Annotated in this window: 70 protein-coding genes and 1 other annotated feature (1 of these 71 running past the window's edge); of the genes, 1 reads left to right on the top strand and 69 read right to left on the bottom strand. The window is 45.1% G+C overall.

Annotated elements, in window-relative coordinates; translation table 11 throughout:
* The 60 genes from ACIFSR_RS15595 to ACIFSR_RS15300 form a co-directional block, all read right to left on the bottom strand.
* On the bottom strand, positions 1-121 hold the beginning of the coding sequence (locus ACIFSR_RS15595) for a DNA-directed RNA polymerase subunit alpha (RefSeq protein WP_053373922.1). It extends 824 nt beyond the left edge of the window; 121 of the gene's 945 nt are visible here — the first part of the coding sequence; its start codon is at positions 119-121; the stop codon falls past the left edge of the window.
* A 126-nt stretch (positions 122-247) separates the two neighbouring features.
* Complete coding sequence (gene rpsK, locus ACIFSR_RS15590; protein WP_054025307.1) at positions 248-643, bottom strand: 30S ribosomal protein S11; 396 nt, start codon at positions 641-643, stop codon at positions 248-250.
* Between the two features lie 19 nt (positions 644-662).
* Positions 663-1,031, bottom strand: a complete 369-nt coding sequence (rpsM, locus tag ACIFSR_RS15585; protein WP_054025308.1) for a 30S ribosomal protein S13 — start codon at positions 1,029-1,031, stop codon at positions 663-665.
* 19 nt (positions 1,032-1,050) lie between these two features.
* Entirely contained in the window at positions 1,051-1,164 is a 114-nt protein-coding gene (gene rpmJ, locus ACIFSR_RS15580; protein ID WP_003333770.1) for a 50S ribosomal protein L36, read from the bottom strand.
* A gap of 44 nt (positions 1,165-1,208) precedes the next feature.
* Entirely contained in the window at positions 1,209-1,424 is a 216-nt protein-coding gene (gene infA, locus ACIFSR_RS15575; protein WP_053373919.1) for a translation initiation factor IF-1, read from the bottom strand.
* Between the two features lie 3 nt (positions 1,425-1,427).
* Positions 1,428-1,709 (bottom strand): hypothetical protein, encoded by a 282-nt coding sequence (locus tag ACIFSR_RS15570; protein WP_430058128.1) that lies wholly within the window; start codon positions 1,707-1,709, stop codon positions 1,428-1,430.
* A gap of 7 nt (positions 1,710-1,716) precedes the next feature.
* Complete coding sequence (gene map / locus ACIFSR_RS15565) at positions 1,717-2,475, bottom strand: type I methionyl aminopeptidase (protein WP_339205286.1); 759 nt, start codon at positions 2,473-2,475, stop codon at positions 1,717-1,719.
* On the bottom strand, positions 2,475-3,125 hold the full coding sequence (locus tag ACIFSR_RS15560; protein ID WP_076271420.1) for an adenylate kinase: 651 nt from the start codon (positions 3,123-3,125) through the stop codon (positions 2,475-2,477). The genes map and ACIFSR_RS15560 overlap by 1 nt, the downstream gene beginning before the upstream one ends.
* Positions 3,126-3,216: 91 nt before the next feature.
* Positions 3,217-4,518: a preprotein translocase subunit SecY gene (gene secY, locus ACIFSR_RS15555; protein WP_076271421.1), complete on the bottom strand. Its 1,302-nt coding sequence runs from the start codon at positions 4,516-4,518 to the stop codon at positions 3,217-3,219.
* Positions 4,519-4,959 (bottom strand): 50S ribosomal protein L15, encoded by a 441-nt coding sequence (rplO, locus tag ACIFSR_RS15550; protein ID WP_053373914.1) that lies wholly within the window; start codon positions 4,957-4,959, stop codon positions 4,519-4,521.
* Positions 4,960-4,998: 39 nt separating this feature from the next.
* Positions 4,999-5,184, bottom strand: a complete 186-nt coding sequence (gene rpmD, locus ACIFSR_RS15545; RefSeq protein WP_076271422.1) for a 50S ribosomal protein L30 — start codon at positions 5,182-5,184, stop codon at positions 4,999-5,001.
* Between the two features lie 13 nt (positions 5,185-5,197).
* Entirely contained in the window at positions 5,198-5,695 is a 498-nt protein-coding gene (gene rpsE / locus ACIFSR_RS15540; protein WP_054025314.1) for a 30S ribosomal protein S5, read from the bottom strand.
* A 30-nt stretch (positions 5,696-5,725) separates the two neighbouring features.
* Entirely contained in the window at positions 5,726-6,094 is a 369-nt protein-coding gene (gene rplR, locus ACIFSR_RS15535) for a 50S ribosomal protein L18 (RefSeq protein WP_054025315.1), read from the bottom strand.
* A 60-nt stretch (positions 6,095-6,154) separates the two neighbouring features.
* Positions 6,155-6,697: a 50S ribosomal protein L6 gene (rplF, locus tag ACIFSR_RS15530; protein WP_076271423.1), complete on the bottom strand. Its 543-nt coding sequence runs from the start codon at positions 6,695-6,697 to the stop codon at positions 6,155-6,157.
* 31 nt (positions 6,698-6,728) lie between these two features.
* Entirely contained in the window at positions 6,729-7,127 is a 399-nt protein-coding gene (gene rpsH, locus ACIFSR_RS15525) for a 30S ribosomal protein S8 (RefSeq protein WP_053373909.1), read from the bottom strand.
* Positions 7,128-7,157: 30 nt separating this feature from the next.
* Positions 7,158-7,343 carry a type Z 30S ribosomal protein S14 gene (locus tag ACIFSR_RS15520; RefSeq protein ID WP_054025317.1) on the bottom strand — a complete coding sequence of 62 codons (186 nt, stop codon included), beginning with the start codon at positions 7,341-7,343 and terminating at the stop codon, positions 7,158-7,160.
* Positions 7,344-7,369: 26 nt separating this feature from the next.
* Entirely contained in the window at positions 7,370-7,912 is a 543-nt protein-coding gene (gene rplE, locus ACIFSR_RS15515; RefSeq protein WP_053373908.1) for a 50S ribosomal protein L5, read from the bottom strand.
* 31 nt (positions 7,913-7,943) lie between these two features.
* Positions 7,944-8,297: a 50S ribosomal protein L24 gene (gene rplX, locus ACIFSR_RS15510; RefSeq protein WP_076271424.1), complete on the bottom strand. Its 354-nt coding sequence runs from the start codon at positions 8,295-8,297 to the stop codon at positions 7,944-7,946.
* 46 nt (positions 8,298-8,343) lie between these two features.
* Positions 8,344-8,712 carry a 50S ribosomal protein L14 gene (gene rplN / locus ACIFSR_RS15505; RefSeq protein WP_076271425.1) on the bottom strand — a complete coding sequence of 123 codons (369 nt, stop codon included), beginning with the start codon at positions 8,710-8,712 and terminating at the stop codon, positions 8,344-8,346.
* A gap of 47 nt (positions 8,713-8,759) precedes the next feature.
* The gene (gene rpsQ / locus ACIFSR_RS15500) at positions 8,760-9,023 is read right to left on the bottom strand and encodes a 30S ribosomal protein S17 (RefSeq protein ID WP_076271426.1); all 264 of its coding nucleotides are present in this window, start codon (positions 9,021-9,023) and stop codon (positions 8,760-8,762) included.
* 50 nt (positions 9,024-9,073) lie between these two features.
* On the bottom strand, positions 9,074-9,274 hold the full coding sequence (gene rpmC, locus ACIFSR_RS15495) for a 50S ribosomal protein L29 (RefSeq protein ID WP_053373905.1): 201 nt from the start codon (positions 9,272-9,274) through the stop codon (positions 9,074-9,076).
* Positions 9,264-9,698: a 50S ribosomal protein L16 gene (gene rplP / locus ACIFSR_RS15490; RefSeq protein WP_028609647.1), complete on the bottom strand. Its 435-nt coding sequence runs from the start codon at positions 9,696-9,698 to the stop codon at positions 9,264-9,266. The genes rpmC and rplP overlap by 11 nt, the downstream gene beginning before the upstream one ends.
* A 2-nt stretch (positions 9,699-9,700) precedes the next feature.
* Positions 9,701-10,363, bottom strand: coding sequence for a 30S ribosomal protein S3 (gene rpsC / locus ACIFSR_RS15485; protein ID WP_054025321.1), 663 nt, complete (start codon positions 10,361-10,363; stop codon positions 9,701-9,703).
* A 13-nt stretch (positions 10,364-10,376) separates the two neighbouring features.
* Positions 10,377-10,712 (bottom strand): 50S ribosomal protein L22, encoded by a 336-nt coding sequence (rplV, locus tag ACIFSR_RS15480; RefSeq protein WP_076271427.1) that lies wholly within the window; start codon positions 10,710-10,712, stop codon positions 10,377-10,379.
* A gap of 43 nt (positions 10,713-10,755) precedes the next feature.
* Positions 10,756-11,037 (bottom strand): 30S ribosomal protein S19, encoded by a 282-nt coding sequence (gene rpsS / locus ACIFSR_RS15475; RefSeq protein WP_053373902.1) that lies wholly within the window; start codon positions 11,035-11,037, stop codon positions 10,756-10,758.
* 67 nt (positions 11,038-11,104) lie between these two features.
* On the bottom strand, positions 11,105-11,935 hold the full coding sequence (gene rplB, locus ACIFSR_RS15470; protein ID WP_076271428.1) for a 50S ribosomal protein L2: 831 nt from the start codon (positions 11,933-11,935) through the stop codon (positions 11,105-11,107).
* Positions 11,936-11,952: 17 nt separating this feature from the next.
* Positions 11,953-12,246 carry a 50S ribosomal protein L23 gene (gene rplW, locus ACIFSR_RS15465; RefSeq protein WP_054025324.1) on the bottom strand — a complete coding sequence of 98 codons (294 nt, stop codon included), beginning with the start codon at positions 12,244-12,246 and terminating at the stop codon, positions 11,953-11,955.
* Entirely contained in the window at positions 12,246-12,869 is a 624-nt protein-coding gene (gene rplD, locus ACIFSR_RS15460) for a 50S ribosomal protein L4 (protein ID WP_053373899.1), read from the bottom strand. Before rplD ends, rplW begins: the two co-directional genes overlap by 1 nt.
* 28 nt (positions 12,870-12,897) lie before the next feature.
* Positions 12,898-13,521 (bottom strand): 50S ribosomal protein L3, encoded by a 624-nt coding sequence (gene rplC / locus ACIFSR_RS15455; RefSeq protein WP_076271429.1) that lies wholly within the window; start codon positions 13,519-13,521, stop codon positions 12,898-12,900.
* 41 nt (positions 13,522-13,562) lie between these two features.
* The gene (gene rpsJ, locus ACIFSR_RS15450) at positions 13,563-13,871 is read right to left on the bottom strand and encodes a 30S ribosomal protein S10 (protein WP_017692074.1); all 309 of its coding nucleotides are present in this window, start codon (positions 13,869-13,871) and stop codon (positions 13,563-13,565) included.
* Between the two features lie 551 nt (positions 13,872-14,422).
* Entirely contained in the window at positions 14,423-15,217 is a 795-nt protein-coding gene (locus tag ACIFSR_RS15445) for an ABC transporter ATP-binding protein (RefSeq protein ID WP_339205289.1), read from the bottom strand.
* Positions 15,217-16,131 (bottom strand): ABC transporter permease, encoded by a 915-nt coding sequence (locus ACIFSR_RS15440; RefSeq protein ID WP_339205290.1) that lies wholly within the window; start codon positions 16,129-16,131, stop codon positions 15,217-15,219. Before ACIFSR_RS15440 ends, ACIFSR_RS15445 begins: the two co-directional genes overlap by 1 nt.
* Before the next feature lie 98 nt (positions 16,132-16,229).
* Positions 16,230-17,273 (bottom strand): ABC transporter substrate-binding protein, encoded by a 1,044-nt coding sequence (locus ACIFSR_RS15435; RefSeq protein ID WP_430058096.1) that lies wholly within the window; start codon positions 17,271-17,273, stop codon positions 16,230-16,232.
* Between the two features lie 306 nt (positions 17,274-17,579).
* Entirely contained in the window at positions 17,580-18,770 is a 1,191-nt protein-coding gene (gene tuf / locus ACIFSR_RS15430; protein ID WP_076271433.1) for an elongation factor Tu, read from the bottom strand.
* Positions 18,771-18,885: 115 nt separating this feature from the next.
* A complete protein-coding gene (fusA, locus tag ACIFSR_RS15425) occupies positions 18,886-20,961 on the bottom strand; it encodes an elongation factor G (RefSeq protein ID WP_339205292.1) in 2,076 nt (691 codons plus the stop codon).
* Between the two features lie 29 nt (positions 20,962-20,990).
* Positions 20,991-21,461 (bottom strand): 30S ribosomal protein S7, encoded by a 471-nt coding sequence (gene rpsG, locus ACIFSR_RS15420; RefSeq protein WP_028609662.1) that lies wholly within the window; start codon positions 21,459-21,461, stop codon positions 20,991-20,993.
* Positions 21,462-21,527: 66 nt separating this feature from the next.
* Positions 21,528-21,950 carry a 30S ribosomal protein S12 gene (gene rpsL, locus ACIFSR_RS15415; RefSeq protein ID WP_054025332.1) on the bottom strand — a complete coding sequence of 141 codons (423 nt, stop codon included), beginning with the start codon at positions 21,948-21,950 and terminating at the stop codon, positions 21,528-21,530.
* Between the two features lie 256 nt (positions 21,951-22,206).
* Entirely contained in the window at positions 22,207-22,437 is a 231-nt protein-coding gene (locus tag ACIFSR_RS15410; protein ID WP_339205293.1) for a ribosomal L7Ae/L30e/S12e/Gadd45 family protein, read from the bottom strand.
* 246 nt (positions 22,438-22,683) lie between these two features.
* Positions 22,684-26,310, bottom strand: coding sequence for a DNA-directed RNA polymerase subunit beta' (gene rpoC / locus ACIFSR_RS15405; RefSeq protein ID WP_076271436.1), 3,627 nt, complete (start codon positions 26,308-26,310; stop codon positions 22,684-22,686).
* A gap of 95 nt (positions 26,311-26,405) precedes the next feature.
* Entirely contained in the window at positions 26,406-29,954 is a 3,549-nt protein-coding gene (gene rpoB, locus ACIFSR_RS15400) for a DNA-directed RNA polymerase subunit beta (RefSeq protein WP_076271437.1), read from the bottom strand.
* A 384-nt stretch (positions 29,955-30,338) separates the two neighbouring features.
* Positions 30,339-30,938: a class I SAM-dependent methyltransferase gene (locus tag ACIFSR_RS15395; protein WP_339205294.1), complete on the bottom strand. Its 600-nt coding sequence runs from the start codon at positions 30,936-30,938 to the stop codon at positions 30,339-30,341.
* 6 nt (positions 30,939-30,944) lie between these two features.
* Positions 30,945-31,073 (bottom strand): hypothetical protein, encoded by a 129-nt coding sequence (locus tag ACIFSR_RS15390; protein ID WP_339205295.1) that lies wholly within the window; start codon positions 31,071-31,073, stop codon positions 30,945-30,947.
* 92 nt (positions 31,074-31,165) lie between these two features.
* Positions 31,166-31,525 (bottom strand): 50S ribosomal protein L7/L12, encoded by a 360-nt coding sequence (gene rplL, locus ACIFSR_RS15385; protein WP_076271439.1) that lies wholly within the window; start codon positions 31,523-31,525, stop codon positions 31,166-31,168.
* 92 nt (positions 31,526-31,617) lie between these two features.
* A complete protein-coding gene (gene rplJ / locus ACIFSR_RS15380) occupies positions 31,618-32,121 on the bottom strand; it encodes a 50S ribosomal protein L10 (RefSeq protein WP_054025338.1) in 504 nt (167 codons plus the stop codon).
* A 57-nt stretch (positions 32,122-32,178) separates the two neighbouring features.
* Positions 32,179-32,344: a sequence feature (ribosomal protein L10 leader region), on the bottom strand.
* A gap of 12 nt (positions 32,345-32,356) precedes the next feature.
* The gene (gene rplA / locus ACIFSR_RS15375) at positions 32,357-33,049 is read right to left on the bottom strand and encodes a 50S ribosomal protein L1 (protein ID WP_076271440.1); all 693 of its coding nucleotides are present in this window, start codon (positions 33,047-33,049) and stop codon (positions 32,357-32,359) included.
* 101 nt (positions 33,050-33,150) lie between these two features.
* Positions 33,151-33,576 carry a 50S ribosomal protein L11 gene (gene rplK / locus ACIFSR_RS15370; RefSeq protein ID WP_054025340.1) on the bottom strand — a complete coding sequence of 142 codons (426 nt, stop codon included), beginning with the start codon at positions 33,574-33,576 and terminating at the stop codon, positions 33,151-33,153.
* A gap of 121 nt (positions 33,577-33,697) precedes the next feature.
* Positions 33,698-34,231, bottom strand: coding sequence for a transcription termination/antitermination protein NusG (nusG, locus tag ACIFSR_RS15365; protein ID WP_054025341.1), 534 nt, complete (start codon positions 34,229-34,231; stop codon positions 33,698-33,700).
* A 24-nt stretch (positions 34,232-34,255) separates the two neighbouring features.
* On the bottom strand, positions 34,256-34,465 hold the full coding sequence (gene secE / locus ACIFSR_RS15360; RefSeq protein ID WP_053373883.1) for a preprotein translocase subunit SecE: 210 nt from the start codon (positions 34,463-34,465) through the stop codon (positions 34,256-34,258).
* An 18-nt stretch (positions 34,466-34,483) separates the two neighbouring features.
* Positions 34,484-34,633: a 50S ribosomal protein L33 gene (rpmG, locus tag ACIFSR_RS15355; protein ID WP_015847242.1), complete on the bottom strand. Its 150-nt coding sequence runs from the start codon at positions 34,631-34,633 to the stop codon at positions 34,484-34,486.
* A 314-nt stretch (positions 34,634-34,947) separates the two neighbouring features.
* Entirely contained in the window at positions 34,948-35,598 is a 651-nt protein-coding gene (sigH, locus tag ACIFSR_RS15350; RefSeq protein WP_053373882.1) for an RNA polymerase sporulation sigma factor SigH, read from the bottom strand.
* A gap of 299 nt (positions 35,599-35,897) precedes the next feature.
* Entirely contained in the window at positions 35,898-36,422 is a 525-nt protein-coding gene (locus ACIFSR_RS15345) for an NYN domain-containing protein (protein ID WP_339205296.1), read from the bottom strand.
* Positions 36,423-36,425: 3 nt separating this feature from the next.
* Positions 36,426-37,187, bottom strand: a complete 762-nt coding sequence (rlmB, locus tag ACIFSR_RS15340; RefSeq protein WP_076271442.1) for a 23S rRNA (guanosine(2251)-2'-O)-methyltransferase RlmB — start codon at positions 37,185-37,187, stop codon at positions 36,426-36,428.
* Positions 37,188-37,236: 49 nt separating this feature from the next.
* Positions 37,237-37,662, bottom strand: coding sequence for a Mini-ribonuclease 3 (locus ACIFSR_RS15335; RefSeq protein WP_339205297.1), 426 nt, complete (start codon positions 37,660-37,662; stop codon positions 37,237-37,239).
* On the bottom strand, positions 37,659-39,101 hold the full coding sequence (gene cysS, locus ACIFSR_RS15330) for a cysteine--tRNA ligase (protein WP_430058086.1): 1,443 nt from the start codon (positions 39,099-39,101) through the stop codon (positions 37,659-37,661). Before cysS ends, ACIFSR_RS15335 begins: the two co-directional genes overlap by 4 nt.
* Positions 39,098-39,760: a serine O-acetyltransferase gene (gene cysE / locus ACIFSR_RS15325; RefSeq protein WP_076271445.1), complete on the bottom strand. Its 663-nt coding sequence runs from the start codon at positions 39,758-39,760 to the stop codon at positions 39,098-39,100. Before cysE ends, cysS begins: the two co-directional genes overlap by 4 nt.
* A 213-nt stretch (positions 39,761-39,973) precedes the next feature.
* Positions 39,974-40,159: a hypothetical protein gene (locus ACIFSR_RS15320; protein WP_430058084.1), complete on the bottom strand. Its 186-nt coding sequence runs from the start codon at positions 40,157-40,159 to the stop codon at positions 39,974-39,976.
* 108 nt (positions 40,160-40,267) lie between these two features.
* Positions 40,268-41,740 (bottom strand): glutamate--tRNA ligase, encoded by a 1,473-nt coding sequence (gene gltX, locus ACIFSR_RS15315; protein ID WP_430058082.1) that lies wholly within the window; start codon positions 41,738-41,740, stop codon positions 40,268-40,270.
* Positions 41,741-41,947: 207 nt separating this feature from the next.
* Positions 41,948-42,430 carry a 2-C-methyl-D-erythritol 2,4-cyclodiphosphate synthase gene (ispF, locus tag ACIFSR_RS15310; protein WP_339205300.1) on the bottom strand — a complete coding sequence of 161 codons (483 nt, stop codon included), beginning with the start codon at positions 42,428-42,430 and terminating at the stop codon, positions 41,948-41,950.
* Positions 42,427-43,146 (bottom strand): 2-C-methyl-D-erythritol 4-phosphate cytidylyltransferase, encoded by a 720-nt coding sequence (gene ispD, locus ACIFSR_RS15305; protein WP_430058080.1) that lies wholly within the window; start codon positions 43,144-43,146, stop codon positions 42,427-42,429. The genes ispF and ispD overlap by 4 nt, the downstream gene beginning before the upstream one ends.
* 150 nt (positions 43,147-43,296) lie before the next feature.
* The gene (locus ACIFSR_RS15300; protein ID WP_076271450.1) at positions 43,297-44,391 is read right to left on the bottom strand and encodes a PIN/TRAM domain-containing protein; all 1,095 of its coding nucleotides are present in this window, start codon (positions 44,389-44,391) and stop codon (positions 43,297-43,299) included.
* A 176-nt stretch (positions 44,392-44,567) separates the two neighbouring features.
* On the opposite strand from ACIFSR_RS15300, the gene ACIFSR_RS15295 reads away from it, so the two are divergent.
* Entirely contained in the window at positions 44,568-44,963 is a 396-nt protein-coding gene (locus tag ACIFSR_RS15295) for a hypothetical protein (RefSeq protein ID WP_054025352.1), read from the top strand.
* A 115-nt stretch (positions 44,964-45,078) separates the two neighbouring features.
* On the opposite strand, the gene ACIFSR_RS15290 is transcribed toward ACIFSR_RS15295, so the two are convergent.
* The 9 genes from ACIFSR_RS15290 to ACIFSR_RS15250 all read right to left on the bottom strand — a co-directional run bounded on the left by ACIFSR_RS15290 (position 45,079) and on the right by ACIFSR_RS15250 (position 56,093).
* A complete protein-coding gene (locus tag ACIFSR_RS15290) occupies positions 45,079-47,166 on the bottom strand; it encodes a serine hydrolase (RefSeq protein ID WP_430058077.1) in 2,088 nt (695 codons plus the stop codon).
* 184 nt (positions 47,167-47,350) lie between these two features.
* Positions 47,351-48,097: a CDP-diacylglycerol--serine O-phosphatidyltransferase gene (gene pssA / locus ACIFSR_RS15285; RefSeq protein ID WP_076271452.1), complete on the bottom strand. Its 747-nt coding sequence runs from the start codon at positions 48,095-48,097 to the stop codon at positions 47,351-47,353.
* Positions 48,098-48,185: 88 nt separating this feature from the next.
* Positions 48,186-49,262, bottom strand: a complete 1,077-nt coding sequence (gene disA, locus ACIFSR_RS15280; protein WP_076271453.1) for a DNA integrity scanning diadenylate cyclase DisA — start codon at positions 49,260-49,262, stop codon at positions 48,186-48,188.
* A gap of 11 nt (positions 49,263-49,273) precedes the next feature.
* Positions 49,274-50,641 carry a DNA repair protein RadA gene (radA, locus tag ACIFSR_RS15275; protein ID WP_076271454.1) on the bottom strand — a complete coding sequence of 456 codons (1,368 nt, stop codon included), beginning with the start codon at positions 50,639-50,641 and terminating at the stop codon, positions 49,274-49,276.
* A gap of 376 nt (positions 50,642-51,017) precedes the next feature.
* A complete protein-coding gene (locus tag ACIFSR_RS15270) occupies positions 51,018-51,374 on the bottom strand; it encodes an antibiotic biosynthesis monooxygenase (protein WP_430058075.1) in 357 nt (118 codons plus the stop codon).
* A gap of 130 nt (positions 51,375-51,504) precedes the next feature.
* Entirely contained in the window at positions 51,505-53,964 is a 2,460-nt protein-coding gene (gene clpC / locus ACIFSR_RS15265; RefSeq protein ID WP_339205304.1) for an ATP-dependent protease ATP-binding subunit ClpC, read from the bottom strand.
* Positions 53,965-53,966: 2 nt separating this feature from the next.
* Entirely contained in the window at positions 53,967-55,046 is a 1,080-nt protein-coding gene (locus tag ACIFSR_RS15260; RefSeq protein ID WP_339205305.1) for a protein arginine kinase, read from the bottom strand.
* 28 nt (positions 55,047-55,074) lie between these two features.
* Entirely contained in the window at positions 55,075-55,596 is a 522-nt protein-coding gene (locus tag ACIFSR_RS15255; protein ID WP_076271458.1) for a UvrB/UvrC motif-containing protein, read from the bottom strand.
* Between the two features lie 35 nt (positions 55,597-55,631).
* Complete coding sequence (locus ACIFSR_RS15250) at positions 55,632-56,093, bottom strand: CtsR family transcriptional regulator (protein WP_339205306.1); 462 nt, start codon at positions 56,091-56,093, stop codon at positions 55,632-55,634.
* Positions 56,094-56,402 lie beyond the last annotated feature (309 nt).

The following is a 56,402-nucleotide window of genomic DNA, read 5'->3' as shown; positions in this document are numbered from 1 at the left end:
GAAGCGAATTCCCAAGCGTCGTGCCATATCCGCGTTCAAGCGGCTCGACGACGAAACGTCCGTAAGTTCCCTCATCATTCAGTTCTACGGTTTCGATTTTCGGCTTTTCGATCTCAATCACTAATAGTACCCTCCTTCAAACGTCGCTCCGTTAGCTTACGTTATTTTAAGTCAAACCTTGTAGTATGCCAAACCTTCACAACCATTATTCACAAGTTGTTGATATTTGATACCACATCAGATCCAACTATACGCGACGACGTTTCGGAGGACGGCATCCGTTATGAGGAACTGGTGTTACGTCTTTAATGAGGTTAACTTCCAATCCAGCAGCTTGAAGCGAACGAATCGCAGCTTCGCGGCCAGCGCCTGGTCCTTTTACCATCACTTCGACAGTTCTCATGCCATGCTCCATCGCAGCTTTAGCAGCTGTTTCAGCAGCCATTTGCGCTGCGAAAGGCGTGCTCTTACGTGAGCCTCTGAAGCCCATGTTGCCAGAGCTTGCCCATGAAATTGCATTGCCGTGAGGATCCGTGATCGTAACGATCGTATTGTTGAATGTCGAGCGAATGTGCGCAACGCCAGTCTCAATATTCTTCCGGTCGCGGCGTTTTGTACGAACGACTTTTTTTGGTTTAGCCATTGTCCATTATCCTCCCTTCTTATTTCTTCTTGTTAGCTACAGTCCGACGAGGACCTTTACGCGTACGTGCATTTGTCTTAGTACGTTGACCGCGAACAGGCAAGCCGCGACGGTGACGAAGTCCACGGTAGCATCCGATTTCAGTCAGACGTTTAATGTTAAGTGAAATTTCACGACGCAAGTCGCCTTCTACTTTAACAGATTTATCAATTGCTTCGCGAAGGCGAGCAAGTTCGTCTTCTGTCAAGTCACGAACACGAGTGTCGTAGCTAACTTCAGCTGTATTCAAAAGTTTTTGCGACGTTGTTTTGCCGATACCGAAAATGTATGTCAGGGCGATTTCGACGCGTTTGTCACGCGGCAAGTCTACACCAGCTATACGTGCCATAGGCTATATTCCCCTCCTTCTATCCTTGTTTTTGTTTGTGTTTCGGATTTTCACAAATCACCATAACGTTGCCTTTGCGACGAATGACTTTGCATTTTTCGCAGATCGGCTTTACCGAAGGTCTAACCTTCATTGTGATTACCTCCCGAATCTTTCGTAATAAGCTCCAAATTGAGCCTATTTACGATAGGTGATGCGCCCTTTTGATAAATCATAAGGCGATAACTGTATAACCACCTTGTCTCCTGTCAGGATGCGAATAAAGTGCATTCTGAGCTTACCGGAAACATGTGCGAGAATTTGATGACCGTTCTCCAGCTCCACCTTGAACGTGGCATTCGGCAACGGTTCAATAACCGTACCTTCGACCTCAATGATGTCTTCCTTAGCCAACCGTCATTCTCCTTTCGCATTTAAATACTTCTGAATTGCATAACGTAACTTTGCGTTGGTCACCCTGCCGGTCTCTTGCATACTGCTTGAAACCTCAGAACTAATTGCAGGCTGTAACTCGAGATGCAGAACGTTCTTTTTCTTCGGTCCATCGAATCGGCGCTTATGGCCATCGGCAATCATGACGAATCGCTCATCAACGATTGCTAGGATAATAGCATAGCTTTCCTCATCTTTACCGCGAAGTACTTTGACGAACTGACCAATCTGGGGACGAGCTTCCATCGTCATACTATGGTTGCTGCGGCAAAATGGTCAATATTTCAAAGCCGTCCTCTGTAACAGCTACTGTATGCTCGAAATGAGCACACCATGAGCCGTCTTCCGTTACAACCGTCCAATTGTCTTCGAGCGTCCGGACATATCGTTCACCGATATTAACCATTGGTTCGATTGCAAGCACCATTCCGGTCTTCAGACGAGGTCCGCGATCTGGTATGCCGTAGTTCGGTATTTGTGGTTCCTCATGGAGGTCCGCGCCGATTCCGTGCCCTACGTATTCCCGTACTACGGAGAATCCTGCATCTTCAATTACCTTTTGAATAGCATGCGAAATTGTATATAGCCTAATATCCGGTTTGACGAGCGCAAGCCCCGCATAAAGCGATGCTTCCGTCACATCGAGCAACTTCTGAACTTCAGGGGTTACAGCTCCTACCGCATAGGTCCAAGCTGAATCACCGTGATAGCCTTCAAATTGCGCACCGATATCGATACTAATTATATCGCCTTCGTTCAACTTGCGTGACCCAGGGAAGCCGTGCACCAGCTCATCATTCACAGAAGCACAAATGCTGGAAGGGAAACCATTGTAACCTTTGAAGGAAGGAATCGCATTTTGACTCTTAATGTACGTTTCAGCGATTTGGTCAAGCTCACGAGTAGTGATGCCTGGTTTCACAGCCTGCGCCATCAATCGATGCGTTTCCGCAACAATGCGTCCTGCTTCCCTCATATAACGCAGCTCCGATTCGGATTTGCATATAATCATTACAATGAACCTCGCAAGCAGGAAACGATGTCTGATGTTACAACATCAATGTCCTTCTCGCCGTCGACTTCGCGAAGGAGACCTTTAGCACTGTAGTAATCGAGTAGAGGTGCGGTTTTGGATGTATACTCATCCAAACGAGTTCCGACCTTTTCCTCTGTATCATCAGAACGCTGATACAATTCTCCGCCGTCTTTGTCGCAGATACCTTCGACCTTAGGTGGATTAAAGATTACATGATAAGTCGTACCAGTCGTTTTCGATATGCGTCTGCCCGTCAAACGAGCAAGCAGCAAGCTGCGATCAACTTTTAAATTTACAACATGGTCAATACTGCGTCCGAGCTCCGCAAGCATAACATCAAGTGCTTCTGCTTGCTGCAGTGTGCGAGGAAACCCGTCGAGCAAGAATCCATTTTTGCAATCGGCTTGTTCAAGTCTTTCCTTTACAATGCCGTTCGTGATCTCATCGGGAACGAGCAAGCCTTGATCGACATACTCTTTCGCTTTGATTCCAAGTGCGGTTCCTTGTTTCATAGCGAGGCGGAATGCATCACCAGTGGAAATGTGGGGAATACCGAACTCTTCTACGATCCGTTCAGCTTGTGTACCTTTACCGGCACCCGGAGGGCCCATGAATAAAATGTTCATTGCTGAGTTCCTCGCTTTAAGCACAATAGGCTCGGGCGGGCTGCCGCAGAGCGCCTGTTGACGAACGCGGAAGCCCGGTCAGAACCTATTGTTATTTATTGATAAACCCTTTGTAATGGCGTTTGATCAACTGGCTCTCGATTTGCTTCATCGTATCAAGTGCAACACCGATAACGATTAGTAATGAAGTACCACCTAGCTGCACTGACTTAGGTAATCCAGCAAGTGTCCCGAAGAATACCGGAATGATTGAGATAACGGCCAAGAAAATTGCACCTGTCAACGTAATACGCGACATAACGCGTGTTAGGTAAGACGAAGTTGGCTTTCCTGGACGAATACCTGGAATATATCCGCCATTTTTCTTCATTTGATCGGCCATTTGAACCGGATTAATCTGAACGAAAGTGTAGAAGAAGGTAAACCCGATGATTAACAATACGTACAATACCATACCAAGCGGCTGGTCATAGCTCATATTCTTAATAATCCAGTCTGCCCAACCCTGAGTGGACCAAAACTGAGCAATCGTAACCGGGAACATGATGAGTGAAACCGCGAAAATGACCGGAATAACGCCTGCGCCGTTCACTTTCATCGGAATGTGCGTCGATTGTCCGCCGTACATTTTCCGTCCAACAACACGTTTTGCGTATTGAACAGGAATTTTACGAATACCTTGCTGTACGAATATAACACCGACGATGATTGCGATAATCGCAATCAGAATCAGTACCATTTTGATAATGTTCAGGAACAGTTGGTCTTGAGCACCTACGAACTGATCTTCGACGATCGTACGAATGTGTCCAGGAATACCAGCTGCGATTGCTGCAAAGATAAGAATGGAAATACCATTTCCGATTCCTTTTTCCGTAATTTGCTCACCCAGCCACATCAAGAAAGCAGTACCTGCTGTCAAGATAATAGCGATAAGCAAGTAATCAACGAATGTTGCGCCAACGATCATTTCATAACCGTATTGACGGTTAAAGCCGATCGCTGTTGCGAAACCTTGGATCATACCAAGAACAATCGTACCATAACGAGTGATTTGTGCGAGCTTACGTTTACCGTTCTCGCCTTCCTTTGCCCACTCAGCAAATTTCGGGATAACATCCATAGACAACAACTGTACGATAATCGACGCTGTAATATATGGGGTAATTCCGATTGCAAAGATAGAGAATTGGAACAAAGCACCGCCGGAAAACGTGTTAAGCAAGCCGAACAGTTCCGAACCGGCTGTATTAACTTGCTTAAACACATCTTTGTTTACATCAGGTACCGGAATAAAAGCACCGATGCGGTATATTAATAGGATGAAAAGGGTGAAGAGGATCCTTGTACGAAGATCCGCCACTTTCCAAATATTGGACACGGTCTTGAACAATTAGATCACCTCGGTTTTACCGCCGGCAGCCTGGATTTTCTCTACCGCAGATTGAGAGAACTTGTTTGCTTTAACAGTAAGTGTAACGCTAACTTCACCATTACCCAAAATTTTGATTCCTGCGAGCGGGTTCTTAACGATCCCAGTCTCGATGAGAACTTCTGGAGTGACTTCAGTACCTGCTGCAAAAGCATTTAGCTCTTCAATGTTGACAATTGCGTACTCTTTGCGGAACGGGTTGTTAAATCCGCGTTTCGGCACTCGACGATACAAAGGATTTTGTCCGCCCTCGAAACCAGGACGAACGCCGCCGCCGGAACGAGCGTTTTGACCTTTGTGACCTTTACCGGCGGTTTTACCGTTACCGGAACCGATACCGCGACCTTTGCGCTTTGGCGCTTGGGTTGAGCCCGGTGCTGGTGCTAGCTCATGCAATTTCATCGTTCGTGCACCTCCTTATTTAATTCTTAGAACAGCTATCTATTCTTGTACTTCTTCAACTTTTACCAAGTGACTAACAGTGTTAACCATGCCGCGGACAGCTGGGCTATCGTTCAAAACAACTGCTTGACGAATCTTCTTAAGACCGAAAGACTCAACCGTTGCACGTTGTTTCTCGTTGCGACCGATTAAACTGCGAACGAGGGTGATTTGCAATTTTGCCATCTTATTTCCCTCCTTAGCGTAACAGCTCTTCGACTGTTTTTCCACGAAGCTTAGCAACTTCTTCCACGCGTTTAAGACGGGAAAGACCTTCAAGCGTTGCATTAACCATATTCATGGAGTTCGAAGAACCTAGCGATTTCGTCAAGATGTCGCCGACACCAGCAAGTTCAAGTACTGCACGAACTGGGCCGCCAGCGATAACGCCAGTACCTTCTGAAGCTGGCTTCAAAAGAACTTCACCTGCACCGAAATGTCCGAGTACAAGATGGGGAATAGTCGTGCCAACGATTGGTACGTGGATCAGGTTTTTCTTAGCATCTTCAATACCTTTGCGGATTGCATCAGGTACTTCGCCTGCTTTACCGATCCCTGCGCCAACGTAGCCTTTACCGTCGCCGACTACTACTAGTGCACTAAAGCTGAAACGGCGTCCGCCTTTTACAACTTTAGATACGCGATTGATATTAACAACTTTTTCAGTCAGTTCTAACGTATTTGGATCTACACGCAAGTCGTTTAACCTCCTTATAAATAAAGTCGATTAGAATTCTAGGCCAGCTTCACGAGCTGCTGTAGCAAGTGCCTGAATTCTGCCGTGATACAAGTAACCGCCGCGATCAAATACTACTTGGGTTACACCCTTAGCTTGAGCGCGTTTCGCAATCAATTCTCCGACTTTGCTAGCTGCATCGATGTTACCACCGTTGCCAATTGCTTCAGTCAATTCTTTATCCTGTGTGGATGCAGAAACGATTGTTACTCCTGAAACATCGTCGATTAATTGAGCATACATATGCTTGGAGGAACGGAATACAGATAGACGCGGACGTGCAGCTGTACCGTTAATTTTTTTACGAACACGAAGGTGTCTTTTCAGACGAGCCTTGTTTTTGTCGCCTTTCGTAATCATACAAAGTTCACTCCTTTCTTTCAGCCTTAAGACGCTATCTTAAGCAAACGAACCGTTTGCTTATTTTTTCTTACCAGCTTTACCTTCTTTGCGGATGATGCGTTCGCCTTCATACTTGATACCTTTACCTTTATACGGTTCTGGTTCACGTACGGAACGAATTTTCGCTGCAGTTGCGCCAACTAGTTCTTTATCGATACCACGAACAGTAATCTTAGTGTTCGCAGGAACGTCGAACTCGATGCCGCTATCTGGAGTGATCTCAACTGGGTGAGAGTAACCAACGTTAAGTGTGATTTTGTCTCCAGTTTTGCTTGCACGGTAACCTACGCCAACTAGCTCCAAGTTTTTGGAGAAGCCTTCAGTAACGCCGCTCACCATGTTAGCGATGATGCTGCGAGTTGTTCCGTGCAACGAGCGATGCAATTTATTATCGGAAGGACGTTCTACTAGGATTTCAGTTTCAGTTACATTCACAACCATATCTTTGTGAATTTCACGGGAAAGTGAGCCTTTCGGTCCTTTTACAGTAATAACTGTGTTGTCCAAGCTGATTGTTACGCCGTTAGGCACTTGGATTGGTTTGCGACCAATACGGGACATTGTTACACCTCCTATCTTTGTGACTTGTTACTTACCAAACGTAGCAAACTACTTCGCCGCCAGATTTAACTTGGCGAGCTTCTTTATCAGTCATAATCCCTTTGGAAGTGGAAATAATTGCAATTCCAAGTCCACCGAGTACACGAGGGATTTCAGTTGATTGTGTATAAACGCGAAGGCCTGGTTTTGAAATACGTTTCAAGCCAGTAATAACGCGTTCTTGGTTAGGGCCGTATTTCAAGAAAATACGGATAATCCCTTGTTTGTTGTCTTCGATATATTCAGCGTCGCGGATAAAACCCTCGCGCTTCAAAATCTCAGCGATTTGCTTCTTCATTTTCGAAGCGGGCATTTCCACGGTCTCGTGACGAACGACATTCGCGTTACGAATACGCGTCAACATATCTGCAACCGGATCAGACATAACCATTGTGTTAACCTCCTTCCCAAACTAGGCTGATTACCAGCTTGCTTTTTTAACGCCAGGAATCTGGCCCTTATGTGCTAACTCACGGAAACAAATCCGGCAAACTTTAAACTTTTGCAAAACAGAATGCGGACGGCCGCAACGCTCACAGCGCGTATACGCGCGCACTTTAAATTTCGGTGTGCGTTGTTGCTTCACTTTCATCGAAGTTTTTGCCACTGGGTATTACACCTCCTAAAAGTGGATTACTTCGTAAACGGCATGCCCATTTGGGTCAGCAGTTCACGAGATTCTTCGTCCGTTTTTGCCGTCGTGACGATGACGATGTCCATACCGCGCACTTTATCGACTTTGTCGTACTCGATCTCTGGGAATATCAATTGCTCTTTCAAACCAAGCGTATAGTTACCGCGGCCATCAAAAGCTTTGTTTGATACACCGCGGAAGTCACGTACACGCGGAAGAGAAATGTTGAACAGTTTATCAAGGAAATGGTACATACGCTCACCGCGCAAAGTAACTTTAACCCCGATTGGCATGTTCTCACGAAGCTTAAAGCCTGCAATAGACTTCTTCGCACGAGTAACGACTGGTTTTTGACCGGAAATGATACGTAGTTCTTCAACAGCTACATCAAGGATTTTCGAATTGGAAACCGCTTCGCCTACCCCCATGTTGATAACTACCTTCTCAATTTTCGGCACTTGCATAACAGACGTATAGTTGAACTTCTGCATAAGAGCAGGAGTTATTTCGTTTAAGAAACGACCTTTCAATCTTGCTGCCATTGATCATGGACCTCCTTTCCTACCGTAACGATTAGTCGATTACTTCTCCGGAACGTTTCGCGATCCGAACTTTCTTGCCGTTGTCTAGCACTTTGTATCCGATACGTGTTACTTTACCGCTCTTCGGATCGATATGCATAACGTTTGATACGTGAATTGGTGCTTCTTGTTCGATAATACCGCCCTGTGGATTAGCTTGTGATGGACGAGTATGTTTCTTAACAGTATTTACACCTTCTACAAGAACGCGATTTTCACGCGGGTATGCAGCGATAACGCGGCCCTTCTTACCTTTATCTTTACCGGTAATTACGATAACCGTATCGTCTTTTTTCACGTGCAATTTGTTGTTATGGGATTCGAGTACTTTTTTCAGCCTTGGCATGAGTTACACCTCCTGCACGCTTGTGCTTTCAAGCTTATATAGGTTGTTAGATTACTTCTGGAGCAAGCGATACGATTTTCATGAAATCTCTATCGCGAAGTTCACGGGCAACTGGTCCAAAGATACGTGTGCCACGTGGGCTTTTGTCTTCTTTAACGATAACAGCTGCGTTTTCGTCAAATGCGATGTACGAACCGTCTTTACGACGAACCGAACGTTTTGTACGAACGATAACCGCTTTAACAACGTCACCCTTTTTGACAACGCCGCCTGGTGTTGCTTGTTTTACTGAGCAAACGATCAAATCGCCGATGTGTCCAACGCGACGACCCGTTCCACCAAGTACACGGATACACATCAATTGTTTTGCGCCAGAGTTGTCAGCAACCGCTAAGCGCGAAAATGGTTGAATCATTTCAACGTCCTCCTTTCGGAAAAATGCTCAGATACTGCATACGCTCATTAGATAATTACAGCAACTTCAACAACTTCCACAAGTCTGAAGCGCTTATCTTTCGATAGCGGACGAGTCTCCATGATTTTCACGATGTCGCCAATCTTCGCTTGGTTATTTTCATCGTGCGCCTTAAATTTTTTCGTAACTTTAATGCGTTTATGGTACAATTCGTGTTTTTTATATGTTTCAATAGCAACTACGATTGTTTTATCCATCTTGTCGCTTACCACTTTGCCAATTAACACTTTGCGGGCATTGCGTTCGCTCATGTTCTTCCTCCTTCCTTCAGCCATGATTATGCATTCATGTAAGGGATTTACTAGCTGCTAATTCCGAGTTCTCTTTCACGCAAAATCGTTTTAGCACGAGCGATTCCTTTACGCACATCACGGATCCGAGTCGGGTTATCCAATTGGCCAGTAGCCAGTTGGAAACGAAGATTGAAAAGCTCTTCTTTAAAACCAGCGACCTGTTGTTCAAGCTCAGCAGAGGTTAGGTTTCTAAATTCACTAGCTTTCATTTGCTTCACCACCCACTTCTTCACGCTTCACGAATTTAGTCTTGATTGGCAATTTATGAGCCGCAAGACGCATCGCTTCACGAGCGGTTTCTTCGGATACACCAGCAAGTTCAAACAGGATTTTACCTGGTTTAACTACGGCTACCCATTTCTCAACGTTACCTTTACCACTACCCATACGCACTTCAAGAGGCTTTTGAGTAATAGGTTTTGCAGGGAAAATCTTGATCCAAACTTTACCGCCACGTTTGATGTAGCGAGTCATAGCGATACGAGCCGCTTCAATCTGACGGTTTGTGATCCATGATGGTTCTAGAGCTTGTAGACCGAATTCACCGAATGCTACTGTAGTGCCGCCTTTAGCGCGACCCTTCATATGACCGCGTTGTTGTTTGCGGTGTTTGACACGTTTAGGTACCAACATGATTAGTTGCCTCCTTCCTGGGGAGCTTTCTTCTTAATCGGAAGGACTTCGCCGCGATAGATCCATACTTTAACGCCGATACGGCCGTATGTTGTAGCCGCTTCAGCCGTGCCATAATCGATATCTGCACGTAGTGTATGAAGTGGTACTGTTCCTTCGCTGTAGCCTTCCGAACGTGCGATTTCCGCGCCACCGAGACGACCGCTAACTGCGGTTTTGATCCCTTTAGCACCTGAACGCATGGAGCGTTGAATTGCTTGCTTCAATGCGCGACGGAAAGATACACGACGCTCAAGTTGTTGTGCAATGCTTTCAGCTACAAGAATAGCGTCAAGATCTGCATGTTTGATTTCAGAAATGTTGATGTGAACTTTTTTGCCTTTAGAAATTTTACCAAGCTCAGTACGTAGGTTTTCTACCTCAGAACCGCCTTTACCAATAACCATACCTGGTTTTGCGGTTTGAATCGTAACGTTCACGCGGTTAGCTGCACGTTCGATCTCGATGTGAGAAACTGCTGCGTCTTTCAGCTTGTTTTTCAAATATTCACGGATTTTAACGTCTTCCATAAGAAGATCGCCGAAATCTTTGCCAGCGAACCATTTGGACTCCCAATCACGGATAACACCGACCCGGAAGCCTATTGGATTTACCTTTTGACCCACACGTATTCCCTCCTTATTTTTCAGATACCACCAAGGTAATGTGGCTGGTTCTTTTATTGATCCGGCTTGCGCGACCCATCGCACGTGGACGGAAACGTTTCATCGTTGGCCCTTGGTTAACAAAGGCTTGCGAGATAACCAATTTGTTCACGTCAAGCTGGTAGTTATGCTCAGCGTTAGCAATCGCAGAGTTCAACAGCTTCTCCAAAATTGGGGATGCAGACTTAGGCGTGTGACGCAAAATCGCGATTGCTTCGCCAACTTGTTTACCGCGAATCAAATCCGCAACAAGCTGTGCTTTACGAGGTGCAATACGAATATATTTAGCGTGCGCTTTAGCTTCTGGCATGTAGGAACCTCCTCTCGTTCAGTTAGAGATGTTTAAGGGCAAATTAACGTCTGCCCGTTTTTTTGTCTTCACCGGCATGGCCTTTATACGTACGAGTTGGTGCAAATTCACCAAGCTTGTGTCCAACCATATCTTCCGTTACATATACAGGCACGTGCTTGCGTCCGTCATATACCGCAAACGTGTGACCTATGAATTGTGGGAAAATGGTCGAGCGGCGGGACCAGGTTTTGATAACGACCTTTTTCTCAGCTTCGTTCAATACCTCGACTTTTTTAAGCAGGTATCCGTCAATAAACGGACCTTTCTTTAAACTGCGACCCATTTGTGTTCCTCCCTTCAAATAAGCGGTAGCGATACTTTCGTATCACGCGGTTTTTATCAAGCAGCTATTATTTCGTGCGACGACGAATAATGTATTGGCTTGATGCTTTTTTCTTCTTACGTGTTTTGTAACCAAGAGTTGGTTTACCCCATGGTGACAACGGAGATTTACGTCCGATTGGAGCACGGCCTTCACCACCACCGTGTGGGTGATCGTTAGGGTTCATGACAACACCACGTACAGTAGGACGATTGCCTAACCAACGGTTACGGCCGGCTTTACCGATTTTCACGAGTTCGTGATCTTCGTTACCAACAGAACCAATTGTTGCACGGCAAGTGTTCAAGATACGACGAACTTCACCTGAAGACAAACGAACGGATACATAGTTTTCTTCTTTACCAAGAAGTTGAGCACTAGTACCAGCTGCACGAACAAGTTGTCCGCCTTTGCCTGGTTTCAATTCGATGTTGTGGATAACTGTACCGACAGGGATATTAACAAGCGGCATTGCATTGCCGGGTTTAATATCAGAGCCTACTCCAGATACCACTTGATCTCCAACTTTCAAACCTTTAGGAGCGATGATATATGCTTTTGCACCATCAACATAATGGATCAAAGCGATGTTGGAAGAACGGTTTGGATCATACTCGATCGTAGCTACGTTACCAACGATACCGTCTTTAGTACGTTTGAAGTCGATGATACGGTATTTACGTTTGTGTCCGCCGCCATGGTGACGAACCGTAATTTTACCTTGGTTGTTGCGTCCAGCTTTTTTGAAAAGTGGAGCAAGCAACGATTTCTCCGGTGTACTTGTCGTGATCTCTTCGAAAGTCGAGACCGACATGTTACGACGTGCAGGAGAGGTCGGTTTGTACTTTTTAATAGGCACTTTGATTTCCTCCTTTTCTAAACAGACGTTTCAAAGAATTCAAGTTCTTTGCTATCAGCGCTCAATTGAACGATGGCTTTTTTCCAATCCGGTCTGTATCCGCTATGTTTACCATAACGTTTCGGTTTACCCGCAACACGCATTGTGTTAACGCCGGTTACTTTTACTTTAAAGATTGATTCAATCGCAAGTTTGATTTCAGTTTTGTTTGAACGAAGATCAACTTCGAAAACATACTTTTTATCAACCATGTAATCGCTCGTACGTTCCGTGATAACCGGGCGCTTGATAATATCGCGTGGATTTTTCATTACGCAAGCACCTCCTGTACTTTCTCTACTGCTTCTTTAGTGATGATAAGGTTGTCATGCACCAAAACATCCAGAACATTGATGCCGTCAGCTGCAACGAACTTCACACCTGGGATGTTACGAGCAGACAATGCTACGTTATCTTCATAATTAGCCGTTACTACAAGAGCTTTGCGGCCAACTTTAAGGTTGCTTAGAATTGCTGCGAATTCTTTCGTCTTAGGAGCTGCAAATGTCAGTTGATCCAAAACGATAATCTCGTTTGCAATCACTTTCGAAGACAATGCTGATTTAATCGCTAGACGACGAACTTTCTTAGGAAGTTTGAAGCCATAAGAGCGTGGAGTAGGTCCGAAAACCACACCGCCGCCAACCCATTGCGGGGAGCGAATACTACCTTGACGAGCACGGCCAGTACCTTTTTGTTTCCAAGGTTTACGACCGCCACCACGTACTTCGGAGCGTCCTTTAGTTTTGTGATTGCCGAAGCGTTCAGATGCTTGTTGATTAACAACAGCACTGTGCAAAACGTGAACATTTGGTTGAATTCCGAAAACCGTTTCAGCCAGTTCAAGTTCGCCCACTTGCGCGCCACTCACGTTATATACTGTTACTTTTGGCATTTCCTGTTCCTCCTTTCTTTAAGATCAATTATTTCTTAACAGTTTGCTTAACTTTTACGAATCCGTTTTTCGGGCCCGGAATCGAACCTTTTATTAGAAGAACGTTACGTTCTACATCTACACGGATAACTTCAAGCTTTTGAATCGTAATTGTTTCGTGACCCATATGTCCTGGAAGGCGTTTGCCTTTCGGTACACGGTTCGCTTGGATAGAACCCATCGAACCTGGTCCACGGTGGTAACGGGAACCGTGAGACATAGGACCCGTGCTTTGTCCCCAACGTTTGATAACGCCGGCAAAGCCTTTACCTTTTGAAATACCTGTTACGTCAACGAATTCGCCTTCTGTGAATAGGTCAGCTTTAACTTCTTGGCCAACTTCATAATCACCTAGATTAATTCCGCGAATTTCACGAACGTAGCGCTTAGGTGTTGTGTTAGCTTTTTTAGCGTGACCAGCTTCTGGCTTGTTCGATCTGCTCTCCTTCTTATCGGAGAAACCGAATTGAACTGCTTCGTAGCCATCGTTTTCTTGGTCTTTCTTTTGAAGTACTACGCAAGGTCCAGCTTCGATAACCGTTACAGGAACGACATTACCTTCAGCAGTAAACACTTGAGTCATACCAAGTTTTTTTCCTAAGATACCTTTCATGTTGACACCTCATTTCCTTTCTATAATCGCATATGCTGATATTACAGTTTGATTTCGATATCTACACCGGATGGTAAATCCAGGCGCATCAACGCATCAACCGTTTGCGGCGTTGGGTTTACAATGTCGATCAAACGCTTATGAGTGCGTTGTTCGAATTGCTCCCTAGAATCCTTGTACTTGTGTACCGCACGGAGAATGGTGATGATTTGCTTTTCCGTTGGCAACGGAATCGGCCCGGATACGCCTGCACCGGAACGTTTTGCAGTTTCAACGATTTTCTCTGCGGATTGATCAAGAATCCTGTGATCGTATGCTTTCAAGCGGATACGAATCTTTTGCTTTGCCATATAAGTCCCTCCTTCTTTCGCCCAATTTATTATCGGACATACTCCGTGAGAAAACCCTGCACATGCCCCATGGCAAAGGGGCCGGGTGTGTCGGCAACCTCTCACATCATCGCAACGTCAGACCAACAGTCAATATTATACCGAATCTAATAGGCAAATGCAACATAAAGTTTCTTCTTTCTTTATACCCTCATACAACTGCGGAAAGATCGTCAATAATGCATTGCAATCTATCCTTACATTCGCCCATTATGTCCCTTATTACAAGTATCTAGTACACTATCATTATAATAACGGACTTAATGGGCGCTATATGATTATATACATCATCCGGATGAAAATACACCACCAAATAACGCCAACCTTCACATTTACAAAAAAAACACGCAGCGACCACATGTCGCTGCGTGTTTTCCTTCTATAATAACAGAGTTGAAGTGAAGTATCCGCAGGCTCTGATTCTACTTGTTTAGAAGGTGCAGGCAGCTATGACTTTTCTAACAGAGCTGCACACTCTCCATCCAACACTTCATATTCAGAGTTATAACGCCCTAACCAAGTACGATACGATCATCCGCAAGTTTCTTTCCACTTATCAACTCAAACTCACCTAGCAGTTGTTGTACAGTAAGATCCTTTTTGCGTTCTTCTGGTACATCAAGTATAATCCGGCCTTTGTCCATCATAATAAGTCGATTGCCTAGGCGTATAGCCTGCTCCATATTATGAGTAACCATAAGCGTGGTCAAATTCATCTCGCGAACTAGGTTTTCCGTTAAAGTCGTAATGAGCTCCGCTCTTGAAGGATCAAGCGCTGCCGTATGTTCATCAAGCAATAAGATTTGCGGTCTTGTAAAGGTAGCCATTAATAGGCTTAACGCTTGGCGTTCTCCACCTGACAATAAACCCACCTTTGCCCCAAGTCGATTTTCGAGACCTATACCGAGGCGCTGCAGCTCTTTCTTAAAAATGGCACGTTTTGCGCGTGTTACACCAAAGGAAAAACCACGTGACTTTCCACGAGCATAAGCTATCGCTAAATTTTCTTCAATGGACATACGTGGCGCTGTTCCTGCCATCGGATCCTGAAATACTCGGCCAATCCAGCGGCTGCGCTCATATTCCGATAGATGACTTATATCGTTGCCGTCAATTCGCACTTCGCCCGCGTCCGGCTTCATCACGCCGGATATAATGTTCATTAATGTAGATTTGCCTGCTCCGTTACTACCGATAACCGTAATAAAATCGCCTGGCTTCATAATAAGATTGGCACCTACGAGCGCTGTCTTCTCATCAACGGTACCAGGATTAAACAGCTTGGACACTTTAGCGATCTCCAACATTAGCGTCCACCTCCAGGTTGAATATTATCCAAGGATGCCAGCATTTCTGCCGTTCGTCTTTTGGCTATATTCTTTTGCTTCCATGTTCTTCTTATCGTAGGTATGATCAATGCAAAAATGATAATTACTGCTGTAATAAGCTTCATATCAGAAGCATCCAACCATTCAACACGTAGTGCAAATGCATAAATAATTCGATAAATAATCGAACCAAGTATAACAGCCAAAGTTGCTCTAAAGATTGTGCGGGATCCGAATATCGCTTCACCAATTATTACGGATGCAAGACCAATAACGATCATTCCAATACCCATGCTATTATCCGCATATTTATTGTAATGTGCGACTAATGCACCTGAGGTTGCAACTAGTGAATTCGACAAAGCTACGCCAAAAATCGTCGTAACATCTGTATTTGCACCAAAGCTGCGAATCATTCGAGAGTTATCCCCAGTTGCACGAAGACTCAATCCGAGATCCGTTCGGAAAAATAGATCGAGAACCAACTTAACCACAACGACAAAAATGATCATAACAACTAATGTGGATACATTACTAAATAGATTTTCCTGTCCCCTTAAGGAAACGTTTGGTTTTCCCAAAATTCTTAAATTGATTGAATACAGTGCTATCATCATAATAATGCCTGACAATAGTCCGTTTATTTTACCCTTTGTATGGAGTAAGCCTGTACATGTACCCGCTATAGCCCCACCTGCAAATGCACACAATACCGCAATCCATGGAGCTGTTCCATTAACCGTCATAACCGTACCGATAGCTGCGCCTGTTGTAAAGCTGCCATCTACCGTCAAATCCGGAAAATCAAGAATTCGAAACGTTATATATACTCCAAGTGCCATAAGCGCATACAATAATCCACTCTCTAAAGCTCCCTGCATTGATACGAGCATATGACATACCTCCTTTTTCATAACAAGGGGGTGAACGAGTAGCCCGGTCACCCCTTTTGAACTTATGAGCCTATTATTTTTAGCAAATGAATTTTAATTTACTCGATAATGTTGTTTGCTTGATCTTTAACGAATGCTTTCATCTCGTCAGTAACTGTAATGCCTTGCTCAGCTGCTGCTTTCAAGTTGAAAATGAAGTCAAGCTTCTGTGGCACTGTAACATCCATGTCTGCTGGTTTTTTACCATTTTTCAAAATCTCTACTGCCATTTGACCAACTTCATAACCATGATCGTAATATTTGAAGCCTACTGCCGCAAAAGCACCTTTTTCTACCGTATCACGGTCAGCAGAGAAGAATGGAATATCATTTTTATTAGCCACTTCAATAATAGCATCAACGCCGCTAACAACCATATTATCCAAAGTGATGTAGATAGCTTCTACACGGCCAACTAGTGATTCTGCCGCTTGTTTAACATCTGAAGAGTTCGCTACCGAAGCTTTAACGAGCTTAATGCCATGTTCAGCAAGTGCCTTTTCAGCAATGTCGCCCATTACAACCGCATTTGGTTCTCCTTCATTAATAACAAGGCCCACATTTTTTACATTAGGAAATTGAGCAGCGATAAAATCCATCGTTTTTTTAATGGCATCTGGATTCGTATCAGAAGCACCAGTAACATTTCCTCCTGGAGCTTTCAATTGTGTAACGATTCCTGCATCAATTGGATCTGTAACTGCAGCGAATAATACAGGGATGTCCTTGACTTCATCAGCCAAGCTTTGTGCAGTCGGAGTTGCAATTCCTAATGCAAGGTCACTTTTACTTGATTTAATCTTTTGTGCAATTGTAGCAATATTCGCTTGCTCACCTTGCGCATTATTGAAGTCGATTTTAAGATTTTTGCCTTCTTCAAATCCACCATCTTTTAGTGCTGCAATAAAGCCTTCGCGCGTTGCATCCAATGATGGGTGCTCAACAATTTGTGAGATCGCGATCGTATACTGTTTCTCACTGTTGCCTGAGCCCGATTTATTTCCTTCGTTCTCTGTGCCTGCTTTACCTGAGTTTGCACCACATGCTGCTGTTACTACCATAACTGAAGCTAATACCAAGCTAAGTATAAATTTTCTGTTCATTCTTCAAACCCCTCTCATCATATAAATTCTCTTGTAATGAAGCCGTTTGCAAAAAAACATGTACAGCAAAGCATTATCGCTTTCTATCATTAAAGCCTATGTCGGTGCGGAATGACTTCAATTAATAAGTGAAGGACAAGCTCTACCTACTATTCCTTAATATTAAATGGGCTTAAGGCATACAGTCAATGAATAGTTATTTGTAAAATTAAGTAAGAAGCCCTATTGACCGTTTTAATTAGAAAAATAAAAAGCCCTCACCGAAGTGAGGGCTTTTGTCATTCATAGCGGCTAAGCCGCAATGAATTATTTTTGGATAGAAGCTACAGCGCCAGCGCCTACAGTACGGCCGCCTTCACGAATAGAGAAACGAGTTCCCTCTTCAACAGCGATTGGAGCGATAAGCTCAACCGTTACAGTGATGTTGTCGCCAGGCATAACCATTTCAGTACCTTCTGGCAAGTTGATGATACCCGTTACGTCAGTTGTACGGAAGTAGAACTGTGGACGGTAACCAGTGAAGAAAGGCTTGTGACGGCCACCCTCTTCTTTAGTTAGAACGTAGATTTGAGCAGTGAAGTTAGTGTGTGGTTTAACCGAACCCGGTTTAGCCAAAACTTGACCACGCTCGATGTTGCTGCGGTCTACACCACGAAGCAAAGCACCTACGTTGTCACCAGCTTGAGCGGAGTCAAGCAATTTACGGAACATTTCAACGCCTGTTACTACGGACTTACGGGATTCTTCAGCAAGACCGATAATTTCGATCTCGTCGCCAACTTTGATAACGCCACGCTCAACACGACCTGTAGCAACAGTACCACGGCCAGTGATTGTGAATACGTCCTCGACAGGCATAAGGAAAGGCTTAGCAGTATCGCGCTCAGGAGTAGGGATATAAGTATCCACTTGCTCGAAAAGCTCGATGATTTTTTCAGCCCAAGGACCATCTGGGTTAGCAAGTGCTTCACGAGCTGCACCACGGATGATTGGAGTGTCGTCGCCTGGGAACTCATACTCAGAAAGAAGGTCACGAACTTCCATTTCAACTAGCTCAAGAAGCTCTTCGTCTTCAACCATGTCGCATTTGTTCAAGAATACAACGATGTAAGGTACGCCTACTTGTTTCGAAAGCAAGATGTGCTCACGAGTTTGTGGCATAGGGCCGTCAGTAGCGGAAACTACAAGAATAGCTCCGTCCATTTGAGCAGCACCAGTGATCATGTTTTTTACATAGTCGGCGTGACCTGGGCAGTCAACGTGTGCGTAGTGACGAGCAGGCGTCTCATACTCAACGTGAGCTGTCGAGATCGTGATACCACGCTCGCGCTCTTCTGGAGCTTTATCGATTTGGTCGAATGCGATTGCTGCACCGCCGTATTTTTTGGAAAGTACAGTTGTGATAGCTGCAGTCAAAGTCGTTTTACCGTGATCGACGTGACCGATAGTACCGATATTAACGTGCGGTTTGTTACGTTCAAATTTTGCCTTAGCCATTGAACTTGAGCCTCCTCAATTTAACATCATATTTTTTATGTGTGGCCGACATTTGGCTCGCAAGCAAACCAAAATGACGGCAAAAGCAATTTGTTGAGCGCTAGTCCAAAAACGATTACTCGCCTTTGTTTTTAGCAATAATCTCATCAGAGATTGATTTTGGAACTTCTTCATAGTGAGAAAGCTCCATGGAGAATACGCCGCGTCCTTGTGTACCGGAACGTAGTGTAGTGGAATAACCAAACATCTCGGAGAGAGGTACCTTGGAGCGGATAATTTGTGCACCTGCACGAGTATCCATACCTTCGATACGACCACGACGGGAGTTAAGCATACCCATAACATCGCCCATGTACTCTTCTGGAACAGTAACTTCAACTTTCATGATTGGCTCAAGAAGAACTGGCTTACATTTTTCTTTGGCAGCTTTAAGCGCCATCGAACCTGCAATTTTAAACGCCATCTCCGAGGAGTCAACATCATGGTAAGATCCGTCAACAACAACAGCTTTAACATCAACGAGCGGGAAGCCGGCTACAACACCGTTCTTCATTGACTCTTCGATACCAGCTTGGATTGGAGCGATAAATTCACGAGGAATTGATCCACCAACTGTTTTGTTTTCGAATATGAAGCCTGTACCAGGCTCAAGTGGTGAAAACTCAACCCAACAATGACCGAATTGACCTTTACCACCGGACTGACGAACGAACTTACCTTCAACCTTCGCAGCTTGACGGAACGTTTCACGGTAAGCAACTTGTGGTTTACCAACGTTTGTCTCAACTTTGAATTCGCGGAACATACGGTCAACAAGGATCTCAAGGTGAAGCTCACCCATACCAGAGATAATTGTTTGGTTTGTTTCTTCATCCGTATGTGCACGGAAAGTAGGATCTTCTTCAGCAAGCTTGGAAATAGCGATACCTAGTTTGTCTTGGTCAGCTTTCGTTTTTGGTTCGATAGCAACCGAGATAACCGGCTCAGGGAAGTTCATCGATTCAAGAACGATGATGTGCTTCTCATCACAAAGTGTATCACCAGTAGTAGTATCTTTCAAACCTACAGCTGCAGCGATATCGCCGGAATAAACTTCCGTGATCTCTTGACGGCTGTTTGCGTGCATTTGAAGAATACGTCCAATACGTTCACGTTTGCCTTTTGTTGAGTTAAGGACATACGAACCGGATTTTAGTACACCAGAATACACACGGAAGAAAGTAAGTCTACCAACATAAGGGTCAGTCATGATTTTGAATGCCAAAGCCGCGAAAGGCTCTGTGTCTGAAGATGGACGTTCTCCTTCTTCACCGTCTTCAAGAGTACCTTTGATAGCTGGTACATCAAGAGGTGAAGGTAGGTAATCCACAACAGCATCCAACATCGGCTGAACACCTTTGTTACGGTATGAGGAGCCAGCTACAACTGGGAAGATTTTAACTTCGCAAACACCTTTACGGAGTGCTGCTTTAATTTCTGGAATAGTGATTTCTTCACCTTCCAAATATTTCATCGTTAATTCTTCATCCAATTCTGCTACTTTCTCAATCAATTCCGTACGTAGTGCATCTACTTGCTCTACATACTCAGCTGGAACTTCAACTTTTTCAGGGTCTTTACCAGTATCGTCTTTGTAGATATAAGCTACACGTTCAACGATATCGATAATACCTTTAAAGTCGCTTTCCGCGCCGATTGGAATTTGAATTGCTACGGCATTGGCACCAAGACGCTCACGCATGTCTTTGATTACGTTTAGGTAATCTGCACCAATGATATCCATCTTGTTTACGTAGGCAATCCGAGGTACGTTGTAACGGTCAGCCTGACGCCATACGGTTTCAGACTGTGGCTCAACGCCTTCTTTTGCACTGAAAACCCCAACGGCCCCGTCCAATACGCGTAGGGAACGTTCAACTTCAACAGTGAAGTCAACGTGTCCCGGGGTGTCGATAATATTAATGCGGTGTCCATGCCATTGAGCAGTCGTCGCGGCAGACGTAATTGTAATACCGCGCTCTTGTTCTTGTTCCATCCAGTCCATCGTAGCTGCACCTTCGTGCACCTCTCCGATTTTGTGAGTACGGCCCGTGAAGAACAAAATCCGTTCAGTAGTTGTGGTTTTACCGGCATCAATATGCGCCATAATCCCGATGTTACGCGTATTTTTCAAGGAGAACTCTCTTGACATAAAATTGTCTCCTCTCGAATGTAAAAATTCTACCAGCGGTAGTGAGCAAACGCTTTGTTCGCTTCAGCCATTTTGTGAGTATCTTCGCGCTTTTTAACAGCTGCGCCAGTGTTATTGGAAGCATCTGTGATTTCAGCAGCTAAACGCTCTTCCATCGTTTTCTCACCGCGGTTACGTGAGTAGTTCACGAGCCAACGGAGACCAAGTGCCGTACGGCGCTCTGGTTTAACTTCGATCGGCACTTGATAGTTTGCACCGCCGACACGGCGTGCTTTAACCTCAAGTACAGGCATAATATTTTTCAAAGCAGCTTCGAACACTTCCATCGGATCTTTACCCGTGCGTTCTTGAATCAGTTTGAAAGCATCATACAATAGTGTTTGTGCAACGCCTCTTTTACCGTCAAGCATAATGCGGTTGATTAGGCGCGTTACCAGTTTGCTATTATATAGCGGATCTGGAAGCACATCGCGTTTCGTTACAGGACCTTTGCGTGGCATGAGAAAGTCCCCCTTTCTTCTAATAGTTGCTATTTCTAGCATTTCAATAACCTGTTAAGGTTATGATTATGATTTTTTAACTTTCGGACGTTTCGTACCGTATTTCGAACGAGCTTGCATACGGTTGTTTACACCTGCAGTATCAAGTGCACCGCGAACGATGTGATAACGTACTCCTGCTAAGTCTTTTACTTTACCACCACGGATCAAAACTACGCTATGCTCTTGCAAGTTGTGTCCGATACCTGGAATGTAAGCCGTAACTTCTAAGCGGTTCGTTAAACGAACACGAGCATATTTACGAAGTGCGGAGTTCGGTTTCCTTGGAGTCATTGTACCTACACGAGTGCACACACCGCGTTTTTGAGGAGCGCTGATGTTTGTAGCTTCACGTTTCAATGCATTGAAACCTTTTTGCAATGCCGGCGATTTCGATTTAACGACTTTCGCTTGGCGTCCTTTACGGACTAGCTGGTTAATAGTTGGCATGTTGCCACCCCCTTCCCTATATTCATGTCTTTTGAAAATATAAGCATTTATAAAGAAGTTGTTTATAAATCAACTTATATTCTTTCGCGTAAGCGGGCTCTTCCCACCAAAAGACGGCAATAGCTGTTTACGCATGTATGGTAGACATTTTACCTAAAATTAAGCCCACAGATCCAGGCGGATCATAAAAGAACAAACAAAAGTTCTCGCCAGCTAATCATCGCTAAATAATCAACTAACAAAAACGGCTATTGCGTTATTCTTCTTCGGTTACGAGCGCTGCCATCGCGGCCCCGACATCGATGCCGCAGGTTTCCCCAAGCTCTATCATCGTGTCGATCCATTTCATTGGAACTCCCGCCCGCTCACATAGATGAACAATCTTCTCTTTCATCTGCGGATCTGCATCTCGTGCGATATAGACTTTAATGGCTCTTTGTTGCTCGAGCATCTTCGTCGTTTGCTTCGCGCCGACTTTGAATTGCATGATAATCACCTTCAATTCTTCCATTCAGCGAACACACAATTAGGCACACTTCGATATAGTATCACCTACTATGTGCTTGTGTCAAGAACCTTCTAGGATAATCACTTGTAAACTTTTTGTAAATGAATCTCATACTGTAAACATATAAAAGAGCGGTCATCTTCCGCTTCCAAGGAAACGGAAGATGTGACGCTCCTTCGATATTAGTTAGTATCCGGTTTTAAGAACATAATCTCTTCAAGCCGACTAGTCGACTGTTACAGCTTCTGTTTCTAGTTCGCCTTCAACTGCAGTAGTTGTTTCATCTTCAAGTCCAGCAAAACGAATGTTACGATAACGGGCCATTCCAGTACCTGCTGGAATCAACTTACCGATAATAACATTTTCCTTGAGTCCAAGCAACTGGTCAACTTTGCCTTTAATAGCTGCATCAGTCAATACACGAGTTGTTTCTTGGAAGGAAGCTGCTGACAAGAACGAATCTGTCTCAAGCGATGCCTTCGTAATACCGAGCAAAACTGGTTTTGCAACAGCTGGTTCGAGATCTGCGAAAATCGCAGTGCGGTTTTGAGCTTCATATTCATGAATATCAACGAACGCACCAGGAAGCAACGTTGTGCCGCCTGCATCTACGATACGAATTTTACGGAGCATTTGTTTAATCATGACCTCAACGTGCTTGTCATTGATTTCTACCCCTTGATTTCGGTAAACGCGCTGTACTTCTTGCAAAATGTAGTTTTGAACGCCACGGATACCTTTGATACGCAGCATATCTTTAGGGTCAATTGAACCGTCAGTCAGCTCATCGCCGGCTTCGATTTGTTGACCTTGCGTTACGCGGATACGCGAACCATAGGTAACAGCATACACTTTCGATTCCGCTTCACCTTGAACCTCGATTTCACGACGGTCCTTAGCTTCACGGATTTCTTTAACCACACCGTCAAGCTCAGAAATAATCGCTTGACCTTTCGGATTACGCGCCTCAAACAACTCTTGGATACGCGGCAAACCTTGTGTGATATCATCTCCCGCAACGCCGCCCGTATGGAACGTACGCATTGTGAGCTGTGTTCCTGGCTCACCGATGGATTGAGCTGCGATAATACCTACCGCTTCCCCAATCTCAACATGTTTACCAGTTGCAAGGTTACGTCCGTAACAGATCTTACATACGCCATGACGAGCACGGCAGCTTAGTACGGAACGAATTTGCAGTTTTTCAACACCAGCGTCGATAATTGCATCCGCTTTGTTAGAGTCAATCAACTCACTGCGGTTAACAATAATCTCGCCTGTTTTTGGATTACGAACCGTTTCAAACGCATAGCGGCCTTCAATACGGTCATAAAGATCTTCAATAACCTCTTTACCGTCTTGAATTTTGCTTACAGAGAAGCCTTTATCGGTACCGCAATCTTCTTCACGTACGATTACGTCTTGTGCAACGTCAACAAGTCGACGAGTCAAGTAACCGGAATCGGCAGTACGAAGGGCAGTATCGGCAAGACCTTTCCGCGCTCCGTGAGTAGAAATAAAGTACTCGAGTACTGTAAGACCCTCGCGGAAGTTCGATTTAATTGGCAACTCGATGATACGACCGGATGGATTGGCCATCAAACCACGCATACCGCCAAGCTGTGTAATTTGAGATTTGTTACCCCGTGCTTTGGAGTCCACCATGAGCATGATGTTGTTGTAACGATCCATCGATTTCATAAGAACTTCGGTGATCTCGTCTTTACATTTACCCCAAATTGTAATGATCCGGTCATAGCGCTCTTCGTTTGTAATCAAACCACGACGGTATTGATTCATAACGGTAGCAACCTTCTCATCGGAGCGCTTCATGATTTCGTCTTTCTCTTTCGGAATGATAACGTCAGCTACGCCGATCGTAATACCAGCCTTAGTTGAGTAAGTGAAACCAAGTTGCTTAATGCGGTCAAGAAGCATCGCAGTAAGCGTAGTGTGGTATTGGCGGAAACATTCTGCAATAACTAATGCAAGATAGTCTTTACCTACCGCACCAGGCGTTTCGATTGCATCCAAGAATTTAGGAAGATCTGCGCCTTTTTCGTAAACGAAATATTTATCTGGTGTACCGTGCAATAGGTTCGTTTTCGTTGCTTCGTTGATATAAGGGAAATCTTCAGGGAAAATTTCGTTGAAGATGACTTTACCAACTGTCGTAACGAGTAACGAGTTTTGCTGCTGCTCGGTGAAGTTAACTTTTTTAAGCACACGAACCGGAATGAAAATTCTGGCGTGCAAGGAAACAATACCACGTTGGTAAGCAGAGATCGCTTCGTTAATGGTACCAAATACGGAACCACTGCCTTTAGCCTCTTTGTTATCCATCGTCAAGTAGAAGCTTCCTAGTACCATATCCTGTGAAGGAGTAACGACCGGTTTGCCGTCTTTCGGGTTAAGGATATTGCCTGATGCAAGCATTAGCAAACGTGCTTCTGCTTGTGCTTCAGCAGACAACGGAACGTGAACGGCCATTTGGTCACCGTCGAAGTCAGCGTTGTAAGCTGTACATACGAGTGGGTGAAGCTTAATTGCGCGACCTTCAACCAAGATAGGTTCAAATGCTTGAATACCTAGTCTGTGAAGCGTCGGGGCACGGTTAAGCAATACTGGGTGCTCCTTGATTACTTCCTCAAGAACATCCCATACCTCAGGGCTAACGCGTTCAACCTTGCGCTTCGCACTCTTAATGTTATGTGCTAGGCCTTTATTAACAAGCTCTTTCATTACGAAAGGCTTGAACAATTCTAGTGCCATTTCCTTAGGAAGACCGCACTGGAACATTTTGAGGTTTGGACCTACTACGATAACCGAACGACCAGAGTAGTCAACCCGTTTACCGAGCAAGTTCTGACGGAAACGTCCTTGCTTACCTTTCAGCATATGGCTGAGGGATTTAAGCGGACGGTTACCCGGACCTGTAACAGGGCGACCGCGACGACCGTTATCGATCAATGCGTCAACCGCTTCTTGCAGCATCCGTTTTTCATTTTGCACGATAATATCAGGAGCGCCCAGATCAAGCAAACGCTTCAGACGGTTGTTACGGTTAATAACACGACGATACAAATCATTGAGGTCAGAAGTCGCAAAACGACCGCCATCAAGTTGTACCATCGGACGAAGCTCAGGAGGGATGACAGGAAGCACGTCTAGAATCATCCATTCCGGTTCGTTGCCGGAATTGCGGAATGCTTCTACCACTTCAAGACGTTTGATCGCACGATTGCGTCGTTGTCCTTGAGCAGTACGCAGTTCTTCTTTCAATTGCTCCAATTCTTTGTCAACGTCGATATCTTGCAAAAGTTTTTTAACAGCTTCGGCACCCATACCAGCATGGAATCCATACCCGTATTTCTCACGGTAGCTGCGGTATTCTTTCTCCGATAGAAGTTGTTTCTTCTCAAGTGGGGTATCACCTGGATCCGTTACGACATAGGATGCAAAATAAATGATCTCCTCAAGCGAACGAGGTGACATATCAAGTGCAAGGCCCATACGGCTTGGAATCCCTTTGAAGTACCAAATATGAGAAACTGGAGCTGCTAGCTCGATGTGACCCATACGTTCGCGGCGAACTTTAGCGCGAGTTACTTCAACGCCACAGCGATCACAAACGACACCTTTATAGCGTACACGTTTGTATTTACCGCAATGACATTCCCAGTCTTTTGTAGGTCCAAAAATTTTCTCGCAGAAGAGTCCTTCCTTCTCCGGTTTTAAGGTCCTATAGTTGATCGTCTCCGGTTTTTTAACTTCTCCGCGGGACCACGAGCGAATTTTATCCGGCGAAGCCAGACCTATCTTCATATACTCGAAGTTGTTCACGTCCAACAAGGAGCAACCCTCCTCCGTCATGTATGACAATGTCTATCTAATCAGCTAGATTCCGTCATAGGCGCGTGACCATTTGACGGAATCTAGCAACTAGTTTATTCAGCAGCGCCGACTTCGGCACCTTCTATATTGAGGTTAAGCTTATCGCCTGTTGCCTCGTCTTCATCATCCATTTCCTTCATTTCGATCTCTTCTTCATTCTCGGATAGAATTTTAACGTCCATACCCAAACTTTGAAGCTCTTTGATCAAAACTTTGAACGATTCCGGAACACCTGGCTCTGGTACGTTTTCGCCTTTAACGATGGATTCGTACGTTTTAACACGACCAACCACGTCATCGGATTTAACAGTCAATATTTCTTGAAGCGTGTATGCAGCGCCATATGCCTCAAGCGCCCATACCTCCATCTCCCCGAAACGTTGTCCACCGAACTGTGCTTTACCACCGAGCGGCTGTTGTGTAACGAGTGAGTAAGGACCAGTGGAACGGGCATGGATTTTATCATCGACCATGTGCGCCAGTTTGATCATGTACATGACCCCAACTGTAACTTCACGTTCGAAATTCTCGCCTGTCCGTCCGTCATACAGTACGGTTTTACCGTTACGCTGCATGCCTGCTTCTTCCATCGTATCGAAAACGTCATTCTCGCGCGCGCCATCAAATACTGGCGTAGCAGCGTGGATGCCGAGATGCTTACAAGCCATACCCAAGTGAACTTCAAGCGCCTGACCGATGTTCATCCGCGACGGTACGCCGAGCGGGTTAAGAACAACTTCTACAGGTGTGCCATCCGGTAGGAAAGGCATATCTTCTTCAGGCATGATACGAGCGATTACCCCTTTGTTACCATGACGTCCGGCCATTTTGTCGCCTTCGGAAATTTTCCGTTTTTGAGCAATATAAGCACGAACGAGCTGGTTAACGCCTGGTGGCAATTCGTCGCCATTCTCCCGCGTAAATACTTTAACGTCAACAACGATACCGTCTGTACCATGCGGCACACGAAGCGATGTATCACGCACTTCACGAGCCTTCTCACCAAAGATAGCGTGCAGCAATCTTTCTTCCGCAGTTAGCTCTGTTACACCCTTAGGCGTTACTTTACCAACTAGGATATCGCCAGCGCCGATTTCAGCTCCGACACGAATGATTCCGCGCTCATCTAGGTTGCGAAGAGCTTCTTCACCGACATTCGGAATGTCGCGTGTAATTTCTTCAGGTCCAAGCTTCGTATCACGAGCCTCAGACTCGTATTCCTCGATGTGAATGGATGTATAAACATCCTCTTTCACTAGCTTTTCACTTAGCAGGATCGCATCCTCATAGTTGTAGCCTTCCCACGTCATGAATGCAACAACGACGTTGCGTCCAAGAGCCAATTCGCCTTTTTCAGTGGAAGGACCATCCGCAAGGATATCACCTTTTTTAATAACGTCGCCTTTACGTACAAGCGGGCGTTGATTGATGCACGTTCCTTGGTTAGAGCGCATAAACTTGTGTAGTTTATGTTTTACCAAGTCACCAGTAACCGGCTTGCCATCGATTTGCTCGACGCGACGAAGCCAGATTTCATTTGCGGAAGAACGTTCGATTATACCGTCATGCTTCGCTACGATACAAACGCCTGAGTCTTTCGCTGCCTTGTGCTCCATACCTGTACCAACAAGTGGTGATCTAGGGATAAGAAGCGGTACCGCTTGACGTTGCATGTTGGATCCCATGAGGGCACGGTTGGAGTCATCGTTTTCCAAGAAAGGAATTAATGCTGTCGCAACAGATACTACCTGTTTAGGCGATACATCCATGTAATCAACGCGATCACTAGGCATAGTCAAAATGTTATCGGCTTGTTTATTGTAACGAACGATCGTATTCTCTTCTGCAAACTTGTCGTCTGGAGTCAGCTTCGCATTCGCTTGCGCGATTACGTAGTTATCTTCCTCGTCAGCAGTCAGATATGCGATTTGTTCTGTAACAATTCCAGTCTTCGGATCTACCCAACGATATGGTGCTTCAATAAAGCCATATTCGTTAATACGAGCAAAGGAAGACAAGGAGTTGATCAAACCGATATTCGGTCCCTCTGGCGTCTCGATCGGACACATCCGCCCATAGTGGGAGTGATGGACGTCACGAACTTCAAAGCCCGCGCGTTCCCGAGTCAAACCGCCGGGTCCAAGTGCTGACAAACGACGCTTATGCGTCAATTCAGCAAGCGGATTCGTTTGGTCCATAAACTGGGACAGCTGCGAGGAGCCGAAGAACTCTTTTATAGATGCAATAACCGGACGAATGTTAATTAGCGCTTGCGGCGTAATTGCATTCGCGTCTTGAATGGACATTCTCTCGCGCACAACGCGCTCCATACGAGACAGACCGATACGGAATTGGTTTTGAAGCAGCTCGCCAACAGAACGCAGACGACGGTTACCCAGATGATCGATATCATCCGTGCTGCCTACGCCATGAAGCAAGTTGATAAAGTAGTTAATGGAAGAAATGATGTCCGCAGGCGTGATATGCTTGACGGATTTATCAATAATGCCATTCGCAATAACTTTAATTACTTTGCTTTCGTCATATGGTGAGAATACGCTGATCGTTTGTAGTGGAATACTATCAGCATCAAGAACGCCATTAGCTACATGATACGTTTTGAAACCAACATCCTTCTCAAGCTTCTCGAGAATTTCATCAAGCAAGCGGCGGTCAATCATTTGTCCGGACTCAGCAATAATTTCGCCAGTCGCAGGATCAATTAGATTTTCCGCAAGACGTTGATTGAACAAACGGTTCTTGATGTGAAGTTTTTTGTTTATTTTGTAACGGCCTACGTTGGCCAAGTCATAACGTTTTGGATCAAAGAAACGAGCAACTAGCAAGCTCTTCGCATTATCCAAAGTCGGAGGCTCGCCTGGACGAAGACGCTCATAAATTTCAATAAGCGCTTTTTCAGTCGAATCCGTGTTATCTTTGTCTAGCGTGTTCCGAATGTACTCATCATGGCCTAGCAGTTCAAGAATCTCAGCGTCAGTACCGAATCCAAGCGAACGCAAAAGTACCGTTACCGGTATTTTCCGGGTCCGGTCAATACGAACGTAGATGATATCTTTAGCATCCGTTTCAAGCTCTAGCCAAGCGCCACGGTTAGGAATAACAGTAGCTGTGTAGTTTTTCTTCCCGTTCTTATCGACCTTCGTGCTGAAGTACACACTCGGGGATCGAACCAATTGGCTGACTATGACACGTTCGGCTCCGTTAATAATAAACGTGCCCGTCTCTGTCATAAGCGGGAAATCACCCATGAAAACTTCTTGTTCCTTTACTTCGCCAGTTTCCTTATTGAAAAGTCGCACCTTAACGCGTAAAGGAGCTGCATACGTCACATCGCGCTCTTTTGATTCATCGACCGAATATTTCGGTTCGCCCAAGCTATAGTCGATAAACTCAAGCGATAGATTGCCCGTAAAGTCCGAAATCGGAGAAATATCTTGGAACAACTCAATTAGGTCGCTGTCCAAAAACTTCTCATACGATTTTTGTTGGATTTCAATCAGGTTCGGGACTTCCAGCACCTCGTTGATCCTGGCGTAGCTTCTGCGCGCGCGCCGACCATACTGAACAAGTTGTCCTGCCAACTTAACCTCACCCCTCATGTCTGTATCACAGCATCGATAATCACTGCGTCACTATAGACGAACCAGCCGCCTATATAGTCAAATAAAGAAAAGCCCTTATCGAATGGTTCGAAAAAAGAGCATGTTCCGGCAGTTAACTAATCACAGCGCGGCCGTGACAGTCTCATATCAAATAATTTTGCCCAAAACGTAAACATTATACGTCAAATGTGTAAAACTTATGCATTCCGCGCTTTAAATTTACACTTGACATTTTAGTTAACTAAAGAGATCGAGCCCAATTTAATGCTGACATTTTATAATCTTACCATATCGCAAATGTCAAGTCAATAAATATTATTCAGTTTTCAAACATATTTTCAAAACATATTTTTCTCTAATTTTCTAAGCTTTTACAGCTCGGAAAATACGGTAGCCTTTATCCTTTGTTACTTCCTCTACATCTGCAAATAATGACTCTAATTTAGCTTTCGCCGAAGGCGCCCCTTGCTTCTTCTGTATGACAACCCACATGCTGCCGCCTTGTTCGAGCAATTCATAACCTTCTTCAAAAATCCGATGAACGACTGACTTCCCCGCCCTGATAGGCGGATTTGTAACGATGACATCGAACTTCATTTGCTTAACTGCTTCAAATAGATCACTTTGCAAAACGGTAACATTAGATATCTGGTTAAGCTTTGCGTTCTCACGCGAAAGCTCTACCGCTCTTTCATTTATATCAATCATCGTTACTTGCCCATGCTCAGCGAGTTTTGCTGATGTTAATCCAATAGGACCATAACCACAGCCAACATCAAGAATGTTTGCATTTGCATTCAGCTCCAAAGCATCGATCAATACCTGACTCCCGTAATCAACTCCTGATTTCGAGAATACGCCGGCATCCGTCATAAACTTCAAAGAAAAGCCTCGGAGAATTGCTTCATGAACTTGACGATTATGCTTAACATCTGGGCTCTGTGAGTAATAGTGATTCGACATTATTCATCACTCCCCGCTATTCCATATTGCATCGAGTATTTTGATATCGCCTTGCTTCAGCGAAAAGATACTCGATTCTCGTTGAAGGATAAGAATGGACAAGCCAAAAACTTGCACATTCTTATCCTTCAACATACAACGAACCCCTTGAAACCTGACGTTTCAAGGGGCTCGCCGGCCGATTCATCATTCAATCGCATGATCAGCTTATTTTATTGAAAGAAATACTACTTAACTTCTACGGAAGCGCCAGCTTCAGTAAGCTTAGCTGCAACAGCTTCTGCTTCTTCTTTAGCAACTTTCTCTTTAACTGCTTTAGGAGCGCTATCAACCAAGTCTTTCGCTTCTTTCAGGCCAAGACCTGTGATTTCGCGAACAACTTTGATTACGTTGATTTTTGAAGCGCCAGCGCCGTTAAGGATAACGTCAAATTCAGTTTGCTCAGCTTCTACAGCTGCGCCAGCACCTGCTGCTGCTACTGGAGCTGCTGCAGTTACGCCGAATTCTTCTTCAATTGCTTTAACAAGATCGTTCAGTTCAAGAACGTTCATAACTTTAATCGCTTCTAAGATTTGTTCTTTAGACATGATTATACCTCCGGGAATATGGTTTATTTTTTTTGGTTTATCCTACAGCCGACTTGCGTCGGTTCATTACTATAAGGGACTCTTGAAAAAAATTAAGCTTGTGCTTCTTGTTTCTCGCCGACTGCTTTAACTGCAAGCGCGAAGTTGCGCACTGGAGCTTGCAATACGCTGAGGAGCATAGAGAGCAAACCGTCGCGGGACGGAAGTTCCGCAAGAGCTTTAATTTCTTCTTGAGATACGACTTTACCTTCAACAACGCCGCCTTTAAGTTTCAAAGCATCGTTTTTCTTAGCGAAATCGTTCAAAATTTTAGCTGGAGCAACAGCGTCTTCTTTACCGAATGCAATTGCTGTAGGACCTGTAAGAATGTTGTTCAATTCTACATAATCCGTACCTTCAGTTGCGCGACGAACGAGCGAGTTTTTAAGAACTTGGAATTCAATTCCTGCTTCACGAAGTTGTTTCCGAAGTTCAGTTACTTGAGCAACGTTCAATCCACGATAGTCAGCTACTACTGTGCTAGAGCTATTAGCAATTTTTGCCGCGATTACGGCAACTGCCTCTTGTTTCTCTTGGATGATATTTGCGTTAGCCAAACTGTACACCTCCCGTAATAGTATACATTCCGTTAATTACGACGGGCTTTCCACGCCTCGATGCATGAGAAAGGCCTTCGCAGACACTGCGAAGGCCATGATGTCGTTATCGCGCATCAACCCTAAAGGATCGAATATTGCTTACAAACGTTTTATCATAACACCTCGGTAGGAAATTAAGCCTTATGGCACCTACTGTCTACGGTATGCGTATTCGAATTTAGTTCCGTTCTTCTTAGCGGTAAGCCGCTGTAGAAACACGAGCGCCAGGGCCCATTGTTGAAGAAACGGCAATGTTTTTCAGGTAAACACCTTTTGACGCAGCCGGTTTAGCACGATTAAGTGCATCGATCAATGATTTGAGGTTCTCGTTGAGTTTCTCAGCATCGAAAGATACTTTACCGATTGGCGCATGGATTTGACCTGCTTTATCAAGACGGTATTCAATCTTACCGGCTTTGATTTCTTGAACGGCTTTAGCAACGTCAAACGTTACTGTACCAGCTTTAGGGTTCGGCATCAAGCCTTTACCACCAAGGATACGTCCAAGTTTACCAACTTCAGCCATCATGTCCGGCGTTGCTACGCAAACGTCGAATTCGAACCAGCCTTGTTGGATTTTGTTGATCATGTCTGCATCGCCAACAAAATCAGCGCCCGCAGCTTCCGCTTCTTTCACTTTTTCGCCTTTTGCGAAAACGAGAACGCGTTTTGTTTTACCAGTGCCGTGTGGTAGTACAACTACTCCACGAACAGCTTGGTCTTGTTTACGTGGGTCTACACCCAAACGAACTGCTACTTCAACGGACTCGTCGAATTTAGCTGTTGCAGCCTTCTTAACAAGCTCAATCGCTTCTAGAGGCTCGTAAGTTGCTTCGCTATCAAATAGTTTAGCAGCTTCTACATATTTTTTACCTTGTTTAGCCATTGTAATTTCCTCCTCATGTGGTTGTAGCGGAAAATCCTCCTAGGGATGATCCTCCCACTCGCGAAAGCCGAAGCTAACGCAAAGCAAGCTACCTCGCGGTATTAGTCAACAATAGTTACGCCCATGCTGCGAGCAGTACCTTCAACCATACGCATTGCTGATTCTACAGACGCTGCGTTAAGATCCGGCATTTTTTGCTCAGCGATTTCGCGAACTTTGTCACGTTTTACAGTAGCGACCTTTTTCTTGTTCGGTTCGCCTGAACCTTTTTCGATACCAGCTGCGACGCGAAGCAATACTGCTGCCGGCGGCGTTTTTGTTTCGAAAGTGAAAGAACGGTCTTCAAATACTGTAATAACAACCGGAATAATCAAGCCTGCTTGATCTGCGGTACGAGCATTAAACTCTTTACAAAACGCCATGATGTTAACGCCTGCTTGACCAAGTGCTGGACCGATCGGCGGCGCTGGGTTTGCTTTACCTGCAGGAACTTGCAATTTGACCATCTTGATGACCTTTTTTGCCATGCCTGACACACCTCCTAACCCTTTATTCCATGCGTAAATAGCATCCGCCTCCGCAAGGGGGCATTGCTATTTCGCGTCCAAACCACCACTAGTTTAACCCAGTGGGTTCGGAAACCAGATATTATATCTTTTCCACTTGAGTGTAATCCAGCTCTAGTGGGGTCTCCCTGCCAAACATGTTTACATGAACCTTCAACTTCGCTTTGTCCAGCAAAATTTCTTCTACTGTACCAACAAAATCTGCGAAAGGACCCACTTTGACGCGAACCGTTTCTTTCAAATCGAACTCGATTTTCGGTTTTGGTTCTTCCATGCCCATGTGTTTGAGTATTTGCTCAACCTCATCTGGCAATAGAGGAATCGGTTTTGAACCGGAACCTGTTGATCCTACGAATCCAGTTACACCTGGTGTATTTCGAACAACGTACCATGAATCGTCGGTTTGAACCATTTCCACAAGAACATAGCCGGGGTAGACCTTACGTTGGACAGTCTTCTTCTTACCATCCTTCTCTACCACTTCTTCTTCCATAGGAACAAGCACACGGAAAATCTTATCTTCCATGCCCATTGATTCAACACGGCGTTCCAAATTGGCTTTCACCTTGTTCTCATAACCTGAGTAGGTATGCACGACGTACCATCTTTTTTCCATCACAAATCCACCTTTGGACCCTTCTTAAACAATGAGTTCAACCAGAGACGAGATCCCGATGTCAAGAAGCCAGAAGTAAATAGTCACAAGCGTAATCGTGAGCAAAACCACGATCGAATAGCTTGTCAACTCTTTACGGCTTGGCCAGCGAACCTTCTTAAGTTCCGCCCAGCTGTCGGCAAAAAAACTAAACGTTGTACCAAAGCTTTGCTTTAGTTTAGCCAAAAATGCCACGTTCACACCTCCAATTGACTATCTCGTCTCGCGATGAGGAGTCTGCTCGTTACAGAACTTGCAAAACTTCTTCAACTCGATGCGGTCGGGGTGATTGCGTTTGTTCTTGCTGCTCGCATAGTTTCTCTGTTTGCAGTTTGTGCATGCCAACGTGATAATTACCCGCATTGAATTACACCTCCCGAACTGCTACAAAATACGAATCATGAAGCTCTATATGAAAGTTCATTGATTCCAACGCCAAAACGAAATAAAACCTCGATTTTAGGCCTACCTAAACACTTTATCATACAGCAATTTTGATGTCAATGTAAAAGATAAGTGTTAAGCCTGTGAATGATTGGAAACAAAAGCGCCATCGGTCTCGTATCTACCAGTATAGTCTACTTTTGTCCGTTTAAAACTAAAAGGACCGTATATTCCACCTAGACACCGCCAGATGGAAGACAGTCCTCGTAAAAATGATTTACGTATAAATGCGGCTAGCCGCTAATGTCTCTGACTTCCAAGTAACGTTCGAGCTTGCGTTTCACCCTTTGAAGAGCGTTGTCGATAGATTTCACATGTCTATCCAAATCAACAGCAATTTCCTGATAGGACCTTCCATCCAAATAAAGCATAAGCACCTTGCGTTCAAGGTCGCTTAATATTTCGGACATCTTATCTTCAAGGCCAATGAATTCTTCTTGATTAATAATTAATTCTTCTGGATCAGATACTCGCGTACCACAAATGACATCCAGCAGTGTGCGATCCGAATCTTCATCATAAATGGGCTTATCTAGCGAAACGTAGGAATTTAGCGGAATGTGTTTCTGACGCGTGGCTGTTTTGATGGCGGTAATAATTTGCCTGGTTATACACAATTCAGCAAAGGCTTTGAAGCTTGCTAGCTTGTCCCCTTTAAAATCTCGAATTGCCTTATAAAGACCAATCATACCCTCCTGCACGATATCTTCACGATCCGCACCGATAAGAAAATACGAGCGCGCTTTGGCTCTCACAAAATTCTTATACTTGTTTATCAAATATTCCAACGCTATGCTATCACCATTGCGGACCGCTTCGACGATATCCTCGTCCGTACTGCTGTCATACTCGAGCGTACTCCATTCTTTGAGGTCGATACTCACGAACTATCCCTCCGGCCTGCAAGGCGTACACCGCTAGATTCTTATTCACGCAAACCTATCTAATTGAACTCAAAGTCTGAGCTCAAACAGCGTTTCACGTCGAAAGATAAGAATGTATACTGAACAAAATCAACACGTTCTTATCGCTAATAATAGAGTCAGTATACATTATGTAACCTTACACCGTCAACCAATCTGAGCCCCGACAACCACAGATATACTGGGAATTTTGTAACTTAGTGGAATGATCCGAGTCAATCATTCTAAATCTATTTGAAGATTATCGCTTTTCCAATCTTTTATTTCTCTCCGCGCCGAAGTTTCTCCAGCTGGCTTCGAACCTCTAAACTAATTCTGCCGTCAACTGAATTCCGTTTTCCCGGCTGTTCTTCACGGAGTGTCTGCTCGATATTTTTGCGATTCTGGCCTATATCAATTAGCAATTCCCGTGCCGATACACGAAGCGCACCTTTGCCGAATGCCACATGCTGCTCGACCAAATCCGAAGTGGCTACATATATATTTCTACGTCTGAGGAACAGCTCCGAGCATAAACGCTCAATGCATTCATCAGCTGTTTCCTTCTCTTTTGTGTAAACGATAGTCAGCCTGTGGTGCCTGTAAGTAGCGCCTAATCCAGGCACCTGATGCGCATCGAACACAACATACACTTTCATTCCTGTAAAACCTTGATAATCCGCCATTAAATCGAGCAATTTATCCCGCGCTTCTTCCAGATCATGTTCCTTCAGCTTCTCGAGTACCGGCCAAGCGCCAATTATGTTATAACCGTCGACTAATAAAATATCGTCGCGCCGGTTCATAACCTAAATGCTCCGGCGCTGCCGAACGACCTCATACATAAGAACACCAGCTGCAACGGAAGCATTTAGCGAGTTCAACTGACCAAGCATAGGAAGTTTAACGAGAAAATCACATTTCTCCTTAATAAGTCTTCCCATGCCTTTACTCTCGTTGCCTATAACGACAACCAGCGGCATGTCGAATTTCATTTTATAAACATCCTGTTTTGCACTTACATCGGTTCCCGCTACCCATACGCCCGCTTCCTTCAGCCTATCGATCGTTTGCGCCAAGTTAGTAACGCGTGCAACCGGTACATGCTCAGCGGCACCCGCAGATGTTTTAAGAACCGTAGCCGTCAGCCCTGCCGCACGACGTTTTGGAATGATAACGCCATGTACGCCTGTGCATTCCGCTGTCCGCAGTATAGAGCCCAAATTATGAGGATCTTCAATTTCATCCAATAGCAAAATAAATGGAACCTCGTCCCGTTGTTTTGCTCGTTCCAGAATGTCCTCAACATCCACATAAGCGAAGGCCGCTGCCTGTGCGACAACTCCCTGATGTGTAACTCCAGGGGCTAAGCTGTCGAGCTTCCGCTTGTCGACAAACTGTACGATGATACCGGATTTCTTAGCTTCCGCTACAATGGGCTGCGTCAACGTTTTTTGAGCACCGTCAGCAATCCATATTTTATTAATTTCTCGTCCGGAACGCAGTGCTTCCAACACAGGATGTTTACCGGCTATCATTTCATCTTGATCTTGAATCGTTTCTTCTGTCATCGGTAACCCTCCTTTATTTTTTCATTTACAAATAGTTTCATGAGCCTTGTTAATTCTCATGCTTCTTAATTGCAATGGCAAATAGTTCATGTATTCTTTCGATTCGGCCTTCATAATAAAGATATCCAACCAAGCTCTCCAATGCTGTTGCTAGACGATAATCAGCTAAATCAGCGTTTTTGGGAGGCGCTCCCGATTTTGAATTGCGGCCTCGGCGGACGATGTCCGCCTCCTCCTCGGTTAAATGCGGCTGCCAGAGATCCAATGTTTTCTTTTGTCCTTTGGCAGAAACAAATTTTGTTGCCTCACGGTGAAGGTGATGTGATTTCTGATTCGGCAGTGAAATAAAATATTGTCTTACAAGAAGCTCAAACACAGCATCGCCCATATAAGCGAGAACGACCGGATTCATCAGCTGCGGTGACTTGGACGGCGGGTAAAAGAGCAAGCGGTTCGTATCGATATGCTCGCTCATTTACGCCGCCAGCGGATACCTTGCGGTGTATCCTCAAGGACGATGTTTTTCTCTATGAGCAAATCACGAATTTCATCCGCTCTAGCCCAATTTTTGGACTGGCGAGCTTCGGTCCGCTCCACTATAAGCTGTTCGATATCCGCATCCAGCAGTTCAGCGTCCGCTTGTTGCTGCGGCAGCAAGCCAAGTACAGCATCCATACGCTCAAACAATGTAAGCAAAGCATAAATCGCTTCAGCAGAGGCGTCTGCACGATTCAAATATTGATTAGCCTCAGCTACCAAATCAAACACCGTTGTAATCGCATCAGGGGTGTTGAAATCATCGCTCATTTTGGCATGGAATTGTTCATGAATCACTTTTAATCTTGCATCCAGCGCTTCGTCGCCAGAAGGGACAAGTGCGTTGCCACTGCCTGCCGCCTCATTTAGCTTGCCTTCAAACGATGAAAGCCTATGCTTTAAATTCGCTGCACTGTTTGCAATCCGTTCTACGCTGTTCTCAGCTTGTGCAACCGTGTCATCACTGAAGTTGAGTGGACTGCGGTAGTGTGTAGAGAGCATAAAATAACGAATCGCATGAGGTTTAACCCGCTTCACCAGCTCATGCACCGAAATGCCATTGCCAAGCGATTTGGACATTTTCTCATTATTTATATGAATATAGCCGTTATGCATCCAATAGTTCGCCAGCGGTTTGCCTGTCAGCGCCTCAGATTGCGCAACCTCGCATTCATGATGCGGAAACTGCAAATCATGACCGCCGCCATGGATATCAAGAGTATCCCCAAGGTATGCGCGAGCCATAGCCGAGCATTCGATATGCCAGCCTGGGCGTCCATCGCCGAAAGGGCTTTCCCATTTGATTTCGCCCGGCTTAGCGCCTTTCCATAATACAAAATCCTGTTGATTCTCTTTGCGGTCGCCAATTTCAACTCGAATACCGAATTGAAGCTCTTCAATATTCTGATGAGAGAGCTTGCCGTAATCCGCGAATGCAGACGTACGATAATAAACGTCTCCCTCACTCATATAAGCATAGCCTTTATCTATCAAACCTTGAATAAACGCAACGATTTGTGGAATATGCTCCGTTACCCTTGGATTAAGTGTCGCCTTATGAACACCCAGCGATTCGATATCTGCATAAAATGCCGCAATAAACGTCTCCGCTACTTCAGGGACTGTCGTACCAAGCTGTTCTGCTTTACGAATCAGCTTATCATCGACATCTGTAAAGTTAACCACATATTGAACTTCATTACCTACGTCTTCCAAATAACGACGAACAACGTCAAAGAAAATAACCGGACGAGCGTTTCCAATATGAATATAGTCATAAACGGTTGGTCCGCAAACGTACATTTTCACCTTACCTGGCTCTTGCGATACAAAAGGTTCTTTTAGCCGCGATACTGTATTATAAATGGATACTGTCATTTTCGTATTTCTCCTCCAGCTACAGGATTCCGAAGCTTATCGAGCTCGGATTTTAATTCGTCTATTTCCTTCTGCATTGTACGGAACATTTCGATGACCGGATCGGGCAGCTTCGTATGATCAAGTCGATCGCCTACACGCTCGCCGTTTCTTTTGACCACGCGTCCCGGGTTTCCAACTACCGTACAATTGGCAGGAACCTCTCTGAGTACAACCGCGTTTGATCCTATGTTAGAAAATTCGCCCACTTGAAATGAGCCGAGCACCTTCGCTCCTGAGCCAATAACTACATTATTGCCAATTGTCGGGTGACGCTTCCCTTTTTCTTTACCCGTTCCGCCAAGAGTTACTCCCTGATAAATAACGACATCATCGCCAATCTCACAGGTTTCACCAATGACGACACCCATGCCATGATCAATAAACAATCGCTCGCCGATACGGGCACCTGGATGAATTTCGATGCCAGTCATAAAGCGGCTAACCTGGGAGATCAAGCGCGCTGTAGTATACCAACCTCTACGGTATAAGGGATGGGCAATGCGATGCGCCCAAATTGCGTGCACACCTGAATAGGTGAAAATAACCTCGAAGCGACTGCGAGCAGCCGGATCATTCTCAAAAACAGCTAGTATGTCCGATCGAAAATGACGAAACATAAACAATGCTCCTTTTTCCTACGCTCATAAATTTCTAATAAAAGAAAAGCCTCTGCAGCATAATATGCTGCAGAGGCGTGTGATCTCGCGGTTCCACTCTGCTTGAATAAATCGACAGCTATCCTCGCTGAAGTTTATTCACCTTAAGGTCTTTAACGCAGACGATACGTTGCTGCCTACCCTGTCCAGCCAAATATATGCCAATATTGCCGATTAAGCGTCGCCGCCATCCTCATCATTGCGCATTACCTGCTGACACAGCTCGGAACAAAGCTCCCAGGTGCATATTTCCGTTCGGCGGACCAGACAACTTGCAGCCCCATTACGTTTCCTCATAGTCACATGGTGATGCGACTCCGACTCGAATGACGGTTGTCCTCTCTGCGAATCCACAAGCAAACGTACTTCTCCTGTTCATGGCCGTTTGATTCATTCATTTATTAGTCATAGTATACCGAATACCCAAAAATGTGACAAGGGCATTATGCATACTCTCATTTACAAGAATTAAGCTAAAGATCCTGCCAAACGCGCGCGCAGACGATCAGTAACCTTATCTTTGCCTAGCAAAGCAAGCGATTGATTCAAATCAGGACCATGCGTTTGTCCAGTAAGGGCTGCACGAATCGGCATGAACAGCTGCTTGCCTTTAAATCCAGTTTCCTTCTGTACAGCTTTGATCATCTCTTTGATGCCATCCACTTCAAAGGCTGTTTCTCCCGCTTCGATTTTTGACAGGAAGGCCTGCAAAACAGTTGGCACTTGCTCCTCGGCAAGAACCTCTACCGCTTCGCTTTCATCCTCTACCGTATCACGGAAAAATAGCTCTGTCATTGGAACGATTTCTGAGGCGGAACGTAGTTTGTCCTGATGCAGCGCTACTAGCGCAGTCACCCAGGCTCTGCCTTCTGCATCAATTTCAGCAACGACACGACCCGCATTTTGCAAATGTGGCAGGCAAAGATCAACAACGCGGTTCAAGTCCGCTTTTTTCAAATATTCATTGTTCATCCAGCTAAGCTTCTGCGTATCGAATACGGCAGGGCTTTTGCTTAGACGTTCAGGATTAAACACATTAACCAATTCTTCGCGAGTAAACATTTCCTGCTCACCCTCAGGAGACCATCCAAGCAATGTAATAAAGTTAAACATCGCTTCCGGCAAATAACCGAGATCGTCATACTGCGAAATAAACTGAATGATGGACTCATCTCGTTTACTTAGTTTTTTGCGCTGCTCATTCACAATTAGCGTCATATGGCCGAATTTTGGAGCTTCCCAGCCAAAAGCTTCATAAATCATCAATTGGCGCGGTGTATTCGAAATATGGTCTTCTCCACGCAATACGTGACTGATTTTCATCAAATAATCGTCCAGTACTACAGCGAAGTTATAAGTTGGGATACCGTCTTTCTTCACGATGACAAAATCGCCCATCTCTGTTGTATCAAAGCTGATTGAGCCTTTTACGATATCGTCAAAAGCATAGGTCCGATTCTCCGGTACACGGAAACGAATACTCGGCACACGTCCTTCCGCTTCGAAAGCTTGGCGCTGTTCTTCCGTCAGATTGCGATGGCGTCCGGAATAACGAGGCGTTTCGCCGCGCTCCGTTTGCTCTTCCCGCTCCTTCTCAAGCTCCTCTTCCGAGCAGTAGCAGCGATAAGCAAGACCACGATCAAGCAGTTCTTGCCAGTACTTGTTGTATATATCAAGACGCTCAGTCTGACGGTAAGGTCCGTACCCGCCGCCAATATCGATGCTCTCATCCCAATCCATGCCCAGCCATTTCAAGTACTTAAGCTGGCTCTCTTCTCCGCCCTCAACATTGCGCTTTACATCCGTATCTTCGATCCGAATAATAAATTTACCGCCTTGGTTTCTCGCGAACAAATAATTGAATAAGGCCGTTCTTGCATTACCAATATGTAAATGACCCGTTGGGGATGGGGCATAACGTACACGAACTTCTGCAGTCATATAAATAACCTCCTAAAAGTTTTGCGAAGCACAAACTAACTTCGTGAGCATATACAGATAAAGTTTTGCGAAGCACAAACTAGCTTCGTAAGCATATACAGATAAAGTTTTGCGAAGCATAAACTGGCTTCGTAAGCATATACCAATAAAGTTTTGCGAAAAAAAATCTAGCTTCGCAAGCATATGCTGATTAATGAATACTCCCGATCATAGCACATCCTTTATTAGACAGACAACGGATTGCGCTGCAATTCCTTCACCGCGTCCTGTGAACCCAAGCTGCTCGGTTGTCGTTGCTTTCACATTCACCTGTGTTACATCAGCCTCAAGCGCCTTCGCTATAATTTCAGCCATTTGCGGAATATATGGCAGCATTTTTGGCTTTTGAGCAATAATCGTGGAATCAATGTTCCCAAGCTTATATCCGCGCTCACGCACAAGCTTCCATACTTCCTCCAGCAGCTTTAAGCTGTCGGCATCTTTAAAAGCAGCATCTGTATCCGGAAAGTGTTTGCCGATATCGCCAAGTCCAAGCGCACCCAGTACTGCATCCGTTATGGCATGCAACAGAACATCCGCATCGGAATGGCCTAGAAGCCCCTTCTCATATGGAATCGTTACTCCCCCAATAATGCATGGACGTCCTTCTACCAATTGATGCACATCAAATCCATTTCCAACTCGAATCATCCTTGCTCACCATTCCCCTCTGCCCTATCGGCATGACGCTTCGCAAGCAAAAATTCCGCCCACGGCAAATCTTCAGGCGTCGTAATTTTAATATTTGCATATTCGCCTTCTGCAACAGTAACGCTTGAACCCATGCGTTCTACAACCATTGCGTCATCTGTTCCAATGAACTCTTCTGCAAGTGCACGCTCATGCGCCTCCTGCAGTAGAACACGTCGAAAAGCTTGCGGCGTTTGTATCGCCCACAAGCTTCGGCGGTCCGGAGTCGAAACGATAACTCCCGCTTCATTGACTTGTTTAATCGTATCCTTTACTGGAACAGCCAGCACAGATGCACCGCTCTGCTCAGCCTGCGAACAGCAAGCACGGACGGCATTCGCCGATACCAGCGGACGTACACCGTCATGCACCATCACCCAGTCGTTCTTTAGCTCCTGCAGACCTAAGTATACCGAGTGCTGTCGTTCTTTCCCCCCGGCAACTATAGCGGTTACCTTCGTTATGCCATATAGGGAAGCCCAATTGCGGCAACGCTCCACGTCCTCGCTGCCTACGACCAGAACCACTTCATTTACCAAATCCATCGATTGAAACAGCTCTAGCGTATGCACAAGAATAGGCTTGTCCGCCAGCTTCAAATACTGCTTGCTTTCTTTCGTTCCCATCCGCGTGCCTCGTCCGGCCGCTACGATGATAACTCCCCAATCTGCTCCCATGCCTCGACCCGCCTCACACTGAGTTAAAACATAAGTATTTATAAACCTAGCTTCTTATAAATAAACTTACGTTTCTCTGCGAAACGAGCTTGTGCCGTCTTTTGTCGACGTTAGCCGTTTGCGCTATAACAATAGTACTATCATACCTTGTTACTGCGCTTTTTCCAACAGCTTCGGCTTTGCAAATATCATTCGGCCCGCAGAGGTTTGAAGCACGCTCGTTACAAGCACTTCCATTGTTGTCCCGATATATTCACGTCCGCCCTCAACGACGATCATCGTGCCATCATCCAAATATGCGACACCTTGTCCATGCTCTTTGCCGTCTTTTATCACTTGTACGATGATTTCTTCTCCAGGTAGAACAACCGGCTTCACAGCATTAGCCAAATCATTAATATTGAGCACCGACACGCCTTGAAGCTCACATACTTTGTTTAAGTTGAAGTCGTTGGTAACAACTTTACCATGAAGCGCCTTAGCCAGCTTGACCAGCTTGCTGTCTACTTCTCCGATTTCTTCAAAATCTCCTTCATAAATAAGAACCTTTACGTCCAGCTCTTTCTGAATCTTGTTCAAAATATCAAGCCCGCGGCGTCCTCTATTGCGCTTCAATAAATCAGATGAATCAGCAATATGCTGCAGCTCCTCAAGCACAAACTCAGGAATGACTAACGTGCCTTCAATAAATCCAGTTTTACAGATGTCTGCAATACGGCCGTCAATAATAACGCTGGTATCGAGTATCTTATGCTCCTCGTAACCACCCGCCTCATCTACAGGCGCGACTCTCCGTTTCTCCAGCAGAGCTGCAAAACCTTCTGCCAGCTCCTCCTGCTTATGCAGACCAATTCGCATGCCCAAATAACCGAAGCATAACATCATAGCAGCAGGAAGGAGACTTCCTATACCATCTAGACCCGATACTGCGGGATAGATCAGAACAGTAAGCAATAAACCTGCTAGAAGACCGCCAGCTCCAGCAATCAGCTGCTGCATAGGAAGCGCTGCGGTTTGCTCCGCACCCTTCTGCATATAGCGAATGACTTGCCCTGCAACCATCGTTGCTACAACTACACCAAAAACCGCGCCAATTGCTACATTCATGTAATAAGTGCCGGATCGCTGTAGCATTCCGAAGGATGAGCCAGACCATACGGCCGCTCCATTTATCCATCCGTATACTTCACCGCCTGCCATACCACCGAACAACATACCCAATATTTGAATTATTCGTCTAACCATTATGGTTCACCTCCACTATAATTATGTTCCAATAATTGGATCGCTAACCGTGGGGGCACGGATTAATTGAAAACATTTATAATTTTTAATAATTCACATTTTGTAAAAGGGGGATAGGAGGCTTATAATGGATATTAGGAAGAAAACATAAGAGGTTGGTGAAAGAGGTGGAACCGATGAGCGCTCCTACACTGGATCAATTTCAGCAGCAAGTATCCGAATTGTTGCTTCGGCACCGCAGCTTGCTAGATGTTATGTCCAAATTTGGACAGTCAGGCGCTTCGGTAAATCGTGCAGTCACTAAAGCAGTCACAGACTGTGGATGTATTGAACTAAATGCCCGCAAACAACAATACTCGGACGAACTAAATCTTGAAAATGCGAAAACGACGCTGCAAAGTCATCTCACTGGAGCCGTATGCGAGCATTGCCGCGATGCGCTCAAGGCCGATCTTGGCCGCAACTTGTTTTATATGACTGCTTTATGTAATTTGCTGGACATTCAACTGGATGAAGTTATTGCTGATGAATACGACAAATGCTCAACTTTAGGCCTGTTTAACTTAACGTAAATATGCAACATATGAATCGCGAAGGAAAGAGACTATAGCAGACTCTTCCTCCCGAGCAACGAGTAACACAAGAGGCCTCCCATATTGGGAGGCCTCTTTTTTAGCGTTAATAGTGCTACTTCTGTTGCATGAATCCAGAAACAATAACATCTAACGGGCGTGTAAGAAGAGAATATAAAATAGCAGCTTCCTCTTGGCGGTTCAGAACTTTCTTAGAAGCGTAATTGAAAACACCTTTCTCTGGCTCTTGAACCTCTGGTCCAAAAATGCCGAGCTTAACGATCATCTTAACAGCTGGCAACGCCCATTTATCAGTCTCACCGGAGAGCTTAACCGACTCGAACAATTCTGCTGGATACTGCTGAGAGAAGACGCGCCACATCATAACAGCGGCTTCTTGGCGAGTAATGTTGCGATCCGGTTCAAACAGATTCGTTGTTGTACCTTTGACCAGCCCCAGCTCATACGCTTGCTGAACAAAAGCAGCGGCCGAATGGCCTTCCAAATCCGTAAATACGAGTTCTTCCGTACTGCTTCCTTTTAATCCGCTAATCTCCATAAGATGCTTAACAAATTGTCCCCGAGTAACTGATTGCTCAGCATTAAATTTTTCATCCTCAATATCGGAGTAGTGCCCTAATGTTTTCAGCGTATAGATTGCCTTCTCATAAGGGTGGTCTTTCGCAATATCAGCAAACAAGGTTGGCGCTTTATGTTTCATCCCATAGCCGAGCGGATTCAGATACGGCTCCTTAAAGTAAAGCACTTCATCGCCTGACCCTAACGAAAATGCCGTGAATTTACCCGTAAGACTATCTACAAACAGATTTTTATCTACTTGTTTAAGCGCACGCGGTCCAAGGAAAGCATCTGAAATCATCAAGCTTCCTTTGCCGTCTGCTTCTATTGATGTATTTAGTTGTCCAAGACGAAGGTCAGTATAAATGCCCATGAATTTATTTAATGAATCAGTCGTGCTCGGCGTGAATGCGTCGAACTTGGCAGGTTCAGCATATGCCGGGAAAAACGAATTAATAAACGCCTGATAGAAGAAATCACGGAGAGGGCCTATTTTGTTGTAAGTAATGAATACTCCCATCTTTTGATCCGGAATAAGGAACATAAGCGAGCTTGTGCCCACAATGTCTCCAAACTTGGCAATCACGGAAGAACTGCTTCCCGCCCCAGGAAGCTGAATAGGTGCCTCAAATCCATAAGTAGTGTTCGGCAGCAATGAATGAATCGAAGAGCGATACGTTTCCATCTGATCAACGGTTGCTTGCTTAAGAATGCTGCCGGATTCTGATGAACCGCCATTCAGGAAAGTAATCATAAACTTGCTTATGTCCTCAGCAGTAGAGAACATTCCCCCTTGCGGCATTACAGTAGGAGTAACTGCGTATCGTTCATGTTTGCCGTTTGCAGCGTCGTACTCCGAAACTAGATTTTCTGTAAGTTTTTTATCAAGTAAAAACCGGCTTGAATCCATTTTCAGCGGTTTGAATATATTCTGTTCCATATAATCGTTAAACGGTAAACCGCTGACTTTTTGTACGATCAATCCAAGCAGCATCGACGCAAAGTTATCGTACATGTAGGCGCTGCCCGGCTCCCGAACAACAGAAGGCATATGCCCCCGAACATAGTCTTCAATTTCAACTACTTTCCCGAAGTCAGTATGTATATCCTCTGGCTGCGGATCACGTATTTCAAAACCCGTCGTATGCGTAAGTAAATGCTCAATCGTAACCGGCTTGCCGAACGGGTTGTCGAACTTCAAATCCTTCACATACTTGGTGAAATCGTCTTGAAGAGAAATCTTCCCCTGCTCTACAAGCTGCATAACCGCGGCTGCCGTAAAGGTCTTGGACACTGACGCGATGCGAAACACGCTTGAAGCAGGGTCAATCGGCTTTTTTGTTTCCAGGTCTGCAAAGCCATATCCTCGCTGCACTACCGTTTTCCCATCCTTCACAATAACGACAGAAGCTCCTACATATTGCGATTTGATTTGTTCCGTTGCAAAAAAATCGTTTAAAAAAGTTGTCGCATTTTCAGCATTTAACGCTTTTGGAGCAGGCGCAGCACTCGGTTCCACGGGAGCCGCATAGACGGCTGGAGCCAGCAGGCTGACTGATAAAGCAGCAGTAACAATCGTTTTGGTCCATAAAGAAGGCTTTCTAATACTAAATAGTCGTTTCAAACCAGCATCTTCTCCATTCGAATTCGTTTTTGACCGCCTATTAAATACGAATTTGGAAGATGATTAGTTTCAAAATTATCCCATAACAGATTGCTAAAAGGGACTGTAAGAACGAAAAAAATAGCGCCCAAGCACAAAGATCTGTGCTTGAAACGCTATTTCACATTCAATATTTCTGCTTTTATCAAGCCGGCTTTTCCGTTTGAACAGGGTCTTCTGCGTTTTCATCACGTTTCTTCCGCTTGCGGTTTCGCTTGGGCAAACGGCGATCAACGTTTTTTTTTAGGCCGTACAGCGCATATAGAAGCAGCGGTACAAACAAAATTTTGGATAAGTCATTTTTGAACAATAGACCTAATACGACAGATACAACAATAACAATAGGGACAACCCATACTGCGCTCTTAGGAATACCGACCTTTTTGAAATTCGGATATTTAATCGTACTAACCATAAGAATGGAAAGCACTACTGTGCTTGCAAGCAACACGGATACATAAATGTCATTTTGAAATAAAGCTAATGTCGCTAACACTCCACCAGCCGCCGGTATCGGAAGACCGATAAAATAACCTGGCGCACTTGATATTACATTGAAACGAGCAAGCCGCAGTGCCCCGCAAATCGGGAACAATGCCGTTACAATCCAAGCCAAGGCTGGATTAAGATCTTGAAAAGCAACTACATACATAATAAATGCTGGAGCTACGCCAAACGAAATCACATCGGATAATGAGTCCAGCTCCTTACCGAATTCACTTTGAACGTTCAGCGCCCGAGCAACGCGTCCGTCAACACCATCAAGCAGCATGGCGATTAACACCATCATAGCCGCAGTATCTGGTTTTTCATTGAATACAAGAATGATGGCGATTACTCCTAGGAATAAGTTCCCCACCGTGAGAAGGCTCGGTATCGATTTTGTGATCATCTTTTCCACCTCTTCTCTACTATGCCCCAAAACCCTTAACGAATGTATCTCCACGTTACAGGACCACATTCAATCCATTGTATGGGATTTAAATTTGCCTGTCAATGAACATCTGCTCTTGTATCCGCTTTAGACCTTCCTTAATCGCACGTGCCCGCACCTCGCCAATACCTTCAACCTCATCCAATTCTTCAATTGTCGCCATCAGAATATGAGGCAATCGACCGAAGTTTTCAATCAGATTGTTCATAATAATGAGCGGCAATCTTGGAATTTTATTCAGCAGTCGATAACCACGCGGTGACACGGATTCATCGTTCATGTTGCTCGTATGTGGATAACCGATCAAACGGATGATTGGCGGCGCATCCAGTAGCTCATCAGAGCTCAGCTTCTTCAGGCCTGCCCGAATTTCTCGTATTTTCTCATCCGAATTTTCTTTGGCATAATCCTTAAGTAAGTACCAAGCATCCTCTTCAACTCCGCCAACGAGCTCATCCATTTGCATGCTGATGAGCCGTCCTTCCGTTCCAAGCTCATTTACATAACGCTTGATCTCCATCTTGATGCGCAGCACCATTTCAACACGTTGAATGACATGCGCTACTTCCTGCAGAGTAACGAGCTCTTCGAATTCAAGCGCTGAAAGATTCGTAAAGGATTGGCTAAGCACCGCTTTATATTTCTCGAGCGTTTGAATCGCTTGATTGGCCTTCGTCAAAATAACACCCATGTCCTTCAGCGAATAACGCAGATTGCCTTGATACAAAGTAATAATATTACGGCGCTGCGAGATGGATACAACAAGCTTGCCTGTCTGCTTTGCAACCCGCTCAGCTGTACGGTGCCGAATTCCCGTTTCGATCGACGGAATGGAGCTATTCGGTATAAGCTGCGTATTCGCATACAAAATTCGGCGCATATCCTCGCTCAAAATAATAGCTCCGTCCATTTTTGCAAGCTCATACAAATAGTTAGGCGAGAAATCGCAATTAATGGAGAAACCTCCGTCTACGACTTCCATTACTTCCGGGCTGTAGCCAACAACCAGCAACGCCCCCGTTTTCGCTCGAAGCACATTTTCAAGCCCATCCCGAAAAGGGGTGCCTGGTGCGACTAATTGCAATAATTGATTCATAATTTCAAGCTGTGTAGGTTCCTTCATCATCTGCCCCCCTATCCAAGCGCTGCCTTAAGTGCTTCCGACACTGTAGATACGCCAATAATTTCTATGCCTGCGGGTGGTTTCCACCCTTTTAAACTTTTTTCTGGCATTATGACACGTTTAAAGCCTAGTTTCTCTGCTTCCTTCACCCTTTGCTCAGCACGCGATACCGCACGCACTTCTCCCGTCAATCCTACCTCACCAAATATAACGTCATACGGCTTCGTTGGCGCATCGCGAAAACTGGAGGCTATGCTGACCGCCGCTGCTAGATCGACTGCCGGCTCATCAAGCTTAACTCCGCCAGCTACGTTCAAGTAAGCATCCTGTGTTTGTAGAAACATGCCGTTCCGCTTCTCCAACACTGCGATAATGAGCGCCATTCGGTTATGGTCGATACCCGTTGACATTCTGCGCGGAGATGGAAAATTAGTTGTGGCCACAAGCGCCTGAAGCTCAACAAGCACAGGCCTTGTGCCTTCCATGCTTGCAACTACGGTTGACCCTGATACACCAAGCGGACGCTCAGATAAAAACAGCTCAGAAGGATTCGAAACCTCTCGCAGTCCATCCTCACCCATCTCGAAAATGCCAATCTCGTTCGTCGAGCCAAAGCGGTTTTTGACTGCCCTTAAAATTCTGTACGTATGATGGCGCTCTCCTTCAAAATAAAGAACACAATCCACCATATGCTCTAGAAGCCTTGGCCCCGCAATCGCGCCTTCCTTCGTAACATGGCCGACGAGCACCGTCGCAATTCCTTTAATCTTGGCCACTCGCATAAAGTGGGCCGTGCATTCTCGTACCTGCGATACACTCCCGGGAGCCGATTGAACATTTGGATCGTAGACGGTTTGAATGGAGTCAATAACGAGAAAATCCGGCTGGACTGATTCTATGGCATCGTTAATTTGCTCCATATTGGTTTCGCATAGTACATAAAGCGATTCCGTCAGCGCACCAAGTCGATCTGCCCTTAGCCTTGTTTGCCGCACGGACTCCTCCCCAGAAATATAGAGCACTTTCAATCCTTTCACCGCGAGCGCATGAGACGTTTGCAGCAACAGCGTTGATTTTCCGATTCCGGGATCTCCGCCGACAAGAATTAGCGAGCCTGGAACAACACCTCCGCCGAGCACTCGATTAAGCTCAAGCATCCTTGTTTCTATACGAGGCTCTTGCCCACTTTCTATATGTATGATGGACTGCGGCTTTTCTTTCGCATGAAACGACGACAATCCGACGCCCTTCGTTTTCACAACGGTTTCTTTCTCTTCCACCATCGAATTCCAAGCGTGGCAACCGGGGCATTTCCCCAGCCATTTTGGCGATTCTGTTCCACATTCCGTACAAACAAATTTTGATTTAATTTTGGCCATTCTGTACTCCTTAAACGTTATGAACCAGCGTAAATGAATGATGCCAGCCCTAGCGATTGTGCTTAAAATCACACTACATAAAGTTTACCATTTTATCCTCCATGTATAAACCCACATTGTTAATGAAAAAAAGGAGATAACCTACTTATTATTCGTTTCCCACAGCTAAGCTTATCCATTTCACGTCTTTTCATTGTTATCCACAGAATTACGAACAAGTTATCAACATTATCCACAACTCATCAACATATCCCCAAAGCCTTTTTCTATAAATACAACATAAAAAACGCCCTCGTTATCCACAGTGGATAAGAGAGCGAAATATTACTCACAACGCAGCATATTTATTAGAGCTCCAAATGATAAATAAATAGAATTAATGCTGCTTAATCTCAATTCCAGCTTGCCGAGCAACTAACACGCGATGCGTTGTCAATTGTGAGCCGAGCATCACGCTTTCCGTTTGCTGGCCTGCCTCGCCCTGTTGTCCCCCGCCTCTATGAGCGTGCGCTTGCCGAAAAGAATCACTGTTCACCCAACCCTCAAAGGAAGCTTTGGTTTCCCAAGTCGTGCTTACTTTAAGCTCATCATATTCTTCTAAGCCTTCCGTTAACAACACTTCCATGCGCACAAAACCAGGCGATAAATCTATGCCTTTGGAGTTTTGAAATCTACTCGCCACCGTCTCCCCGTGGCCTTTTTTTACTTTTATCGTATTGGTGACAACAATCATCGTTGTTCCTCCATTCTATGTATCGCTATAGCCTTATTATACGATAATGATTATCATTGTCAATTTATTGTATTAATAAAAACTGTCCCGCAAGCAGCTATTCTGATTGCGGGACAGTTTAATATCATGCTTATTTTGTCGTGGATTCTTCTGGCTCTTGTTCGGAAATCGATTTGGTAACGGTTAGACCGCCATCCTTCTCATCGATTGTGAACGTATCGCCTTTTTGGATTTTACCCATCAACAAATCTTCGGACAAACGGTCTTCGATATGTTTTTGGATTGCCCGGCGAAGCGGACGAGCTCCATATTGTGGATCGTAGCCTTCCTTCGCAAGGAAGCTTTTTGCTGCATCCGTCAAGATGAAGTCAACTTCCTGCTCACGCAGACGCTTGCGTAGCTCATCCGACATGAGTGTAACGATTTGAGCAATATGCTCCTCGCCAAGCGAATGGAACACGATGCTTTCATCAATACGGTTCAAGAACTCCGGACGGAAGCTTTTCTTAAGCTCGCCAAGCACTTTATCCTTCATTTGCTGGAAGTCGCGTCCTGCATCCTGTACGGCTGTGAAACCGAGCGAGGAATTACGCTTGATTTGATCCGCTCCAACGTTAGAAGTCATAATAATCAGTGTGTTGCGGAAATCGACAACGCGGCCTTTGGAATCAGTCAAGCGACCATCCTCCAGCACCTGAAGCAATATGTTAAATACTTCAGGGTGAGCTTTCTCAATTTCATCTAACAAAACAACGGAATATGGCTTGCGGCGAACTTTCTCGGTTAGCTGTCCGCCTTCTTCATAACCTACATAACCAGGAGGCGCTCCGACTAGACGGGATGTCGAATGTTTCTCCATATATTCCGACATGTCGATACGGATAACCGCATTTTCATCTCCGAACATCGCTTCTGCAAGTGCTCTGGCGAGCTCCGTTTTACCTACACCCGTTGGACCTAAGAAAATGAATGAGCCGATTGGACGCTTCGGATCTTTCAAGCCGGCACGCGCACGACGAATCGCTCTGGATACTGACTTCACGGCATCATCTTGACCAATGATACGATCATGAAGAATATCTTCCATTTTCAGAAGTCGTTCCGTCTCTTCTTCAGCCAGCTTGCTAACAGGAATACCCGTCCAGCTAGCTACAACCTGAGCAATATCCTCTGGTGTCACTTCAGAATCAGTACGGCCTTGTTTTTCTTTCCACTGGTTTTTGGTAATATCAAGCTCTTCGCGAATTTTTTGCTCCGTATCGCGAAGTGCTGCCGCTTTCTCGAATTCTTGGCTTTGAACCGCTGCATCCTTCTCCTTGCGGATATCTTCCAAACGGTTTTCAAGCTGCTTCAAGTTTGGCGGTACAGTGTAAGAATGCAAGCGCACCTTTGAACCGGCTTCATCGATAAGGTCAATCGCTTTATCTGGCAAGAACCGATCCGGAATGTAACGATCCGATAATTTAACTGCTTGCACGATAGCTTCATCCGTAATTTTCACACGGTGATGAGCTTCATAACGATCGCGTAAGCCGTACAAAATTTGAATCGCTTCTTCTGGAGATGGCTGGTCTACCGTTATAGGTTGGAAACGACGCTCAAGCGCTGCATCTTTTTCAATATATTTACGGTATTCATCAAGGGTAGTTGCACCGATACATTGCAGTTCACCGCGTGCTAGCGCAGGTTTCAAAATATTAGAAGCATCGATTGCTCCCTCTGCTCCGCCTGCACCAATCAACGTATGAAGCTCATCGATGAATAGAATAATATTGCCCGCTTGGCGGATCTCATCCATAATTTTCTTCAGTCGATCTTCAAACTCACCACGGTACTTTGTACCTGCAACTACGGAGCCCATATCCAGCGTCATGACACGCTTATCACGCAAAGTTTCGGGAATTTCATTCTCGATAATCTTCTGCGCGAGACCTTCGGCAATCGCTGTTTTACCAACGCCCGGTTCCCCGATTAGTACTGGATTGTTCTTCGTACGGCGGCTAAGCACTTGAATTACACGCTCAATTTCTTTGCTCCGGCCGATCACAGGATCCAGATTTCCTTCCTTCGCATAAGCAGTTAAATCTCTTGCAAGTCCATCGAGCGTAGGCGTGCTAACATTCGCTGGCGAACCGTGATTGCTTGAGACTGCTTCACTGCTGCCAAGAAGCTGAAGGACTTGTTGACGAGCCTTATTTAGGCTAATGCCAAGATTGTTGAGCACACGTGCCGCAACGCCTTCTCCTTCACGGATGAGACCAAGCAAAATATGCTCTGTGCCAACGTACGTATGTCCAAGCTTTCTTGCTTCATCCATCGAAAGCTCAATTACTTTTTTCGCGCGTGGCGTATAGGCAATGTTGTTAGGCTGCTCTTGACCGCGACCGATCAACGCCTCAACTTCATCTTGAATCTTCTCAAGCCCAAGTCCTAGTCCAATCAATGCTTTAGCAGCTATTCCTTCCCCTTCGCGAATAAGGCCTAGCAAAATATGCTCCGTACCAATATTGTTATGTCCGAGACGAACCGCTTCTTCTTGCGCCAATGCAAGCACCTTCTGTGCTCGCTCCGTGAATCTTCCAAACATCATATTTACGCACCCCCATGGCCTTTTTCACCACGCAATTGCTTGCGTATGAGTTCTGCTCTCCTGAAATCTCTCTGCTCTGGACTCATCTTCTCGTCGAAGGTTTGTTGCAAAAATCCAGGCTGAGTCATGACCAAAAGTTCATTCAACACTTGTGGCGTTACATCTGATAAAATGCCTAGGTCTGCACCAAGCCGCACATCTGACAACCGCTGCGCAGCTTCCTTGGAATCCATAATTGAAGCATATGCTAAAATACCATATGAGCGCTTCACGCGATCCTCTGTCCTCAGCCGCGACTCATGCATAAGACGTTTGCGTGCTGCTTTCTCATGCTCGATGATTTGTCTTGCAACACCGTAAAGATTTTCAATAATTTCATTCTCGGATTGCCCCAGCGTAATTTGGTTAGACACCTGAAATAAATTCCCAAGCGCTTCACTGCCTTCGCCGTACAAGCCTCTTACCGCCAAGCCTACCTGTGTAACAGCTGACAATATCCGATTGATTTGAGATGTTAAAACGAGTGCTGGCAAATGCATCATGACGGATGCCCTTATGCCTGTGCCCACATTCGTTGGACATGTCGTCAAATAACCGCGTTTCTCATCAAATGCATAATCAGCCGACTCTTCAAAAATATCGTCAATTCCGCTGGCCAATGCCCATGCCTCCTGGATTTGGAAACCTGGATACAGACATTGAATGCGCAAATGATCTTCTTCGTTAATCATTATGCTAACAGATTCATTATCGCTTAAAATAACGGCCCCGCATCGCGATTCGTTCGCTAAATTGGGACTGATTAAATGCTTTTCAACAAGCACCCTTTTATCAAGCTCGCTTAAATCTGACAAAACAATGGTCTCAAATGATCCAATTGACTGCAGCTTGCCGCTCTGGCTAACTTCAGTCAGCTGATCCATGACATCCTTAGATTGCTGATTTGTTGCAAGTAATGGAAAAGGCTGATGACGTAAATTTCGGGCTACTCGCACTCTGCTGCTAATGACAATTTCAGATTCAGGACCTGCGTCCTTCATCCATTCGCTGAGCGCATGCTGTGAGAATCGATGCTTAGTCAAGAGGTTCCTTCACTCCTTCTATGCTAGCCTACAGGTCTGCCATTTTGCGCTCTAATTCACGTATTCGATCACGCAGCTCAGCCGCGCTTTCAAATTCCTCTTGATCAATCTTCTCCTGCAGATCCCGCCTCAGCTGTTCAATCTCGCGCTTGCACTGGATTTGCCCGCCTGAGCGCTTAGGGATTTTACCGCTGTGTACGGTGCTGCTGTGAATACGTTTGAGAAGTGGATCAAGCTTACCTTCGAACGACTGATAACAAGAGCTGCAGCCGAATCGACCGATTTTGCTAAACTGTGTATAGGTCAGTCCACATTCCTCGCAGCGCAGCGCTGGCTGCTTAATGCCGGTAATCGTCGACCCGCCAAGCTGTTCGAAATCAAGAAGCCCCGATAGTAAGCTATGAATAGAAAAGCTATTTGGCGCGCCTGGAATGCCTTCGCCTTTCTCACGAGCACAGCTTTCACAAATATGAAATTCGGTCTTCTCGCCATTAATGATTTTTGTGAAATGAAGCGTAGCCGGTTTTTTACCGCAATCTTGGCAAAACAAGCCTGATCCCTCCTCCCGGTATTAACGGTTTGTCATTACTTAACCAGCAATGAGATAAGCATGGACCTTAACAACCTTGCCCGAATTTCATCCCTTAGCGGCAGCTTCAGTGCAATGGTATCGCGATGCACAGCCGCACGGAGCAGATTTCCCTCGCGCTTAGTGATAAGTCTTGCTTCCTCAAGCTGATAAATAAGCCCTTCCGCTGCACCTTGATCGACACATTCTCCAACCGTTTCTTCGATATGGAATTGAATCGCCTTTAATGCAGGAAGCTCAATCCGTTGTATTCGGATATAGCCTCCGCCGCCGCGCTTACTTTCAACCATGTATCCTTTCTCCATGGTAAATCGAGTACTAATTACATAGTTGATTTGCGACGGTACACAAGAAAATTTGTCAGCCAGGTCATTGCGTTGAATTTCTACTGCGCCCTCTGGACTTTCTTGAAGCATAAGCTTTAAGTACTGTTCGATGAGATCGGAAATGTTACGCAAACCACCAACCTCCCTGAGAAATAACCAATAAAACTAAAGTTGAAACATAGGTATTAATGAGGTCTTGCGATCAAATCAGAATATACACCGAATATTCGGACAACTGACTTTGACTTTCTTTGACCTTGATTTTATTATATGCAATTTCAGCAAAAGGTCAAGTGCTCGGTAAAATTGATTTTCCATTAGCTTGGTACGCTTGCATGCTGTTTATACATAGCCGGATTCATTTATATGATTAACGCTCTTTTTCTGCATGCAAATACAACAAAAAACCTATCGCATATTATGCGATAGGTCTCTCGTGCT

The organism is Paenibacillus sp. NRS-1760 (assembly GCF_050467785.1).
Taxonomy (GTDB): domain Bacteria; phylum Bacillota; class Bacilli; order Paenibacillales; family Paenibacillaceae; genus Pristimantibacillus.
This window is presented reverse-complemented; position numbering and strand designations above follow the sequence as displayed.

Coding starts and splice junctions, on each gene's coding strand:
- rpsK (WP_054025307.1), bottom strand. CDS start 643: ATGGCTAAACCAAAAAAAGTCGTTCGTACAAAACGCCGCGACCGGAAG.
- rpsM (WP_054025308.1), bottom strand. CDS start 1,031: ATGGCACGTATAGCTGGTGTAGACTTGCCGCGTGACAAACGCGTCGAA.
- rpmJ (WP_003333770.1), bottom strand. CDS start 1,164: ATGAAGGTTAGACCTTCGGTAAAGCCGATCTGCGAAAAATGCAAAGTC.
- ACIFSR_RS15570 (WP_430058128.1), bottom strand. CDS start 1,709: ATGGAAGCTCGTCCCCAGATTGGTCAGTTCGTCAAAGTACTTCGCGGT.
- map (WP_339205286.1), bottom strand. CDS start 2,475: ATGATTATATGCAAATCCGAATCGGAGCTGCGTTATATGAGGGAAGCA.
- ACIFSR_RS15560 (WP_076271420.1), bottom strand. CDS start 3,125: ATGAACATTTTATTCATGGGCCCTCCGGGTGCCGGTAAAGGTACACAA.
- rplO (WP_053373914.1), bottom strand. CDS start 4,959: ATGAAATTGCATGAGCTAGCACCAGCACCGGGCTCAACCCAAGCGCCA.
- rpmD (WP_076271422.1), bottom strand. CDS start 5,184: ATGGCAAAATTGCAAATCACCCTCGTTCGCAGTTTAATCGGTCGCAAC.
- rplR (WP_054025315.1), bottom strand. CDS start 6,094: ATGATTACGAAAGGCGACAAAAACAAGGCTCGTCTGAAAAGACACCTT.
- rplF (WP_076271423.1), bottom strand. CDS start 6,697: ATGTCCCGTATTGGTCGCAAACCAATCCAAGTGCCTAACGGCGTAACA.
- rpsH (WP_053373909.1), bottom strand. CDS start 7,127: ATGGTTATGTCTGATCCGGTTGCAGATATGTTGACGCGTATTCGTAAC.
- rplE (WP_053373908.1), bottom strand. CDS start 7,912: ATGGCAGCAAGATTGAAAGGTCGTTTCTTAAACGAAATAACTCCTGCT.
- rplX (WP_076271424.1), bottom strand. CDS start 8,297: ATGCCAAGGCTGAAAAAAGTACTCGAATCCCATAACAACAAATTGCAC.
- rplN (WP_076271425.1), bottom strand. CDS start 8,712: ATGATTCAACCATTTTCGCGCTTAGCGGTTGCTGACAACTCTGGCGCA.
- rpsQ (WP_076271426.1), bottom strand. CDS start 9,023: ATGAGCGAACGCAATGCCCGCAAAGTGTTAATTGGCAAAGTGGTAAGC.
- rpmC (WP_053373905.1), bottom strand. CDS start 9,274: ATGAAAGCTAGTGAATTTAGAAACCTAACCTCTGCTGAGCTTGAACAA.
- rplP (WP_028609647.1), bottom strand. CDS start 9,698: ATGTTGGTACCTAAACGTGTCAAACACCGCAAACAACAACGCGGTCAT.
- rplV (WP_076271427.1), bottom strand. CDS start 10,712: ATGCCAGAAGCTAAAGCGCACGCTAAATATATTCGTATTGCACCTCGT.
- rpsS (WP_053373902.1), bottom strand. CDS start 11,037: ATGGGTCGCAGTTTAAAGAAAGGTCCGTTTATTGACGGATACCTGCTT.
- rplW (WP_054025324.1), bottom strand. CDS start 12,246: ATGAAAAATCCACGCGATATTATCAAGCGCCCGGTTATCACGGAACGT.
- rplD (WP_053373899.1), bottom strand. CDS start 12,869: ATGCCAAAAGTAACAGTATATAACGTGAGTGGCGCGCAAGTGGGCGAA.
- rplC (WP_076271429.1), bottom strand. CDS start 13,521: ATGAAAGGTATCTTAGGAAAAAAACTTGGTATGACTCAAGTGTTTACT.
- rpsJ (WP_017692074.1), bottom strand. CDS start 13,871: ATGGCAAAGCAAAAGATTCGTATCCGCTTGAAAGCATACGATCACAGG.
- ACIFSR_RS15445 (WP_339205289.1), bottom strand. CDS start 15,217: ATGTTGGAGATCGCTAAAGTGTCCAAGCTGTTTAATCCTGGTACCGTT.
- ACIFSR_RS15440 (WP_339205290.1), bottom strand. CDS start 16,131: ATGCTCGTATCAATGCAGGGAGCTTTAGAGAGTGGATTATTGTATGCG.
- ACIFSR_RS15435 (WP_430058096.1), bottom strand. CDS start 17,273: ATGAACAGAAAATTTATACTTAGCTTGGTATTAGCTTCAGTTATGGTA.
- tuf (WP_076271433.1), bottom strand. CDS start 18,770: ATGGCTAAGGCAAAATTTGAACGTAACAAACCGCACGTTAATATCGGT.
- fusA (WP_339205292.1), bottom strand. CDS start 20,961: ATGTCAAGAGAGTTCTCCTTGAAAAATACGCGTAACATCGGGATTATG.
- rpsG (WP_028609662.1), bottom strand. CDS start 21,461: ATGCCACGCAAAGGTCCTGTAACGAAACGCGATGTGCTTCCAGATCCG.
- rpsL (WP_054025332.1), bottom strand. CDS start 21,950: ATGCCAACTATTAACCAGCTAGTCCGTAAAGGACGCCAAGCGAAAGTC.
- ACIFSR_RS15410 (WP_339205293.1), bottom strand. CDS start 22,437: ATGCAATTCAAAGTCGGCGCGAAGCAAACGACGAAGATGCTCGAGCAA.
- ACIFSR_RS15395 (WP_339205294.1), bottom strand. CDS start 30,938: ATGTCGAATCACTATTACTCACAGAGCCCAGATGTTAAGCATAATCGT.
- ACIFSR_RS15390 (WP_339205295.1), bottom strand. CDS start 31,073: ATGTTGAAGGATAAGAATGTGCAAGTTTTTGGCTTGTCCATTCTTATC.
- rplL (WP_076271439.1), bottom strand. CDS start 31,525: ATGTCTAAAGAACAAATCTTAGAAGCGATTAAAGTTATGAACGTTCTT.
- rplA (WP_076271440.1), bottom strand. CDS start 33,049: ATGGCTAAACAAGGTAAAAAATATGTAGAAGCTGCTAAACTATTTGAT.
- rplK (WP_054025340.1), bottom strand. CDS start 33,576: ATGGCAAAAAAGGTCATCAAGATGGTCAAATTGCAAGTTCCTGCAGGT.
- nusG (WP_054025341.1), bottom strand. CDS start 34,231: ATGGAAAAAAGATGGTACGTCGTGCATACCTACTCAGGTTATGAGAAC.
- rpmG (WP_015847242.1), bottom strand. CDS start 34,633: ATGCGGGTAATTATCACGTTGGCATGCACAAACTGCAAACAGAGAAAC.
- ACIFSR_RS15345 (WP_339205296.1), bottom strand. CDS start 36,422: ATGAACCGGCGCGACGATATTTTATTAGTCGACGGTTATAACATAATT.
- rlmB (WP_076271442.1), bottom strand. CDS start 37,187: ATGACAGAAGAAACGATTCAAGATCAAGATGAAATGATAGCCGGTAAA.
- ACIFSR_RS15335 (WP_339205297.1), bottom strand. CDS start 37,662: ATGAGCGAGCATATCGATACGAACCGCTTGCTCTTTTACCCGCCGTCC.
- cysS (WP_430058086.1), bottom strand. CDS start 39,101: ATGACAGTATCCATTTATAATACAGTATCGCGGCTAAAAGAACCTTTT.
- cysE (WP_076271445.1), bottom strand. CDS start 39,760: ATGTTTCGTCATTTTCGATCGGACATACTAGCTGTTTTTGAGAATGAT.
- gltX (WP_430058082.1), bottom strand. CDS start 41,740: ATGACTGCAGAAGTTCGTGTACGTTATGCCCCATCCCCAACGGGTCAT.
- ispF (WP_339205300.1), bottom strand. CDS start 42,430: ATGATTCGAGTTGGAAATGGATTTGATGTGCATCAATTGGTAGAAGGA.
- ispD (WP_430058080.1), bottom strand. CDS start 43,146: ATGGGAGCAGATTGGGGAGTTATCATCGTAGCGGCCGGACGAGGCACG.
- ACIFSR_RS15300 (WP_076271450.1), bottom strand. CDS start 44,391: ATGGTTAGACGAATAATTCAAATATTGGGTATGTTGTTCGGTGGTATG.
- ACIFSR_RS15295 (WP_054025352.1), top strand. CDS start 44,568: ATGAGCGCTCCTACACTGGATCAATTTCAGCAGCAAGTATCCGAATTG.
- pssA (WP_076271452.1), bottom strand. CDS start 48,097: ATGATCACAAAATCGATACCGAGCCTTCTCACGGTGGGGAACTTATTC.
- disA (WP_076271453.1), bottom strand. CDS start 49,262: ATGAAGGAACCTACACAGCTTGAAATTATGAATCAATTATTGCAATTA.
- radA (WP_076271454.1), bottom strand. CDS start 50,641: ATGGCCAAAATTAAATCAAAATTTGTTTGTACGGAATGTGGAACAGAA.
- ACIFSR_RS15270 (WP_430058075.1), bottom strand. CDS start 51,374: ATGATTGTTGTCACCAATACGATAAAAGTAAAAAAAGGCCACGGGGAG.
- clpC (WP_339205304.1), bottom strand. CDS start 53,964: ATGATGTTTGGAAGATTCACGGAGCGAGCACAGAAGGTGCTTGCATTG.